Source organism: Cognatishimia sp., from assembly GCF_049116455.1.
Lineage (GTDB): Bacteria > Pseudomonadota > Alphaproteobacteria > Rhodobacterales > Rhodobacteraceae > Cognatishimia.
The window spans coordinates 446933-502725 of the sequence record NZ_JAGDYW010000003.1 but is presented as its reverse complement, the minus strand read 5'-3'; the positions used below and the strand labels follow the sequence as shown (position 1 = coordinate 502725).

Here is a 55793-nt window from a genome sequence, read left to right as displayed (position 1 = left end):
CCTTCCATGCGATCAACAAGCCCAGTGATTTTCCCAGTGAATTTGGGTTCCGCCTTACCGCCGATTTCAGCCGCAGCGACATGGTTGCGCATCGCGGCAATCGGTTGGCCCAGCTCGTGGGTTACGGACGCTGCAAGCTGGCCCAATGCCGCCAATCGGCTGGCCTGTTCCAATTCTTTCTGAGTGCGTTGCAGACGACGTTCCGCCGTGCGGCGTTCTTCGATTTCGACTGCAAGCCGTTCATTTGCGCTGCGCAAAATGGTTTCTTCTTTTTTTGCCCTCGCCAAGGCACGGGCCACGCGACGGGCGCGCTGGATTTGTGCGGCGATCAGCAAAGCCCCCGCAAGAAGCACAACCGCCGCCGTCACCAGCCAACTGCGGGTAATGGCCTGATCGTCGCTTGCAAAATAATGCAGCGTCCAGCCATGCGGCAGATCATTGGCCAATAGGTGAATCCGTTCCACTCCCGCAATATCAGCGCGCTCTGGACTGATTTGTGTCCAATCTAACGCCGTTAGCGGCTGCCCGGTGAATTGCCGCGCGGCAAGGATGGATTGGCGCTGGGCGTCTGAGAGCGGCAGAAGTGTCTTATAGCGCCAGGTCGCTTCGGAAGATAACAGGATCACCCCGTCTTCATTCGCCAAAAACACCTGTTCGCCTGCGTCCCGCCAGCGTTCTTCTAAGGTTTCAAAGGCGATCTTAATGGCGATCACACCGGCCACGGTGCCATCCGGATCCAGCACAGGGTCGGCGATAAAATAGCCGGGCAGCCCCGTTGTTGCACCAATGGCATAAAATTCGCCTGTGTCCCCAGCTAAAGCAGATTGGAAATAGGGGCGAAAGCCGTAGTTCTGTCCGATAAAGCTGGATGGCAATGCGTGGTTTGAAGCCGCCACCGTCTCGCCATCTGGTGTCATGAGATATATCGCATCGAGCCCTGCGGCATCCGCCATACCGGTGAGCCGCGCATTCAATATCCCGGTTTCAGCGCCCAACGCGGTGTCCAGAACAAAACTATCGCGTGCCAAGACATAGGTCAGATGCGAGAACCGATCGATTTCCGCCACAACAGAGCTGCGATAAAGCGAAAGCCGCCCCTCGGCGCGCGCCTGTTCCTGTGCTGTGAACCACAAATGCGAAGTCTGAAAGCCCGCAACGGCCAAAACCACAGTCACCAAGACCGGTAAAATATAGCGAATGGACAGCATGTATCCCTTTCATCTGGTGTGGCTTGGAACGGATTGGCGCGGCGTTTTATGCGGGCGCATAGGCCCACTCGAAACGGCAAAGTAAGACCAAGGTCCACTCTTAGACAAGCGAAACTGTCGCGAACGTATCAGTAGCATATTCAATGGCTCGATAATTTACGTCTCAACCTACGATTTTTGCATGGGTCATATGCGGGGCTTGTGATGGGGCGTATTGCCCCAAATATAGCGTCATAATACTGGGCGCTCTTGACCTTGCAGGATAGGGCAGTCACACACACGCAAGATCACGAAATGAGGGCCACATGGCGCGCAATCCGACCCCGAATAAGGCTGATGAAGAACGAGCAAAGTCCAAGAACGTTGGCGCTCTGCGCGAGCTTGCACCGTTTTTGCGCCCTTACCGTATGTTGGCCGTTCTGGCTGGGTTTGCACTGGTTCTGACCGCAGGTATTTCACTGGTGATGCCAATCGCAGTACGCCGTGTGGTGGATAATTTCAGCACTGCAGATGCAGCACTTCTGGATCAGTATTTCCTATCTGCGCTGGGCATTGCTGCACTTTTAGCGTTGGGGACAGCCCTGCGTTACATGCTGGTCACCAAGCTGGGCGAGAGGGTTGTTACCGATATTCGCAAAGCCGTTTTTGATCGCATCATCGGCATGAGCCCATCGTTCTTTGAAAACATCATGACCGGCGAGGTCCTAAGCCGTATCACCACTGACACGACGTTAATCCTGTCTGTGATCAGCAGTTCTATTTCGATTGCCCTGCGCAATATGCTGATACTTGCAGGTGGTTTGGCCTTGATGCTGTTCACCTCGCTCAAGCTGACAAGCCTTGTTTTGCTAATTGTGCCCATGGTGGTAGTGCCGATCCTTGTACTAGGTCGCCGCCTGCGCAAACTGTCGCGTGAAAACCAAGATTGGATTGCTGAAAGCTCTGGCAACGCCAACGAGGCGCTGCTTTCCGTTCAGACGGTGCAGGCTTTTACACATGAACGCGAAAGCCGTCAGACCTTTGCCGAGGTTACTGACCTTTCTCTGAAATCCGCGCTGCGTCGCGTGAATACGCGCGCCCTGATGACCTCGATTGTGATCTTTCTGATTTTCTCGGGTGTAGTTGGTGTATTGTGGATTGGGGCCAATGATGTGCGTCTTGGCTCCATGAGCCCCGGAGCGTTGATCCAATTTGTGATCTATGCGGTGATGGTTGCTGGCTCTGTCGCAGCCCTGTCCGAAATCTGGGGCGAGTTGCAACGCGCAGCTGGCGCGACAGAACGTCTGGTCGAACTGCTGCAAGTCGAAGATAGTGTCAAAGATCCGCAAGATCCTGAGTTTATGAACGATGAAGTGCGCGGCGAGATCAGATTTGAAAACGTCAATTTCAACTATCCTGCGCGACCAGATATTCCAGCCTTGCAGGACGTAAACCTGACCATCAAACCGGGTGAAACCGTTGCGCTGGTTGGCCCATCGGGCGCTGGTAAAACGACGATCATTCAAATGATCCAGCGGTTCTATGACCCTTTGAGCGGCCAGATCACTCTGGATGGCATGCCGTTACAAATCATGGATCGTCACCACTTCCGCCAGCACATGGCGCTGGTGCCGCAAGACCCGGTGATTTTTGCCGCAACTGCGCGTGAAAACATTCGCTTTGGCCGGCCAAATGCCACAGATGCAGAAGTCGAAGCCGCCGCGCAGGCTGCTGCTGCGCATGATTTCATCGCCAAACTGCCAGAAGGCTACGACAGCTATGTCGGCGAGCGCGGTGTTATGCTGTCAGGGGGGCAAAAGCAACGGATCGCCATCGCCCGTGCGATCCTACGCGATGCGCCTGTGCTATTACTTGATGAGGCGACTTCTGCACTGGATGCAGAAAGCGAACGGCTGGTGCAGCAAGCGGTGGATGAGCTCGCCGAAACCCGCACCACCATCATCGTGGCACACCGCCTTGCGACCGTGAAAAAGGCGGACCGGATCATCGTGATGGATCAGGGCGGCATCGTTGCTCAGGGCCGTCATGACGAGCTGGTCGCACAAGATGGCCTTTACGCAAAACTGGCGCGTCTGCAATTTACAGACGGGTTAGCGGCATAAATTTTCCCGTTTAACGGTTTTCAAACCTTTTCGCTGTTGCTGGACGCAAGGTCGGCGCTAAAGTTGACCTGCGGGTAAGCTTGCGTTTTTCAATCGGCTTTTGCCAGAGTTGAGAACGCCAGTTGCCCGGAAGAGGCGGGCAGGGCCGTTTGAGGGGAGGATACCTATGACTTTTGCATCCTTGGAGGATCGCAACGCTTTAGATCAGGAAATGCCATGGGCCGAGCGCGATGTCGCCAAGACCATGTATCAATTCTTGACGCGTACCAGAGATCGGTTCCCCGATCGGCCAGCTGTGAGCTATCAGCTGACGTCTGGTCCCAAAGACAAGGCGGAAACGCTAACCTGGGATGAGCTACACAAAATGACGGTACAGGCGGCCAATATGTTCCGCGCGCTTGGCATCGAGGAAAATGACACCATTGCCTATGTGCTGCCGAATGCGCATGAGACTCTGGTGACGCTGCTTGGCGGCATGATCGCGGGCATCGCCAACCCGATCAATCCGCTGCTGGAACCGGAACAAATCGCTTCCATTCTGCGCGAAACCAACGCCAAAGTTGTTGTCACGCTCAAAGCCTTTCCCAAAACCGATGTGCCGCAGAAGGTTGCAGAGGCCGTGCGCCATGCGCCTGGTGTACACACGGTTCTGGAGATCGATTTGCTGCGCTATCTGACCCCGCCAAAAAGCTGGATCGTGCCGCTGATCCGACCAAAAAACAAAGGCGAGCACCACGCCAAGGTTATGGATTTCCGCACCGAGCTGTTCAAACACAACACCACGCTCGACTTCGAAGACAGCGCGGGTGATCGCGTTGGGGCCTATTTCCACACCGGCGGAACGACGGGCATGCCGAAGGTGGCGCAACACCGCTATGAGGGCATGGTGTACAACGGATGGATCGGCAATACGCTGCTCTTTACCGAGCAAGACAATATCATGTGCCCGCTGCCTTTGTTCCATGTGTTTGCCGTTCAGGTGATCATGATGTCAGCGATTGCATCGGGGGCCCATGTGGTCTTCCCAACCCCGCAGGGTTACCGCGGTGACGGGGTGTTTGATAACTTCTGGAAGCTTATTGAACGCTGGAATATCACATTTATCATCACGGTTCCTACGGCAGTCTCTGCGCTGATGCAGCGCCCAGTGGATGCCGATATTTCCTCTGTTCAGGTCGCCTTCTCAGGCTCTGCCCCAATGCCGATGGAGCTTTTTAAACGGTTTGAAAGCGCATCAGAGGTTAAAATTGTTGAAGGCTACGGCCTGACCGAGGCCACCTGTCTTGTGTCCTGCAATCCGGTGGATGGTGAAAAGAAAGTCGGTTCTGTCGGCATCCCATTCCCGCATACCGAAGTGCGCATTGTCACCCAGACAGCAGATGGACCTGTCGAATGCGCCACAGATGAGGTCGGTGAGATTTGTGTTGCAAACCCAGGCGTTTACGCCGGTCACACCTATACAGAAGCGGACAAGAACATCGATCTCTTTCACGCCGACCGCTTTCTGCGTACGGGTGATTTGGGACGCGTTGATCAGGACGGCTACCTCTGGATCACAGGTCGTGCCAAAGACCTGATTATTCGCGGCGGACACAATATCGACCCGGCGGAAATCGAGGAAGCGCTGGTGCAACACCCTGCAGTGGCCATGGCCGGTGCGATTGGGCAGCCGGACAGCCATTCCGGTGAACTGCCTTGCGCATACGTTGAACTGGTAGATGGCGCAGAGGTGGACGCGGAAGAGCTGCGCACTCATGCCAAAACCTTGGTGCACGAACGTGCTGCCCATCCAAAACACGTTGAAATTCTGTCGGAGCTGCCAAAAACCGCAGTTGGCAAGGTCTTTAAACCCGACCTACGCAAACGAGCCATCACGCGTGTTTATGACGCGGCATTTGAAGAGGCTGGTTTGACTGCGCGTGTTGCTGAGGTGATCGATGACAAAAAACGCGGTCTTGTTGCGCGACTTGATCAAAACGGTGCTGATGAAGATGCGGTGACTCATCTTTTGGGCAATTTCACCCGCCCGTGGGAGTGGGTCGACACGTAATTATCGCCTGACAATTGCCCGATAAATAGGTTCATTTGACTTTCACCTCTTTTCAAACGCGCATGATATCGCTAACAGGGGGTGAAAGCCGCGTGGGGAGGACGTTGCATTTCAGATGCGATGGCTTGCCTCCTGCGTATACTCAGGCATTCTGTTTGAACAGCAGACCATAGGGCAGACCGCATGACTCATATTCTGGCCATCGACCAAGGCACCACTTCAACCCGCGCAATTGTCTTTGACGCTCAGATGAAAATCATCGCCAGCGCGCAAGAAGAATTTACCCAGCATTTCCCGTCCTCGGGCTGGGTGGAGCACGATCCAATGGATCTGTGGAACACAACCCTTTCTACCTGCATAGGCGCGGTGGCTAAGGCGGGATTGCAGATGGTCGACATCACGGCGATTGGCATTACCAACCAGCGCGAGACGACTTTGGTTTGGGATCGTCAGACTGGTGAACCAGTTCACAACGCCATCGTCTGGCAGGACCGTCGCACCGCCGAAATTTGCCGGATTTTGAAATCCGAAGGCCATGAAGAGCTGATCACCAAAACCACTGGCCTGCTGCTGGACCCATATTTCTCTTCCACCAAGGTGAAGTGGATTTTGGATCACAATGAAGGCCTCCACGCGCGTGCACGCCTTGGTCAGCTGGCATTCGGCACCGTGGATAGCTGGATCATCTGGCATTTGACAGGCGGTAAGCGCCACGTGACGGACGCGACCAATGCGGCACGCACCATGCTCTATGATATTCACAAAGGCGAATGGTCATCAGAGGTTTGTCAGCTGTTGGATATTCCACAGGCGATCCTGCCGGAAGTGCTTGATTGTGCGGCTGATTTCGGCGTGACCGATGCGGATATCTTCGGAGCCGAAATCCCAATTTTGGGCGTCGCAGGCGATCAGCAAGCGGCGACCTTGGGCAATGCTTGCTTTGAACCGGGCATGTTGAAATCCACCTATGGCACCGGGTGTTTTGCTTTGCTGAACACGGGTGATACGCCTGTGCGCTCAGAAAACCGGCTTTTGACCACAATTGGTTATCAGTTGGACGGCAAGCCAACCTATGCTTTGGAAGGTGCGATCTTTATTGCTGGGGCCGTGGTGCAATGGCTGCGTGATGGGCTGGGGATCATCGATGATGCCTCTGAAACGCAGAAACTGGCCGAAGAAGCGGATAAATCTCAGGATCTGATCTTGGTACCTGCCTTTACGGGCCTTGGGGCGCCTTATTGGGCACCAGATTGCCGAGGTGCGATTTATGGGCTGACCCGTGGCTCTGGCCCTGCCGAATTTGCGCGGGCGGCGTTGGAAAGCGTCGGCTTCCAAACGCGAGATTTGCTAGAGGCGATGCGCCGCGATATGGGCGATAGCGGAAAGGCGCAATTGCGTGTGGATGGTGGGATGACCGCCAGCGATTGGGCCATGCAGTTCTTAGCAGATATTACCGGCGCACCTGTGGACCGACCAACGGTTTTGGAAAGCACCGCCTTGGGCGTGGCTTGGCTTGCTGGTATGCGGGCAGGGGTCTACCCATCGCAAGAAGAGTTTGCGGCGAGCTGGGCGCTCGACCGCACCTTTGAGCCGATGATGCAAGAACCTTTCCGCGAAGATCGCTATGCGGCTTGGAAGAAAGCCGTGGACGCAACCCTTTCAGTCTAAACCTGATTGACCTCGTCTAGGCGCTATCGCAAGAGAGCTGCAGGATCTTTGATCGCCAAGGTGAGGAAATGCTATGAATTGTGCCCTTTGTTCAGCAACAACGAACTTGCAAGACTTCGCAATTGCGCCGCGCGAGGACAGCTTGACCCTGTGTGAACACTGTTTTGCAGGGGCAAACGGCGCAATTGAGGATACACCGCATTGGCAATGCCTCAATGATGCGATTTGGACGCAAGATGCTGCTACTCAGGTCTTGGCGTATCGGTTGCTGAAGGCTTTGCCACAAGCGCCTTGGGCGCGGGATTTACTGGATATTGCCTACCTGGAACCTGACACATTAAGTTGGGCCAATGCGGCCGACATCACGACAGCTAATGCCGAAACCGAAGTTATTCATCGCGATAGCAACGGTGCGGTGCTTGAAGCTGGCGACGCGGTTGTTCTGATCAAAGACCTACCCGTCAAAGGGGCGGGCTTCACAGCAAAACGCGGCACTGCGGTGCGTAACATCTCATTGGTTATGGACAACGCTGATCAGATTGAGGGCAGGGTTGAAGGCCAGCGCATTGTAATTCTGACGAAGTTTGTGAAAAAGAGCTGAGTGCTCTTATTTCCACTGATCGGTGTCGATCCAGATGGTAACAGGGCCATCGTTGATCAAAGAAACCTTCATGTCGGCCCCAAAGATACCTTTGGCAATCGGAACGCCAGTCTTTGCCAGCGCGTCGGCAAAATACTCATAAAACGCATTGCCTTCTTCGGCGCCGCAAGCGCTTGAAAATCCGGGGCGATTGCCGTTTTTGGTGTCCGCAGACAAGGTGAACTGGCTGACCACCAAAGCCTTACCGCCAATGTCCGATACTGATTTGTTCATCTTGCCGTTTTCGTCGGTGAAAATGCGCATTTTGCTAATTTTTGCAGCCAGCCGATCTGCATCGGCTTCGGTGTCGCCTTTCATGGCGCAGATCAGAACGAGCAGACCTTTGTCGATCTCCCCCACAACTTCGCCGTCCACACGCACAGCAGCTTCGGACACACGTTGGATCAATGCGCGCATAGGTCTAACCTTTTGATACTATTGGTTCATCGCCACGACATAGCCCACGCCTGCCGCTACGGCTGCGCCGACTACCACGGCAATTGCAATCTTCCAAGCGGACCAAGGGCGCTCTCCCTGAACGCGGCCCGTTCGGCCATTCACCACAAAGCGATAGGTCTTGCCGCGGTATTTGTAAGCCGCCATCCAGACCGGTAGCAGGATGTGTTTGAAGGTCACATCGGAAACTGCCGTTTCGATATTATGTACCCTTTGGCGATCGCCACCGATGTCAAATTTCACATCGCGCAGGATCACGCGGTCCATATGGGCGCGAGCCTCCACGAACCCTTCTTCCAGCTCTACGGCATAGCCTTCGGCGCGGAACCCTGCGAGGAATTCCGGACGGTAGGGCTCTAGGGCGCCCAAATCCCAAGGTTGCAACGCATCGGTGAATTTCTTTGGCAGGCTTTTGGAGGCCAGGACCAGCACATCATCAAAAAACCGCGCAACCCGGCCAGAGACATTTCGCCAACGCACCTTGGTGACGCGCTGCTGCTCTTGTTTGCCATTGCGCGTGACTGTGCGGGTTTCATGATATTCGGTGCCACGCTCGCCGCGATAGCTGGATTTGGTATCGGCATCGAAAGTCCAATAGGGGACATAAATGCCATCCATCTTGCGCCCTTTGCGCGCGTATTCCTGCAATCCGTTTGGCGCGAACCACAGTTTGCCAAGCCAGTCGGTCATGGCTTTATTCGCCGCACGTTCATTCAACGCAAACGGCAAGACACCTTTAGGTTTGATATGGCGATGTTTGCCTGTGTCGGTGACGACGGGTGTGGCGCAAAACGGGCAGTCTTTGGAATGGGTGACTGCATCAAATTCGACCTGCGCCGCACAGTTAGGGCAGGTCGATACGCGGGTCTCTTCAATCTCTTGTGCGGGCAATTGATTGTTGATGGCCGTGATGAAGTCGAGCTCGTTTATGGACCCTTTCCACGGACCCATGTCTTTCATTTCAGAGGTATTGCCACAGTGATCGCAGACGAGCTGCGATGCTTTCGGGTCAAACCTGAAATCCGCCCCGCATTGATCGCAAGGAAATCGGTGCGCCGCTTGTGGCGCAGGGGGTGGGGGCGGCATATCTGTCATGATCGTCCGGGTTTTTTATTAAGTCAGAGGCGAATATTATGCGCCAGGCGGTGGCGGTGGCGGCATGATGGTAAAGAGCTGTGCAAGCTCTTGAACATCGCCCGCGGCTTTCCATCCATCTTGACCCGCAGTCCAAACAAATGTCTCGCGCTTCAATGTGCCCTCGGCAGCCATCTGACCTAAACGTGCTTTAGAAAACGGCCCAGTTGTTTTGCCATTCTCAGCGATGTGCCAAACGTGCTCGACCGGAGGAGGCGGTGGGGCAGGTTGTGCTGCCTGAGGGGCCGCGCCCCAAGGACCGGCGTTGTTACCGCCGCCCATCATACCCTGCGCCATCTGCATACCCAAGCCAGCACCCATGCCCATCCCCATGGAGTCGCCCGCTGCGCCACCTGTTGTCAGGGCTTCAGCCGCCTTCCATTTCATGTGGTCATTCAGGTTGCCCGCGATGCCGCGTGATGTGCGGTCATCCAGTGCTTGCTCGACGGCTGGCGGCAGCGAGATATTTTCGATGTAAAGCTCTGGGATCGAAAGACCATATTGCGCGATCACCGGATCGATTGCCTCTGCAACGATCTTACCAAACTCAGCGGTGTTGGCGGCCATATCCAGTACGGGGATACCCGAACCTGCAATGACGCGAGAGAATTCTTGTACGATGATATTGCGGATCTGGAATGAGATTTCATCCATGGTGAACTCACCATCGGTGCCGACGATCTCGGTCAGGAAACGCGCTGGATCTGCGACGCGGACCGAGTAGGTGCCGTAAGAGCGCAGACGCACTGGGCCGAACTCTGGATCACGCGCCATGATTGGGTTTTTTGTACCCCATTTCAGATCGTTAAAGCGCGTTGTGTTCACGAAATAGATCTCGGATTTAAACGGGCTTTTGAATCCGTGATCCCAGTGCTGAAGCGTGGTCATCACCGGCATGTTGTTGGTCTCAAGCATGTAAAGACCGGGAGTGAAGACATCCGCCAGTTGACCTTCGTGCACAAAGACCGCTGCTTGGCCTTCGCGAACCGTCAGCTTGGCACCATATTTGATTTCGTGATCTTCGCGTTCAAAGCGCCAGACCATCGTGTCACGTGTGTCGTCCGTCCAGTGAATGACGTCGATAAATTCGCCTGTCAGAAAATCGAAAATACCCATGGGACACTCCTTACTTCATACTTGGTTGATCATAGCGCCTGCGCGGTTAGGGCGCGGGCCATTTGTTTCACGATAGGGCGGGCTTCATCCGCTGTCATGCCGATCTTAAGCCGTGGATCATATAGCATTTGCAACAGCTTTTCATCGTGGCTTGTGAGAAAGGCGAACTCGTCATCGTCGTTAAAAATTGAAGGTCGCGCGTGGCGGCTGTCGTTCAGCAGACCAAGGCCTTGCGCGATTTCTTCGTGATAGCAGGTCTGGCGCAGCAAATCCGGGTGTTCTGCGCGCACTATGGCGACGGCGGATTTGATCTGCGGCACCGCGTCATCGGCACTATTGGCAAGGATCAGGCAATGCATGTCGCGCGGCAGGTTCTGGATGATGGCGCGCGAGGCGCTCGATAGCCCCGGCAGAACCTCGTTGATGCGGGCCTGCATGGTGCCGCGATCGTCTTCGCCAAAGACGAAGACATGGAAATTGGGGCGCAACGGGTTTGTACGGATCGGATGCGAAGTCAGTCGGGCTAGCCGACCGGCAAAAGCGTCGATGAAAGCCTTGTCAGCTGTGCGTTGCTCACCGGTGACACTGGGACCGAACTCGACCTTGATGCGCACTGGATCTTGCCAGCGCACCAATTGGCGGGCTTCACCATTCGCACTTTGAAGACGGGTGCCAACGGCATGTTCGTCATAAAAGGCAATGCGTTCGAAATTCCGCGCCAACATATCAGAGGTATAGGGTGTATCTGGCCCGCCGCCGTCCTTACGCAACAGCCCTTGCACCAAAAGGTCAGCCTGTAGGTTCGAGTAGTATGTCCCAATCGCAGCACTCTGCGCGCTGGGAGCTGCCGGCAGCGGAAGCGCAACCGGCGTGGGTTTGATTGGAACATCATTGCTTGCAACAGTGCAGGCGCTCAGCGCGCCTGCGGTTGCCATCAATTTTAAGATGTTCCAACCCACTGGTTTTTACTCGCTACCAGCCGCAGTTGCGACCGTGTCGCCAAGCCCTGTTTTCTTAGCCTTCGCAGCAGCGAGGGTATCGCGCAGCTCTGCTTCCATAGATTTCAACTCTTCTTCGGCTGCGGCACGTTTTGCCTTACCTTCGTCTGCGATCTGCAGGCTTTCTTCGATGGTGCCGATCAGGTCTGCATTGGCCTGTTTGACCGCTTCGATGTCAAACACTCCGCGCTCCATTTCTTCGCGGATCATCTTGTTGCTGTCGCGCAGGTTCTTCGCGTTCGACGTCAGCAACTCGTTGGTCAGATCGTTGGCATCTCGCACCGCGGCGGCTGCTTCGGCAGAGCGTTGGATGGTGACAGCCTGTGCCAGCTGAGTTTCCCAAAGCGGTACTGTGTTCACGAGGGTCGAGTTGATCTTGGTGACCAAAGACTTGTCGTTTTCCTGAACCAAGCGGATTGAGGGCAGGGACTGCATGGTCACCTGACGGGTCAGTTTCAGATCATGCACACGGCGTTCCAGATCGTCACGCGCTGCGCGCAGGTCACGCAGTTCTTGCGCTTTCATGACCTGTTCGTTTTCAGGGGCTGCCTGTACCTCTGCTTCTTTTGCTGGGATCACTGTTGAATCCAGCTCAGCAATCTTGGCTTCACCGGCCGCGATATACAGCGCTAGCTCGTCATAGAAGCTCAGTGTTTTGTCATAGAGCACATCCAAAGACTTGATGTCTTTCATCAGAGTGTGCTCGTGATCCAGCAGGTTTTCGGTGATGCGGTCGATCTGGTCTTGGACTTCTTCAAAACGCGCTGTGAACTTCGCAAATGGCGCGGCGCGACCGATCAGTTTTTCCCAGAAAGAACGTTCGCGACGCACGTCCAGCTCTGACACGGAAAATCCGCGAATGGTGGTCACGATATTGCGCAGGCTGTCACCGGCTGGACCCACATCTTTGTTGCGCACATCCTGCAGCATCGCTTGGCTGATTTCTTGTAGCTCGGATTGCGCATTGGATCCGAAAGTCACGATGGAATTCGTGTCGCTCATGTCGAGCTCGGCCATGCGTTTGGTGATTTCTTCGCTGGTGGGCGCATCCGCATCCGCAAGCGGCACGATGGCGTTTGCTTCAATCGGTGCGGCCAGAACCACAGCATTGATTTCTTCTACTTCGGCCAAGGCGGCTTCGGCTTTTTGACGTACTGAGTCAGACATTTAATTCCCCTCGTTGGATAGAGATTTACGCATCATTCCGGATGCCTTCGCGTTGCAGCCGTTCCCGCAACACGTCGATTTCGATGGACAGATCAGAGTGATCATTTTCTAGAAGTTTCCGCGTGCGTGCCGCGAAGTTTTGCTCAAGGTCGTCCAGTAGAGTGGCGTAGCTTGCGCGCGCTTCAGAGCTTTGGTTGCGGCTAAAGACGTCGGCGAATTTCACCGTCGCGTCGCGCGCGCCTTTTAAGTAAACACTCAGATATTTGCGCGCTGCTGTTAGATCGCGTGGATCATCCTCGATTGAGCGAAAGAGATCACGCGCGGTTTTTTGAAACTGATCCACGCGGCGTTCCATCTGGCGATCGCCGGAACGTAGGATCGCATCTGACATAGCGGCCAGGTGGTTTTCAGCTTCTTCCACCGCGCGGGCCACACGGTCAGTTTGGAATTGGTCGATGCCTTCCGCACCTTTGTCGCTGAGCGGATCAAACCCAAAGGCAAAACTATGCAGCACTGTGCCCAGCACCGCAAAAATACCCGCTTCAACCACGCCAAACCCGGTGAACCCTGCGATGCCAAGGCCGAGGCCAGTCAGCAGGGAACCCACTATTTTTCGTGGCAGGGCCGGGCGGCGCGCTACTTTGCGCGCATCATAGGCTTCATGGGCAAAGATACCTTCGCGGGTCATCCAAGCGGCCAATAGTAAGATCCCTAGTGCAACGAGATATTGGGCCATGCCAATGGGGGATGAGGTGAAAGCGTTCCAGATCAACGGCAGCGGCGCGATGAAGAGCATATTGGTGCGCCCACCCGCTTTGCTGCGTTTTGCATTCAGAAACGGGCCAGGCTTTTGTGCCTCATGGTCGCTAGACGCGCCATCTGGGCTGAATTTTCCGCCATATCGTTTCGCCATTATGCGCCGCCTCCTGCGATAGAGACGTAGAACATCAATATGACAAGCAGAACAAACGCCAGCTTTTGCAAACCCGTTTGGGACATAAACGAAGAACCCCCAGTAACCCTGCCAAAAACTTAGGAAGTTTATGCTCCGGTTGCTAGGGGGAAGATCAGCTAGATCGCGTCATGGGCAGACAATTGCTGTTTATTTGACCGACTTTATGTCACGGTCCGGGCCGGGTTGCCGACCACGGTTGCGCCTGCATCGACGCTTTTGGTGACAACGCTACCAGCCCCGATGATGGCGCCATCACCGATGGTGACGCCTGCCAGCACCTTTGCGCCGCCGCCAATCCAAACATCCTGACCAATGGCTACAGGTTTCGCGACTTCCAACCCGGATGCGCGTTTGCCAGGCTCTTTGTGATGTTCTGCACAATAGATATGAACGCCGGGGCCAAGCATACTGCGATCCCCAATTGAAACGGCTCCGCTATCCAAAACCAGGCAGCCAACATTCAAATAGACATCGTCACCGATACGTGTGTTGAAGCCGTAAGAGCAGTGAAATGGGGCTTCAACAAAGCTATTCTCGCCAAATCCAGCCAGCAGCGCCTTAAGTTTTGGCCCCAAAGGCCCACGTTCTGAAGGCGGCAGCGTATTGTGCTGGTGCACAGCTTCTCGCGCGGCAATCCTATGCCGCTCCAACTCATCATCGAGGCAATTGTACCAATCGCCTCGAAGCATTTTTTCATATTCCGTCAAAGTGTTATGATCCTTCTCCGGTTAGTGGCGCGTTTCGGCTGTGCGCTCATTGTTCAGTTTGCGCGCATAGCCAGATTGGATGATCTCAACCAAAAACAGAACCACCACCGAGAAGTAGAATGTTGTCTTGGACATTGGTTCGAGCGCGTAGCCAAAGAACTTCAGCGCCAAGGCGTCGTCATGCATCGCATGGGAGGCTGCGACACCAGCCTCGCCCAGAAGAACGACACCGACGATCAGCAAAATGAACAGGCCCAGAACCTCATACATGCGGTTCTTTTCAAGGAATTTCGTGACACCATCAGCCAGCACCAGCATGGCGAGGCCAGACAGTAGGATCGCAATCGCCAGAACAGGGAAGACATCGGTGATCGCAAGTGCGGAAAGTACGGAATCGAAAGAGAAAATCAGGTTCATCATGACAATCATGGCGACCACCTTCACTGCGGATTTCCCAGATTTATGATCCACGTCCACATCCAGATGTTGGATGGTCAGCATGTGGCCGATTTCTTTCACAGCGGTGTAAATGATGAAAATACCACCCAAAATGAAGACCAGCGTTGCAAAGTTAATACCGCCTTCAATCAAACCAGGGCTGTTAAAGACCCAGAATGGTTCAGACAAGGAGTCGATCAGTTGAATCATGGTGAACAGCAGCACCACGCGCAAAACTACAGCAATAATAATGCCCCAGTAACGCACGGACCGCTGGTGGGCGACAGGCGCACGTTGGCTCTCGATTGAGATGTAAAGAAGGTTGTCAAACCCCAGTACTGCCTGCAGGAAGCAGAGCATCAAGAGGTTGCCCAGATTTTCGAAAGTTAACAGTTCGGCCATGATTTGCCCTCGTCCTAAACGCACATTTTGCCAAGGGATAGCGCAGGATGGGCGACGGGCAAAGCACTGATGCTGGGGAAATTTGTACTTGTCGTCTCAGGATTGGCGCGGTGGCATTCGTTTAGCGCTTTCTTCTTCCCATTGCTGAATAAGGGCCGCGCGACGAGCGGGGTATTTATCCTTAAGAATGGTTAGGTCCTGCACCCGGTCGGTTTTGAAATGCCGAAAACCCTTGCGGGTCTCACACCAGGCCACGACGTAGCGCACGTTATCCAAATAGGCGATTAGAAGCGGCCAGATGATGCGATATGTGACCCGACCTTCGCGATCTTTATAGCCAATATCCAGCCTGTATCTTTCGCGGATCGCCTGTCTGAGCAACGTCCCGTCGAAATTCTCGTCAATTTTTACCTCGGTCAGAATGGGTCGAGAGCTGCTTTCCAGCACCACCGGTCGCAATTCGGGTGGAATGGCCTCCGATAGTTTCGCCACCAGATCGCGCGCAGCGCGTGCCAAGGCTACATCGCCTTGGCTTGCAACCATCGCGGCCCCCAAAGCCGCGGCTTCTAGTTCATCAGCAGTCAGCATCAATGGTGGCATGTCATAGCCTTCATTCAACACATATCCGGTCCCGGCCTCACCGGTGATCGGCACCCGTTGCGCCATCAGCTCCGCCATGTCGCGGTAAAGCGTGCGCAGCGAGATTTCCAATTCGTCCGCCAACTCGCGGCCGGTTATTGCGCCGCGTTTGGCGCGCAATATTTGGATAATCTGAAAAAGCCGTTCCGTGCGACGCATATTTCACCTCTGCTGACATACTGCTGACATAACGCTGTCAGCAGGACAACGATAAGACAGGCTCAAGCGGGCAATTTTGCCCCGAAATCTAACGAATCTAACGGAAATATGAGGTTTGCTATGCAATTTTCACGTGATCACATCATCGACGCTGACAGTACAGACGTTTGGGCCGTTCTGGGTCGTTTCATGCATATTGATGAATTCGCCCCTGAAATCGCATCGGTTGAGCCACTGACAACAGGCGCCGATCAAGTCGGTTCGAAGCGGCGCTGTGTGTTCAAAAACGGCGGGGATATAGTGGAAGAAGTTACCGATTGGCAAGAAGGGCGCGGCTATCGCGTGCGCCTGAGCGAAGCCGATCCGATGCCGCTCAAAGAGGGCTTTGCCGATATACGTCTGGAACCGGCAAGTGCTGGGAAAACACGCGTGACCTGGGGTATGGATTTTAACCTCAAATACGGTCCCATCGGCTGGCTGATGGGCCAGCTTATGATGAAGCCGATGATGGGCAAAATTTTAAACGCCAACCTTAAGGGGTTGGAACAGCGGGTCGCGGCGGCCAAAGCCTCCTGACTTAGCGTTTCGGAGTGAACTTGCGCGGGCCTTTTGAAGGCCCGCCTGAACGGTTCCCACTGGGTTTCTGACCTGTTGGTTTTCCGCCGGGCTTGCCGCCGAATTTACCTGCAGGTTTACCAGTGGATTTCCCAAAGGATTTTCCCGAAGGCTTTCCTGAGACAAAATCTGCAGACCGCTCCGCAGCACGCCCGGATGTGCGACCAGCGGAATTTCCTGGATTGCCTTGATTTGGCCTGCTGTAATCAGGTTTTCCTGACCCTGGTCGGCCAGGACTTGTCTTGCGTTGACGCACAGGTTTGCGGCGCTCTTCTGGTGGCACAGCACCTTCCAGACCAAGCTGGTCACGCACCACACGGCGGCGCACTTCTTCGACTTTGCCAGCTTTCAAATCGCCCAATTGAAACGGGCCATAAGCCACGCGGATCAATCGGTTCACGGTCAGATCAATCTCAGCCATGGCGCGGCGAATTTCGCGGTTCTTGCCTTCTTTCAACGACACGGTCAGCCAGGCATTGGCCCCTTGCTGACGATCAAGGCTGATAGTCATCGGAGCGAATTTCTCACCATCAACGGTGATGCCACGACGCAAAGGTGCAAACCTTTCCTCAGTTGGGCGGCCATTAACGCGCACTTTGTATTTGCGCACCCAGCCAGTGGACGGCAGCTCTAATTTGCGTTTGACTTCACCGTCGTTGGTCAGCAGGAGCAGACCTTCAGAATTCAAATCGAGACGCCCGACAGTCAGCACGTGTTTCGGCATGTCTTCAGGCAGATCATCAAAGATCGTCGAGCGATTCTTTTCATCTCGATGGGTTGTCACACGTCCAACAGGTTTGTGGTATAGCCAAATTCGCTCTGGTTCTTTTTCGGCAATCGGCTTGCCATCCACCTCAATCCGGTCCCGGTCAGTTACATTAAGGGCAGGGGAGGTCAAAACCTGACCATTCACCGAAACCCGTCCGGCTTCGATCATCCGTTCTGCATCGCGGCGCGACGCCACACCTGCGCGGGATAAAACTTTTGCGATCCGGTCGCCAGCTGGGGTCTTTGGGGATTGATCCTGTGTCATTTGGGTTTCCTATATGCGAAAGCCCCATTGCGAAAGGGCCAATCATCAGGCATCTGAAAATCATGACGTTCAAAAGCCATATGGAACTGGCGCTGAGTGAAGCGCAGGCTGCTGCTGACCGGGGTGAAGTCCCAGTGGGCGCGGTGGTGATTGATCCTGATGGCAAGGTTATTGCGCAGGCGGGCAATCGCACCCGCGAATTAAATGATCCTACGGCCCATGCTGAAATCCTTGCGATCCGCGCTGCCTGTCAGACGCTCAATTCCGAACGACTCCCCGGCTACGATCTCTATGTGACGCTGGAACCATGCCCGATGTGCGCCTCAGCCATTTCCCAAACCCGCATCGCGCGCGTTTATTACGGCGCAGCTGACCCAAAATCTGGTGGCGTGGCCCAAGGTCCTAGGGTCTTTGATCATCCTCAAAGCCACCACAAACCAGAAGTCTACGACGGTATCTCAGCGGAGGCCTGCGAAGAGATACTAAAGAATTTCTTTCGCCAAAAGCGCCCCTAACGTCTTCTAGTCCAAATACTCCGAGGAGGTTTGCTGAAAGCAAAGAGGGCAAAGCCCAAAAGGATGACTTTTCCCAAAGGATTCCTATCTTTCTAAAAACCAATCAGTGAGGCCCCCATGGATCTGCACCAACATGTCGATGGCTATTGTGAGCGCATCGATCCGTCCTTTTGGGCTGAACCCATCAATGCGATCACCAACGCCGCCTTTCTGATTGCTGCAATCTATATGTGGCGCCGAAGTGAAGGGCTTTTCCTTGGGCGTCTGCTGAGCACTGTCCTCTTTGCGATTGGCATAGGCAGCTTCCTCTTTCACACTTTCGCTCAGACTTGGGCGGGGATCGCTGACGTCCTGCCAATCATCTTTTACATTTTGATCTATGTTTTTGCGGCGACACGCGACTTCTTTGATCAAAAAACTTGGATTGCGGGCCTCGCTGTACTGCTTTTCTTTCCATATTCCGCAGCGCTTGTGCCGCTATTTGCGCAAATCCCTGGATTTGAAAGCTCTTCAGCCTATGGTCCTGTGCCTCTGCTAATCTTCGCCTACGCCTTCAGCCTTAGAAATAAAGCGCCGGAAACGGCAAAGGGCCTTGCAATTGGGGCCTCAATCGTGTGCCTCTCGCTCTTCTTTCGTTCCCTCGATGAACCGCTGTGCAATGTGCTTCCATTTGGCACCCATTTCCTGTGGCATATCCTGAATGGCATCGCTTTGGGTTGGATGATCGAAGTCTACCGGCGACACATGCTTGCACGCCTCGCCAAGCAAGGCTAAACGCTGATCTCAAGTTTCATTTGGAGTTTGCCGATGTCGATTGACAAGGACACCGCGGCGCGCGTTGCCAAACTTGCGCGTATCAAGGTCGAAGAGGAGGCGCTGCCGGCGCTGGCCCAAGAATTCAACACCATCCTTGGCTTTATTGAGCAGCTCAATGAGGTCGATGTCGAAGGCGTTGAGCCAATGACCTCTGTGACTCCACAGAAACTGAAACGCCGTGTGGACGAAGTGACTGATGGCGATCAACAAGACAAAGCACTGTCAAATGCGCCAGACGCGCGTGAAGGCTTTTTTGCGGTTCCAAAGGTAGTCGAGTAATGAGCGATCTGAACAAACTCACCCTGGCGGAAGCACGCGATAAACTGCGCAGCAAAGACGTCACCTCTGTTGAGCTGACTGAAGCTTGCCTGAAAGAAATCGAAGGCGCAGATGCGTTGAACGCTTTTGTGCATAACACACCTGAACTGGCGCTTGAGCAAGCCAAAGCCGCTGATGCGCGTCTGGCTGCTGGTGATGCGCCGGCCATGTGTGGTCTGCCGATTGGTATCAAAGATCTGTTCTGCACCAAAGGTGTCCCAAGCCAAGCGGCCAGCGGTATCTTGGAAGGCTTTGTGCCGGAATATGAATCTACAGTGTCTCAGAACCTGCTGGATGCGGGTTCTGTGATGTTGGGCAAGCTGAACATGGACGAATTCGCCATGGGCAGCTCGAATGAATCCTCTGTTTACGGCAACGCCATCAACCCATGGCGCCGCGAAGGCGATACAACTGACCTGACGCCGGGTGGCTCTTCTGGTGGCTCCGCGGCTGCGGTTGCCGCTGATCTGTGTCTGGCAGCGACCGGCACCGACACAGGTGGCTCGATCCGCCAGCCTGCGGCCTTCACTGGCACCGTCGGCATCAAGCCGACCTACGGTCGTTGCTCGCGCTTTGGCATCGTTGCCTATGCCAGCTCGCTTGATCAGGCTGGCCCGATGACCAAATCTGTGCGCGACGCGGCAATCATGCTGGAAGCCATGGCGGGTCATGACCCCAAAGACAGCACCTCGGCAGACCTCGCAGTGCCAAATTTTGAGGCCATGCTGACAGGTGACATCAAAGGCAAGAAGATCGGTATTCCCAAGGAATATCGCGTTGATGGTATGCCGGATGAGATCGCGAAGCTTTGGGAAGAGGGCACCGCGATGCTCAAATCCGCAGGGGCCGAGATCGTGGACATCTCTTTGCCACACACAAAATACGCATTGCCTGCTTATTACGTGATTGCACCGGCGGAGGCGTCCTCTAACCTCGCGCGTTATGATGGTGTCCGCTATGGTCACCGCGCAACGCTTGCTGCGGGCGACGGCATCACTGAAATGTACGAAAAGACCCGCGCCGAAGGCTTTGGCCCAGAGGTACAGCGCCGCATCATGGTCGGCACCTATGTGCTGTCCGCCGGTTTCTATGACGCCTACTACAACCGCGCCCGCCGCGTGCGCGCGTTGATCAAGAAAGACTTCGATGACGCTTTCGCAGCGGGCATTGATGCGATTCTAGCGCCAGCGACCCCATCCCCGGCCTTCGGCCTCGGTGAAATGAGCGACGCGGACCCAGTGAAAATGTATTTGAATGACGTCTTCACCGTCACGCTGAACCTCGCAGGCCTGCCCGGTATCGCCGTACCAACCGGCACCGATAGCCAAGGTCTGCCACTCGGTTTGCAGCTTATCGGCCGCCCATGGGAAGAAGGCGATCTGCTGAATACTGCCTATGCGCTTGAGTCTGCGGCTGGCTTCGTAGCCAAGCCCGGAAAATGGTGGTAAAAACCAGCCCAAAGCAAGAAAGCTCGATCAAAAGCTAAGAGGCAATACGATGCGGTGGATTTTCAGCGGATGTGCAATTCTGGCTCTGGCGGCATGTGACCCGCCGGTGCCTGACAGCGCGGCAGGCGTTGGTTTTGACAACGAAAATTTCCGCACCAGCCCACCTGCAGGATTTGAGCCGGTGATCCCATCGGCTCAAGCCGTTTCTTCGGAATCGCTCGCGACACCATCCACACCTAATGCGCCTATCACAGAGGCTGCAGATGGGCGTGAAGTGGTGAATGCCAGCCCATCCAATCCGGCCCCTTTGCAGTTGGAAAACGCAGGTATTTCGGATGAAAACGATTTTGATGCGGTTGGTTCTCGCCGCAGCATTGAAGACGACGCCAAACGTCGTGCGGAAATCGCTGGGCAATATCAAGTGGTTGAAGCGACCAAACTGCCAACTCGTGCAGGGGCGTCCGGTCCAAATATTGTAGAATTCGCAATCCGCCACACAAATGCCGTGGGCAATCCAATCTATCAGCGATTTGGGCTTAACACAGTTGCGCGCTTTGATCGTAATTGCCGCAAATACCCAAGCGCCGACGAAGCGCAAACGGACTTCCTTGCCCGTGGCGGCCCGCAAAAAGACCGTCTTGGATTGGACCCAGATGGTGATGGCTATGCCTGCAGCTGGAATCCAACCCCTTTCCGTAATTTGGCTGGCAACTGATGGCGCGTGAAGCGCCTCAGATCATCCAAACCCCATCCCCCAATTTCGGGCCGCGTCGTGAAGGTGCGACGCCGTCTTTGATTGTGTTGCACTATACAGCCATGGCCAGTGCCAAGGCGGCCTGCAAAACGCTTTGCAATCCCGAAACCGAAGTCTCAGCCCATTATTTAATCTCTTCAAAGGGGCAGATTGAGCAACTCGTGCAAGAAGACATGCGCGCTTGGCACGCTGGGGTAGGGCAGTGGGGCGAGATCACTGATGTGAATTCTCACTCGATCGGCATCGAACTCGACAATGATGGTTTCAGCCCCTTTGCCGAGCCATTGATGGGCTCTCTGGAATGGCTCCTACCACACATTATGCGTCGTTGGGATATTCCCAAACAAAACGTCATTGCCCATTCAGACATTGCGCCGCATCGCAAAATCGATCCTGGCCCGCGCTTTGATTGGAAACGCCTGGCGCGTCGGGGGCTAGCGATTTGGCCAGATGCCAAAGCATCAGAAGTAGACTGGACCAAAAGCGCCGAAAAATTCGGTTATCCCATCGACGGCTTAGCCGGGTGTGACAACCCCAAATCCGCCTGTTTCAATGCCTTTCGCAGCCGCTTCCGCCCTTGGGCGAATGGTCCGGAAGATGCCGAAGATCGCCGTATCATGTCTCGATTGGTGGCACAGAGCACCGCCTAGGTTTCATCCTTCCAGAAACACCCAAATTCTAACGCCACCACGTCCAACCCGTTGACGGCTCTGGCCACACCCCCTATCACGCACCTTGCACAGGGGGCTGGATGATCGCGGGGCAACTCGAGGAAAGTCCGGACTCCACAAGGCAATGGTGCCGGGTAACGCCCGGCTGGGGAAACCCAAGGGATAGCGCCACAGAGAAGAGACTGCCCTGCATGTCAGGGTGATGGTGAAACGGTGGAGTAAAAGCCCACCGCGGGACTGGCAACAGAACCGGCTCGGCAAGCCCCACCAGGAGCAATGCCAAATAGGGATCGCGTGTGGGCAACCACAGGGGTGCTTTGCCCCGAGCAGATCCGGGTTGGCAGCTAGAGGGCATCTGGTAACAGGTGCTTTAGATGAATGGTCATCCAAGGGGTCAAACCCTGGACAGAATCCGGCTTATAGGCCCCCTGTGCGTAATAAATATTTATATCTAACTGCTTCAGTTTGGTTTTTTCTGTTTGACCTCAAGTGAACTTGAGGAATTATCCCTATGTGGCAAACAGGAGAAACCCATGAGCCACGCGACAGAGGCAGAGCCTACAGACTTTCATTCATCTTATATTCCATGGCGCGACTTTTTGGTCCGCCAAAATCTTATCCCATTGGCCATCGTGAGCCTCGCTGTTTGGCTCCATGCTGGGGATTCCCTTGTGGTGGCCACCATGATGCCATCCATGGTGGATGACATCGGCGGAGAGGCCGTAGTGGGCTGGTCGGTCTCGCTTTATCAACTTAGCTCCATTGTCGCGGGGGCTGCGAGTGCGCTTTTGTCTCTGCGCTATGGTTTGCGAAACGCTATGGCGCTAGCTGCTATGGTATTCGCGATTGGCTGTTTGATCAGTGCGGTGGGCCTAACCATGCCTATGGTTTTGGCAGGCCGACTGGTTCAGGGTTTTGGCGGCGGCGGCCTTGTCGCGATGGGTTTTGTTGGCGTAAGCCTTATGTTTGAGCCTCGCTATCGCGCCCGCGCCATCGCGGTGATTTCAACGCTGTGGGGCATTGCCGCATTTTTAGGCCCGATCATTGGCAGCGTGTTTGTCGCCTATGCCAATTGGCGGTGGGGATTTGTTTTCTTTGCCTTCAAAGCAGTGCTTTTATGCCTCTGGTTGATCTCGCAAACAGATTCTAGCACCGCAAAAATAGAAGCAGAACAAGCCCCGTTTCCTTGGCGACGTCTTGGTTTACTGGCCATTGCTATATTGCTCGTGTCTTTTGCAGGCGTTGAGGTCACGCTGGGTCGATCGTTCTTACTCGTGATGGCTGGTGGGCTGGCAATCGTTTGGTTCCTTAAAGTGGATGCCTCCGCTCAAAGCAATCGGCTGCTCCCCATGCGCGCTTTGGATTTGCGCAAACCCCATGGGGCAGGCTTGGTCATGAGTTTTTGCATGTCCTTTTCAACTGTAGGACTAGCAGCCTTTGGCCCGCTTTTACTGACCGCCATCCACGGGGCGGATCCTATTGTGATCGGCTATGTTGTGGCTGCCGCAGCCATAGGTTGGAGTGTTGCTGCTGTGCTCACCAGCGGAATTGCAGAGGTGCATCAGGGAAAGATGATCCTTTTCGGAATGTCACTTGTGGGGGGCGCTGTATTGGGATTAGCCTATGCCGTGCCATTTGGTGAACTCTGGTTGGTGAGCTTGCTTAGTTTTGCAGAAGGTGCGGGTTTTGGCATGTGCTGGCATTTCATCTTGGCGCGATTGACTGCCAAAGCTCCAGCGGATGAAATCCATCGTATCTCGGCTGCGATCCCGACCATCCAACGTTTGGGCTATGCTTTGGGAGCGGCCTATCTTGGGATCGTCGCCAATGCGAGTGGCATTTTAGAATTGGATCAACTGGACCAAGCGCAAAGAGCAGGGTTTTGGATATTCGCAAGCTGCATTCCAACGATTGGATTGGGGTTGGTCGCGGCGATCCTGTTTGCCCGTGAACCGGAAGATGAGAACAAAGGGTATCGAGCTTAATTTGGGCCAGCTAATCCACTTCTTGCGCATTGGCGCCATGAGATTGCGATAGGCACAAGAACCGGGTCGCTGCATGGCGGCCCGTTTTCTTAGTCAGGGCTTACCACATTCAAAAAGGTAAGCGACATGCAACTCAAAGACAAAACTATCATTATCACGGGCGCCAGCAGCGGGATCGGTGCTGCGGCGGCGATGCTTTTTGCCCAAGAAGGGGCCAACCTTGTTCTTGGCGCGCGGCGGCGGGCCGAGCTGACAACCCTTGCTGATCAAATTACGCAAAGCAGTGGACAGGCCGTAGCACTGGCTGGGGACGTGCAAGAGGAAGATTACAATGCTGCCCTAGTGAAACTGGCAGTAGAACAGTTTGGCAGCTTGAATGGTGCCTTTAACAATGCAGGCACCATGGGCGAAATGGGCCCAATCCCGGCCATGAATACAGAAAACTGGCGCTCTGTGCTTGAGGTCAATCTCACCTCAGCGTTCTTTGCTGCAAAACACCAGATCCCGGCGATGAAGACAACAGGTGGTGGCGCGTTGGTGTTCACGTCATCCTTTGTCGGTCACACGATTGGTTTTCCGGGTATGGGGGCCTACGCGGCCGCCAAAGCAGGCCTAGTTGGTCTCACACAGGTCCTTGCTGCAGAACATGGGCCAGAGGGCATCCGCGCGAATGCCTTGCTGCCGGGTGGCACCAAGACTGCGATGGCTGGGGATGATCCAGAATTTCACGAGTTTGTGAAAGGGTTACACGCGCTGAAACGAATGGCTGAGCCGAAGGAAATTGCTCAGGCGGCAGCCTTTTTATTGTCGGATCATGCGTCGTTCGTCACCGGCACAGCATTCCTGGCGGATGGCGGGAATTCGATCAATAAAACCTGATCTTTAGCGTTTTGGCCACGCCCATGTGCTGTCCTCTACGGCTTCGCATTGGGTTTCACCTAGGGTCTTGGTCAGCTCGAAGCTCTTTGCCCCTTCGTTTTGCATCGCCGTAACGAGGGGGCCGCTGTGAGAGACAACAATGATCTGCGTGACTTCAGACACCCGCGCGATCAACCGCGCCAGCGGGCTGATGAGGCCGGGATGCAGGCTGGTTTCTGGTTCGTTCAAGACCATCAGCGTCGGTGGGCGAGGTGTGAGAAGGGCGGTGGCTAGCAGGATGAACCGAAGCGTGCCATCAGAGAGTTCAGCAGCAGACAGCGGGCGCAATAGGCCAGTTTGCTGCATCGTCAGCGAGAACATCCCGTCGCGTTCTTCTACACCTACAGAAGCGCCATCAAATGCATCTGCAATCGCCTCGTCAAAAGCGGGGCCATCCCCGATCTCCAAAATGGTTTGGACGGCTGCGGCGCAATCAGCTCCATCTGCTGCCAAGACAGGCGTGCGCGTGCCAACCTGCATACCGCGCGCTGGCGCATCACGGTCGGTTCGAAGATTGTCGTAAAAGCGCCAAGAGCGCATGAGCTCCCTCAAGTGCAACATTTCTGGCGTGCCCATCGGGTCTGCGACATGGGTCATCATACTATCAAAGGGTGCGAGGGACGTAGCACGCTGTTGCCAGTGCCCATCGGCATCTCGCGCCCGCACGCCGGGTCCGGCCCGCAAAGCAAGCGCATTGTGATGATTGAGCACCTGACCAACCCAAACGCCCTCGGCTTTGATCTCTGGATCGCGACCAAAGGCCGTCTGACTTGGGATCGGCAGTCCCAGATCAACCGCATAGCCATAATCTTCGGATGAAAACCCCAGTTTTAAAGCCACCCGATCAGACCTAACGGTCCCTGTGACTGGTATTTCCCCAGCCTTCATGCTGCGCGATATGGTTTCCGGCCCGGCCCAAAGCGTTGATGACAACCCACCTTCAGCGGCCAATGAGGCAATCGCGCGGCCCTGTGCAACTTCACCCAGCAGACGCAGGGCGCGATACAGCGAAGACTTTCCCGTGCCATTTGCGCCCGTCACAACATTCAATTGCTCAAGTGGCAAATTCAAATCGCGTAACGATCGGTAACCGGAAATGGCAAGAGTGGTGATCATCTTCAGAACAATATTCAAGGGTTTTAAACTGAGGAAAGCTTGCACCGTCTCTAATTCTCAGAGCAAGTGGGGATTTTTCCTATTTTCGGTGACATTTCGCTATCCCCCCCATTGACTTGGCCCGCCTGACCTATAAAAGGCGGGCTTCATAGAGATTTCACGGGCATCTGCTGCCCGGCGCAGGAGAAGACCCATGGCGAAGCCGACCACAATTAAAATCCGCCTGAACTCGACCGCGGGCACAGGCCATTTCTACGTCACCAAAAAGAACGCACGTACGATGACCGAAAAGATGGTCGTCCGTAAGTACGACCCGGTGCTGCGTAAGCATGTCGAGTACAAAGAAGGTAAGATCAAGTAAGATCACTTTCTAGGACACATGCATAAGCCGCGCCACACCAGCGCGGCTTTTTGCTTTTCTACAGTTAGAAATCATCGGTCGCGCTGAAGAACCATTTTCTTCAGATCCTTCATTTGGAAACGGGACCATGCCTTTTGATTATTCTATCCGACCCGCCTTAGCTTCTGACGCTGATGCCATTTCAGCGATGATGACACGCAGCTATTCAGAACTGCTGCGCGCCGACTATAACCCACGTATTCTGGCGAAAGCCCTGCCGCGGATCGGTCAGGCCCGCCCAGAGCTTTTGGGCTGCGGAACTTATTTTGTGGCCGAAACCTCAGAGGGTGACGTCGCTGGAGCTGGCGGTTGGACCGATCTGAGCCCAACACGCGGCCTTGGCCATCAAGGCGAAGGTCACATGCGTCATGTGGCCGTTGATCCAAACTATTTGCGGCGAGGGATCGGCAGCGCACTGGCGAAAGCGGCCTTTGAAAGTGCGCAGAAAAGCGGCGTGCGCGCGTTGCGGTGCATGAGCACTCTAACAGCTGAAGCCTTTTACAACCGTCTTGGGTTTGCTCGTATTCAACCGATTGAGCTGACACTGGAACCAGGGTTGTTTTTCCCAGCAATCGAGATGCGCATGGCGCTTTAGTCACCAACAAAAAAGGCCGGCGAATGCGCCGGCCTTTCTGTAAGCTATGTAGTCTTGCTTATTCGCGGTTGCCCAGCAATTGCAGCAGGAACATGAACATGTTGATGAAGTCCAGATACAGGCTCAGAGCGCCCATGATCGCGGATTTCGCCAGCCATTCCTGGTCGCCATGGTGGGCGTGTGCCAGGTAGGTGTTTTTGATGTTCTGTGTGTCATAGGCTGTCAGACCTGCAAAGATCAGCACACCTAGGATGGTGATTGCGAAATGCAGCGCTGGGGAGCCCAGGAAGATGTTGATGACGGAGGCGACCAGAATGCCGATCACACCCATGATCAGGAAGGAACCCCAACCGGAAATGTCTTTCTTGGTTGTGTAGCCATAGAGCGACAGACCTGAAAAGGCGATCGCGGTCACAAGGAAGACCTGCGCAATGGAGAAGCCGGTGAAGGCGACAAAGATCCATGCCATGGACAAACCCATCAATGCAGCGAAGGCATAGAAGAAGGTTTGCGCGCCCGCTGCGGACAGGCGGTTAATCGCTGCGCCGAACAAAAAGACCATGCCCAGAGGCGCGAACATCACAATCCAGCCAAGGATATTTGGCGACAGGGTGATTGGGTCGCGGAAGATACCCAGCAGAGCAGGGGAGGTGCCCACAGCCCATGCCACAGCAAAAGTCAGCAGCATGCCAACAGACATAGTGCCATAAACTTTGTTCATATGGGCACGTAGACCCGCATCAATCTCTGCTGCGCGTGCACCTGCGACGCCGCGGATTGTGTCAAATTCAGCCATTAAAGCCTCCGATAAGTTGTCCTTCTGGACCCGCTGCTCGCGCATCAGGCCTTTGATAGGGAATATCGGTGGTCTTGGCGGGATTTTCAAGGAATTCCGGCACAGGGACAGCCGGAATTCCTCTTAATTGTTCCGATTATCGGCGCGCTTGGCTGCGCCAGTGACAGGGGACGTCGAAAACGGAACGGGTAATTTCTTGTGTGACATCATCTGGAGTCAGCCCAATATCGCGCAGTTCGCGATCTGTTAGGCTTGCCAATGTCTTACGTTGGCGGCGCAGTTCAAAAAGATCGGCCAAGCTGATCCCCTTTTCCAAAGAGACACCTGCGAAACGACCGAATGTGCTGAGGAACGTCATGATATTCTCCTTTCTTGGAATGTGATGATTTCCACGGGTTCAATCAAAACCCTTGATGAATGTGCCTCATTATGAAACATTAATAAAACGAATGATTGTTAGGTGACTCATCAAGGAACGTGAACAATGCGTAATTTAGACGTTACAACCCTACGGAGTTTTATGGCGGTTGCAGATTTGGGAGGGGTGACCAAGGCTGCAGGTTTTCTGAACCTGACCCAGTCTGCCGTTTCTATGCAGCTTAAGCGGTTGGAAGATTTGCTAGGTGTGTCATTGTTTGATCGAACGGGTCGTAAAATCTTGCTGACCGCCTCAGGCGAGCAGCTTTTGGGCTATGCGCGCCGCATTGTTGCGCTCAACGATGAGGCCGTGCGTCGCTTGTCGGATGATGAGTTTGAAGGCGAAATTAGCCTCGGTATCCCGCATGACATTCTTTATCCGGCGATTCCGACGGTTCTAAAGCAACTGCGTGCGACCTACCCTCGGGTCAAAGTGAATGTCATCAATAATAACACGCACCAATTATTGCCTGACTTTGAAAAAGGTGAGTACGACCTCATTGTGACAACCGAGCCGCATCAAAATGGGGATACGCTCTGCACTTTGCCTTTGGTCTGGATCGGCGCACCTGGTGGAGCCACTTGGCGTCGTAGGCCTCTGCGCATCGCGCAGGGTCGGAAATGTTCCTTCCGCGCGCGGATGTTGGATTCACTGACTCGCGACGGCATTGATTGGGAAAATGCTGTGGATACGGAGTCTGATCGCTCTATCGAAGTGACTGTGGCCGCCGATATGGCCGTTTGTGCAATGATCGAAGGCACCGAGCCTGCGCAGCTTGAAGTGGTTGATCATGGCGGCGCGCTGCCGGATATCGGCTTGCAGTTTATCAATATGTACGGCGCAGATGCGGTGAAAGGCGAGGCGGTGCTCGCTCTTGCAGATCTGTTGCGTCAATCCTTTGCCAGCATCAGTGCGCAAACCAAAAAAGGCGACTCGCCGCGCTTGAAAACCGTGAGTTAACCCCTGATTACGGGGTAATTACTACTTTGCCGGTGGATTTGCGTGCTCGCAGCAGCTCCATGCCCTCGGCAGCTTGGTCCAAAGGCAGGCTGTGGCTGACATGCGGCTTCAGCTTGCCGGCATCATACCAGCTGAACAATTCGCTTAGACTTTCGGTGACCACTGAAGGCTTAAATTGAAGATAACCGCCCCAATAGACACCGATGACCGTTAGGTTTTTCACAAGCATATGGTTGGCAGGGATTTTAGGGACGTCTCCGCTAGCAAATCCAATTGGTAGTAACCGCGCATCTGGGTTTGCAGAACGGAATGCAGCTTTCCATTGATCGCCGCCAACAGGATCATAGACCACATCGGCACCGCCAAGTGATTTGACCACTTCGCGGATGTCTTCGGTTTTGGCGTCAATCAGATGATCCGCACCAGCCTGTTTGGCAATGGCCAGCTTTTCCGCTCCGCGCGCGCAGGCAATGACTTTCGCACCCATCAGTTTTCCGATTTCAACCGCAGTCAGACCAACGCCACCTGCCGCGCCAAGCACCAAAAGCGTTTCACCGGGTTGCAGACGTGCCTTATAGTCCAGCGCCACATGACTTGTGCCATAGGCGATTTGAAAGGCGGCAGCGTCTTTGAACGACATCGAATCGGGAAGGGCTACAGCGCGATTGGAAACAAAACACCCGTATTCCGCGAGTCCCCCTTGACCACCGAAGACCGCCACGCGGTCGCCAATTTTAAGACCATGTGTCTCGGAACCGACGGCATCGACTGTGCCAGCCACTTCCATACCGGCTACAAATGGCAGCTCGGGCGTGTCCTGATAGGTCCCTTTTTGCATCAATAGATCAGCGAAGTTTAATCCGCAGGCTTCAATTTTCAGCCTAATTTGATCGCCCCGTGGCTCGGGCACAGGTAGGTCAACGATTTGAGGGACTTGGTCGTGGTTTCGAACTTGAAAAGCGCGCATGATTCTCTTGCCTTGCGAAATTTCATGTCCCAAGTAGCCGAACTGGCGCAATAATTGAACCTGAAACACAACGTCACAATTGCGTTAAATCTAGCAACCCTAGGTTATATAGGCGATGAAACATTCTCAAATAGCTTGATCAATTTGTCGAAACTGTTACATATGAATGGCTGTTGTAGGGATGCGCAGCATGCATCAAGACGTGTTGCCGGTGTGGGAGCTGGCTAGACGCCCGGTTTGGCGACGGGAGCGCTGTGCCGGTTTGTTGTAAATATTTAGGAGCTATCCAATGACGCACCCCGTAGACGTGCATGTTGGCAAACGTATTCGCCATCGTCGCTGGCTTGTTGGCATGACACAACAACAACTTGCTGAACAGGTTGGAATTAAATTCCAACAGATTCAAAAATATGAAACCGGCGCGAACCGCGTCAGTGCTTCTCGCCTTTGGGACATTGCCGAAGCTCTGGACGTTCCAGTCAGCTTTTTCTTTGAAGGCATTGGCGAACGGGCCGAAGACAAGCCTGCAGGATCTTTCCCTGCAGATTTGATGGGAGACAAAGAGGCGCTTGATTTGGTGCGCTCTTACTATGCGATCCCAGAAAATCAGCGTCGTCGCTTGTTTGAATTGGCACGCGTTCTGAGCAACGTCGCATAATCAGTTGAGTTTTATCCCTTCCTGCTATAGCGCGGCTGTGGCAGGGAAGGGATAAGAGATGCTCATTGATCAAAAAACCAGCGCCCAATTGATTTCAGTGGCGCATGAAATGGCCGACGCTGCGCGTGCGGCCATTTTGCCATTCTTTCGCACCTCTGCATTAGATACGGAAAACAAACTCTCCGAAGGGTTTGATCCGGTGACTGTCGCGGATCGCGCGGCTGAAAAGGCGATGCGAGACGTTTTGGCCAAGCACCGCCCAGAGGATGGTATCTTTGGAGAAGAATTTGGATCCTCCCATGGCAGCACCGGCTTAACTTGGGTTCTTGATCCCATCGACGGCACCCGTGGCTTTATCAGCGGCACGCCAACTTGGGGTGTTTTGATTGCAGTCAGCGATGAAACCGGCCCGCGTCTTGGTATTGTGGATCAGCCCTATATTGGCGAGCGGTTTTTCGGTGGATTTGGCCATGCGGAGCTTACCGGACCCTCTGGTGTTATGCCTTTGAAGACCAAAGAGACGACAGAATTATCAGAGGCAATCCTGTTCACCACCTTCCCAGAGGTTGGCACCCCGACCGAACGTGCAGCGTTTGAGCGGGTTGCAGAGGTCGCCAAACTGACTCGCTATGGTATGGATTGTTACGCCTATGCGCTTCTGGCTGCCGGCCAGGCAGATCTGGTCATTGAGGCCGGATTAAATGCTTATGACATTCAGGGGCCAATCGGTGTGATTGAGGCCGCAGGTGGCATTGTCACCGATTGGGATGGCAACCCGGCGCATGACGGCGGAACAGCCCTTGCGGCTGCCACCCCGGAATTGCATGCCAAAGCCTTGGCAATTTTACGCAAATCCTGATCTTCAGAGTTGAAACGATGGGCACTCAAAGTTAGCGTGAAACTGCGCTGAGTCCTTTGCCCGCTTCTGTCAGCGCCTGTGTCACTCCTGACCGAAACGGGCCTCAGGAGTGTGCTATGGCCCAGAATTCAAAATCCGAAATACTGATCAAAGGTGCTGATGTCATTCTGACGATGAATGATGCCAGCCAGGAACTAACCGAAGCTGATATCCGCATCGCAGATGGTGTGATTACTGAAGTGGGTCAGGGGCTTATCTCTGATGGCACGGTGGTTCATACCAAGGGCTGTGTGGTCACACCGGGATTGGTGAACACCCATCATCACCTCTTTCAAACGCTGACCCGTGCGGTGCCCGGCGCACAGAATGCACTGCTGTTTGGATGGTTAAAGACGCTCTATCCGATCTGGTCGCGTTTTGGGCCCGATGAAATTTACACGTCTACTCAGATTGGTCTTGCGGAATTGGCTTTATCGGGGTGCTCGATGACCTCGGATCATCTGTATCTTTTCCCAAATGGCGCGCGGCTTGATGACAGTATTGCCGCCGCAAAAGAGATTGGCCTGAGGTTTCACCCCACGCGTGGTGCCATGAGCATTGGTGAAAGTGATGGTGGCTTGCCGCCGGATCATTTGGTGGAACAAGAAGCGGCCATCCTGGAGGATTGCATTCGAGTAGTGGATCGCTATCACGACGCTTCTGAAGGCAGTCTGCTGCGGGTTGGCATTGCGCCATGCTCTCCGTTTTCAGTAAGTCGCGGGTTGATGCAAGACGCGGCGCTCTTGGCGCGCGATAAAGGGGTCATGCTGCACACCCATTTGGCCGAGAATGACGAGGATATTGCCTACTCTCTGGAAAAATTCGGCTGCCGGCCGGGACAATACGCCGAAGATCTGGGCTGGACAGGCGATGACGTTTGGCATGCCCATTGCGTGAAGCTGGATAGCCAAGAGATTGATCTTTTTGCCAAAAGTCGAACCGGCGTTGCACATTGCCCATGTTCGAACTGTCGTCTTGGATCTGGGATCGCGCCGGTTAGGCAAATGCGGGATGCAGGTGTTAAAGTCGGGCTTGGTGTTGATGGATCTGCAAGCAACGATAGCGCAAATCTGATCGAAGAAGCCCGCCAAGCCATGTTGTTGCAGCGCGTATCCCAAGGAGCCGACAAAATGAGCGCGCGTGAAGCTTTGGAAATCGCGACACGTGGCGGAGCGGAAGTTTTGGGGCGCCCTGAGTGTGGGCAGATTGCTGTGGGCAAGCGTGCCGACATCGCAGTCTGGGATGTGTCGGAGATTGAAAGCGCGGGCAGTTGGGACCCAGCAGCCTTGGTGCTGGCTGGTCCGCGCAAAGTCCGGCATCTCTTTGTGGAAGGGCAGCATGTTGTGCAGGATGGTCAAATTCCTGCCATTGATTTGCCATCCATAATTGCCAAACAGAACGCGCTTGCGAAGGCGATTGCAGAAGGATGATGCAATTATTTCGAATGTGGAAACACAGTGCTTTGGGTCGCTTAACTGATTTGCCCAAGCAACTGCCGCCGTTAACCACTTGTTCAGTTTATGCCCACCAAGGGGCTTAAAGTAACATTCGGTTAAGTTTCGGATCGCAGGTTAAACATGTGGGGGCATTGCAGGAGAAACTGGAATGCCAAAGAGAATGATAGGAATGGCCGTGATTGCTGGCGCGATGATGGCCGCCGCCAGCGCCGCAGCAGAGCCTGCGCGAGATGTGGTTGGTTTGGCCAATCAATACCGCGCAAAATACGGGCTGAAGCCGCTGCATATCTCGCGGAATTTGGAAACGATTGCTGAGGCGCATGGCGAAGACATGGCGCGGTATTCATTTTTTTCACATTACGGATCAAACGGCTCGGACATTGGCGACCGCGCTTTGCGGGGTGGTTACCAATATTGTGTCATTGCCGAAAACATCGCGCAGGGCCAACGCAGCGCCAAAAACGTGACACGGGATTGGATCAACTCTCCGGGTCACCGCGAGAATATCCTCGACGTGGATGTCAGTGAAATTGGTGTCACGCGGGGCAGGGGAAACACTTGGGTGATGGTGCTCGGTAGCCGGTCTTGCTAGTCGTTTAGGCCGCTTTACCGTTGATCCAGACCGCACGAATGGCGCGGTCATCACCCATCATGATGGTTGGGAAGAGGCTTTCCCACAGATCTTCTGCATGTGAAGTACGCTGCGCAATAGCATCTGTGCTGGCAAGGTCCAGTACCACCAGATCTGCCTCCATCCCAGCAGCAAGATTGCCGATACGATCGTCTAAATGCAGCGCACGCGCGCTGCCCTGTGTGGCGAGCCATAAGAGCTGTGATGCATGTAGTGGAGTGTGCCGCAATTGGCCAACCTCATAAGCTGCCGCCATGGTGCGCAGCATGGAAAAGGACGACCCGCCCCCGGTATCCGTCGCCAAACCTACATTGTGGCCCGCCGCCATCAAACCCGCCATGTCAAACAGACCAGAACCAATAAACGTGTTGGATGTCGGGCAATGCACAAGACCCGCGCCAACCTCTTTCAGCCGCGCTTTTTCGCGATCCGTCAGGTGTATTGCATGGCCATAAAGTCCGCGTTCCCCCAAAAGGCCAAAGGCTTCATAGGTGTCCAGATAGTCCCGCGCATCCGAGAACATGCCCATTACCCAGTCAATTTCGTCGGTTTGCTCTGACAGATGCGTTTGCATCAAACAATCCGGATGTTCCGCCCAGAGGGCCCCCATGGCTTCAAGCTGTTCAGGCGTTGATGTGGGCGAAAACCGAGGGGTAATGGCATAGCTAAGCCGATCCACATTGTGCCAGGTTGTTAGCAACTGCTTACTTTGATCATAGGCGGTCTGTGCGGTGTCCATCAGCGCCTCTGGCGCATTGCGGTCCATGCAGGTTTTCCCGGCCACAACACGTTGATTGCGCTTTTGTGCCTCTTCAAAGAATGCATCAACAGATACCGGATGAATGGTACCGTAGCTCGCCACAGTTGTAGTGCCATGGGCTTTGGTCAGATCCAGGTAACGGCCTGCAATATCCGCAGCATAGGTTTTCGACGAAAACCGGATCTCTTCGGGGAAGGTATAGCTGTTCAGCCAGTCGATCAGGCGTTTACCCCAACTCGCGATAATGGCGGTTTGCGGATAATGCACATGGGCATCCACGAAGCCTGCCATGATCAATCCTTTGCCGTAATCTACTATGCGCGCCATCGGATGCAGCGCGCGCAGAGTTTCTGCTTGCCCAACCGCCGCAATCTGGCCGCCTCGGATCAAAACCGCGCCAGCGCTTTCATATTGAACCGCGTCATCAAAGGGCACATCAAACGGATTGGCTGTGAAACTCAGTGTTTGACCCAGCAACAATACTGGATTTTGGCCAAAGTGCTCATCTGACATGCTCTTACCTCTCCTTTTCACAATAGCGGCCTGATCCGGCTGAGTAAATTGATTGAGTTTTGCCCGCTTTCTCCCCTATGGTCCGCACAACCCCAAAAGTAACGGCAGGGAGGCGAATCTTGGCAGAGTTAGAGGATCAAATCGCACCCGAGGTAGAGCTGGATGAAGACGATGTCTATGTGCTGGATCGCAAGGATGTCTCTGCCGTGCTTTATGCCGTTGAAATCGGGGATCGTGACAAGCTGCTTGAGCTCATGGAGCCGATGCACGCAGCGGATATCGCCGACCTTTTAGAACAGATCAATCCTTATGATCGTGGCCGGTTAATTCGTCTTTATGATCAGGAGTTTGAAGGAGAAATCCTTTCTGAACTTGATGAGAATATCCGCGAAGAGGTTATGGCCGCGCTGCGCCCTGAAACGCTTGCCGAAGCAGTTCGGGACATGGAATCTGACGACGTTGTCGATCTGCTTGAGGATTTGGACGAACCGCAGCAGGAAGCCATTCTTGAGGTACTAGAAGATGCCGACCGTGTCGCGGTCGAGCAGGCGCTAAGTTATCCAGAATTCTCTGCCGGTCGATTGATGCAGCGTGAAACGGTGATGGCGCCTGAACATTGGACGGTTGGCGATGCCATCGACTATATGCGTGATGCAGATGAGTTGCCGGAACAGTTTTACCACGTGATCCTTGTCGATCCGCGTATGCGCCCAGTGGCCAACGTGACGCTTGGCAAAATTATGGGTGCGCCACGCACCACACCGCTGAAAAATATTTCAGAAGAGATGTTTCAGGTCATACCGGTCACTCAGGACGAGGGCGACGTGGCATACGCCTTTAACCAATACCATCTGATCTCTGCACCGGTTGTGGATGAAGACGATCGATTGGTTGGTGTGATCACCATCGATGATGCGATGGGTGTTCTGGACGAAGAACACGAAGAAGACATCCTGCGCTTGGCAGGTGTTGGTGAAGAAAGTTCTTTGTCGGATCGCGTAATGGAAACGACCCGGCAGCGTTTGCCGTGGTTGGCCGTGAACCTGGTGACGGCGATTTTAGCCTCATTGGTGATTGCCCAGTTTGAAGCCACAATTGCGCAGTTTGTTGCGCTTGCTGTTTTGATGCCAATCGTGGCCTCGATGGGTGGCAATGCAGGTACGCAATCTTTGACGGTTGCCGTGCGCGCTTTGGCCACCAAAGACTTAACCAGCGCAAACGTGTGGCGCGTGATCCGACGCGAAGTGCTTGTGGGGCTGTTCAATGGGATCGTCTTTGCCATCATCATGGGTATTGTTGGCGTCATTTGGTTTGGCACACCGATGCTGGGGGTTGTGATTGCCGTGGCCATGGTGATCAATCTCGTGGTCGCGGGCCTTGCTGGAACAGGCATTCCGGTATTGCTTGAGAAATTTGGAATCGACCCGGCGTTGGCCTCGGGGGCCTTTGTGACCACCGTGACAGATGTCGTTGGTTTCTTTGCCTTTTTGGCTCTGGCAGGAGCAGTATTGCTGTGATGGATGATCTACAATCGCACAAGGATGCTGCGCGAAAAGCAGCCTTCAAGCGCCGGAAACAAGCCTTTGAAAGCGCGGCTCCGGGTCAATCAGCCTATCTGTCAGAATTTTTAGCAGGCTACCGTGGCGTTCCTGTTTCTGGCTTTATGCCCATCCGCACGGAAATTAACCCTTTGCCTGCGATGGCTGAGGCAGCGGCCCATGGGCCGGTGGCTGTTCCCGTTATTCAGGGTGCAGGCCAACCCTTGAAGTTCTCGCTTTGGGAACCGGATTCCGAGATGATCGCTGGGGCCTTCGGTGCAAAAATTCCGGCAGTTGATCGCTTTATTGAACCGGAAATTGTGATTGTGCCGATGGTCGCTTTTGACGGGGCAGGCGGGCGCCTTGGATATGGCGGTGGATTTTATGATCGCACCTTGGAAACGCTGCGCAACAAGCGTGCCACGCTTGCTGTCGGTTTTGCTTTTTCTGCGCAAGCAGCTGAGGAATTGCCGCTTGAGCCAACGGATCAACCTCTCGACCTGATGATCACTGAAAACGGAATTCGTGATATTAAACGTTAGGGTGGGTTAATCCGCTCCCTCTAGGAGTTGCGCACGTGCTTTTCCAAGATGCGCAACAAGGGATTGAACGGCTTCCTCAATAGCGTGGTTTTCGATGAGCGTCTTGATCATGCGATGATCTTTCAACCAATCGTCGGTGCGCATACTGACCCTCGAATAGTCTAAAGTATGGACTTCGCACGCCAATCTAAGGCGGCGAATAAACTCTAACTGTCGGGGGCGATGTGCGGGCGCATATAACGCTTCGTGAAAAATCCAATCTGCGATTGAAAAGCGAAAGGTCTTGGCCTCAATTTCAGATCGATTGATGGCATTATTCAGCGTTTCCAGTGCCTTATTGTCAAGAGTTGCCCAGGCATGGCGCATAATGTCAGCCTCTAACAATATTCGCAAATCAAAGACTTCGTTCAGCGCATCAGCATCGAGTTCTACCACATAGGCCCCTTTGTTGGGGGCCAAGGTCACAACGCCGTCTTGCGCCAAAATCGCAAGCGCATCGCGTACGGGAATGCGGCTAACGTCAAAACGTTGCGCCAGTTCCACCTGGCCCAAGCGTTGACCGGGTTTGAGATCGCCTTGCATTAAGGCCATCCGAATTTTCTCTGCGATGAGAACTGCGGACAATCGCTTTCCTCCCAATCGTTGAGTTCACCATATATGTATACATTTTTAAAGGAAACATAATTATTTGACCAGTTGTTCAAATTTCAAGAATGCATCGGTCAGATTGGCGCAAAATAGGGGATTTGGCTTGCTCTTTGCATTCTGCGCCTTTACGCGAAGAACCCATGAAAATTCTGTATCTTGGTGATGTCGTCGGCCGCGCAGGTCGCAATGCGATCAAAGAGCACCTGCCACGTCTACGCAAAGAGTGGCGGCTCGATTTTGTTGTGGTGAATGGCGAAAACGCCAGCAATGGAATGGGGCTCAGTGGAGAACATGCAAAGGTCTTGTTTGAAGCAGGGGCTGACTGTGTGACACTGGGTGATCATGCTTTCGATCAGAAAGACATGATGCAGTATATTCAACAAGATAGCCGTATCGTGCGCCCTTTGAACTATGCGCAAGGCGACGTGCCGGGCAGGGGGCATCGTATCTTTGATGTGCGCGGTAAAAAAATCCTAGTGCTACAGGCCTTGGGGCAAGTCTTTATGAAGCGGCCTTACGGTGATCCGTTTTCTGCCGTCGACCGTGTTCTGAAAGCGCATCCACGTGGTGGGCTTGTACAGGCCATCATCGTCGACATGCACTGCGAGGCGACTTCTGAAAAAATGGGCATGGGTCACTTTTGCAATGGGCGTGCTTCGTTGGTGGTGGGCTCTCATACCCATGTACCAACTGCTGACACGCAGATTTTGGACAAGGGCACAGCCTTTCAGGCCGATGCTGGCATGTGCGGCGACTACAATTCAGTGATTGGCATGGAAAAGGCCGAACCGATGCGCCGGTTTGTGACCGGTATGCCCAAAGCGCGGTTCACGCCAGCCATGGGCGAAGCAACGCTTGCAGGGGTCTATGTGGAAACGGATGACCGCTCTGGGGCCGCTACTCGTATCGAAATGGTGCGTCAGGGTGGGCGCCTAAGCCCTGCCGGGCCTGTTGCAGAAACGGTCTAAGGTTCCACACCTAACCCCTTATTTCAGAAAGATTTCCCTTATCGCAGCAAGAGGCTTGCCCATGCTTGCGCCATAAGGGATGCTTTGGCGACGCGTATCGCAATAGGGGGCGATCCAGCCGCATGGAATTCTTTGAGTTTTCTCAGACCACACAGGCCATTCTGACTTTGACGACAGTTGGGGTCATGTTCATTCTCTTCTTACGAGAGACCTTTCCAACCGAAGTTGTCGCCATTGCTGGGGTTTCAGCCCTCTTGTTGATGGGCGTCTTGCCTTATGATCAGGCGCTGCTTGTGCTGTCAAATCCAGCGCCTTGGACCATTGCAGCCATGTTCATTGTCATGGGGGCTTTGGTCAGGACAGGTGCTTTGTCGGCCTTCACGTCAGTGGCGGATCGAAAGGCGAAAACCAACCCGCATTTAGCGATTGGGATGCTGATGGTTTTTGTGGTGATCTCTTCAGCTGTCGTCAGCAACACGCCCGTAGTTGTGGTGATGATCCCAGTCTTTATTCAGCTCAGTGGTACATTGGGCGTTTCTGCTAGTAAGCTTTTGATCCCGCTCAGCTATGCGGCTATTTTGGGTGGCACACTGACCCTGATTGGCACTTCTACCAACCTGCTTGTCGATGGTGTGGCGCGGGCGCAGGGGCTTGAAGGGTTTTCGATTTTCGAAGTCACCCCCTTGGGCATCGTTCTGGTTTTGTGGGGCATGTTTTATCTGCGCTTTATTGCGCCGCATTTGCTGCCAGATCGGGACAGCATGGCCAATCTGCTGGGCAACCGCAGCCAGATGAAATTCTTCTCCGAAGCGGTCATCCCACCAGAATCAAACCTCATCGGGCGCGAAGTGACGGGCGTTCAACTTTTTAAGCGCGACGGGGTGCGCTTGATCGATGTGGTGCGTGGCGATGAATCTTTGCGTCGCAAGTTAAAAGGGGTGGAGCTGCAAGTGGGCGACCGTGTGGTGCTCCGTACCAAAATGACAGAGCTTCTCAGCCTGCAACGAGACAAATCCCTCAAACGCGTCGATCAGGTGAGCTCGGTTGAAACCAATACCGTCGAAGTTTTGATCACGCCGGGCTGCCGCATGGTGGGTCGTCGCTTGGGCTCATTGCGCCTGCGTCGTCGCTACGGCGTGTATACATTGGCTGTGCACCGCAAAAACCAGAACATCGGGATGCAGTTAGATGATCTGATCGTGCGTGTGGGTGACACGTTGCTTTTGGAAGGCTCCACCGAAGACATCCAGCGTTTGGCCGCTGATATGGAACTTGTTTCAGTCAGCCAACCCACGGAACGCGAGTACCGTCGCGGTCACGCCCCCATTGCCTTTGCGGCCTTGATTGGCCTTGTGGCGCTGGCAGGGTTTGGGGTTGCTCCGATCTTCCTTTTGGCGATCTTGTCTGTGGCCGTGGTCTTGATCACTCGCTGCATTGATGCAGACGAAGCCTTTGCCTCGGTAGATGGGCGTTTGCTTGCATTGATTTTTTCGATGTTGGCCATTGGTGTGGCGCTCGAAAGCTCGGGTGCCGTCAAATTGATCGTCGATGGTGTTGCGCCTTACCTTGGAATGCTTCCGCCATTTCTGGTGGTTTGGGCGATCTATCTTTTAACCTCTGTGCTTACTGAAATGGTTTCAAACAACGCCGTCGCGGTTGTGGTGACGCCCATTGCGGTTGGGCTGGCGGACGTCATGGGCATTGACGCGAGACCGCTTGTGGTCGCCGTCATGGTCGCTGCCTCCGCCAGTTTTGCCACACCCATCGGCTATCAAACGAATATGCTGGTCTATGGTCCCGGCGGCTATCGGTTCAGTGACTTCATGAAAGTGGGCATTCCGCTCAATCTCAGCATTGGTTTGCTCGCCAGCGCGGTGATCCCCTTCATCTGGCCGCTTGTCCCGTAACCCGAGTTAAACTTGCGAAATACTCTGGGATGAATCCTGTCGCGCTGAGGGGCAAAGCCCCTCCCATCACAGTGGCCAGAAGATCAAAATCGATGGGATCGACACGGCCACTACCAAGATCTCCAAAGGGAGCCCCATGCGCCAATAGTCGCCAAAGTGATAACCACCTGGGCCAAGTATGAGCGTGTTGTTCTTATGGCCAATTGGCGTGAGGAAGGCGGCTGAAGCAGCAACTGCCACCGCCATCAAAAACGGATCAGGCGAGACTTCAAGCGTCTGCGCCATTTGAATACTAACAGGAGCCGCGACAATGGTCGTGGCCGTGTTGTTCAATACGTCGCTCAGCGTCATCGTCACCAGCATCAGCACGGTCAAAATCGCCCAAGCTGGCAGGCCTTCCGTCAATCCAACCAATGTACCTGCAATCAACTCAGTGCCGCCTACACGCTCTAGTGCCGCGCCTAAGGGGATCATACTGCCCAGCAAGACAACAACCGGCCATTCAATGTGCGTGTAGAGCTCTGATAGGGGCACAATCCGGGTGAAAACATAGGCCATCACAACCAGACCCAGGGCGATCGGGAGGTAGATAATACCTAGTGCTGCTGCCATGACTGCACCCACAAATAGACCAATCGCCAGCCAGACTTTGCTATCTGCTGTGACCGCAAGCCCGCGATCCGCCAAAGGCAAACAGCCGAGCCATTCTGTGATATCTACACCGCGATCTTTTGGGACGAGCAGCAACAGAATATCACCAGCCCGCACTTCGGTTTTGCGTAGATGTTCTGTCACACGACGACCTTGGCGCGAAAGGCCCATTAGAACTGCGCCCTGCCGCCACGCCAGGCCAACCCGCTCTGCAGTGCGTCCAGCAATTCGAGCCGTTTCTGGCACCACCACTTCGATCACATCTAAACCTTCGCCTGCGGCCTTAAGGCGCTCTTCGCGGGCGACATCAGAGAAATTCAAACCCAAAGCTGCGCGGAATTCATCCAGCGCATCAGGGGAGGCCTCTAGGATCAAAGTGTCATGCGCTGCAAGCGCCACATTGCGTGCGCGGCCATAGCGACGTTTGCCATCTCGCATGAGACCCAGCAAAGCCACGTCTGCTTTGGCGGCGTCTTCTTCCAATTCGGCCAGTCGTTTGCCGATCAGTTTGCTTTCGTCAGGTATTGTAAGTTCGGCCACATATTCCGTGATATCGGCCATGGCTTGACCGGCATCTTCGCGCTTTGGAATAAAGCGCCAGCCCACCAGTGCCACAAAAGCAAGGCCTGCAATGGCTGTCACACCTCCCACCGGAGCAAAATCAAACATGCGGAAGGGTTCGCCGAGGGATTCCTCGCGGATCGATGCAATGATGATATTGGGCGGGGTGCCAATCAGCGTGGCCATGCCGCCTAGAATGGTGGCGAAAGAGAGTGGCATCAAAGACAGGCCGGGACTGCGTCTAGCTTTCCGCGCCGTTTGCACATCCACGGGCATCAGCAGGGCCAAGGCGGCCACATTGTTCATGAATGCTGACAACACGCCACCAATGCCGCCCATAAGGGCGATATGGCCCCCAAGGCTACGAGAACTGTCGACTAGGGTGCGCGTGATCAGGAAAACCGCCCCTGAACGCACCAATCCGGCAGAGACAACCAGGACCAAAGCCACAACCAATGTGGCCGGATGACCAAAGCCGGAAAACGCATCCTTTTCAGGGACAACGCCCAAAATCACACCAATCAGCAGGGCAGAAAAGGCCACCAAATCATAGCGAAACTTACCCCACAGTAAAAAGCCAAAGACTGCCCCAAATAGGGCAAAAAGAATGATTTGGTCCTGCGTCATGGTCTGCCTCTTATTATTTGCGCCTAGCCAATCCTAGCGGAGACAGGGAGGCAAGGGGAAAAGCCCTGCAAACTCATCCTTATCGCTCGCTTGCAGCTTGGCCCGACTTTCCGGTATAGGGAGAAAAACCTTGAATACTATTGACCAAAGAACGGGACATTACGCATGGCCGGCCACAGTAAATGGGCAAACATCCAGCACCGCAAGGGACGTCAGGACGCCGCGCGGTCTAAGCTGTTTTCGAAACTCGCAAAAGAAATCACGGTAGCTGCTAAGATGGGCGATCCGGATGTGGATAAAAACCCACGTCTGCGTCTGGCTGTTAAAGAAGCCAAAAGCCAATCTGTTCCGAAGGACGTGATTGAACGTGCGATCAAGAAAGCGATTGGCGGCGACGCGGAAAATTATGATGAAATTCGCTACGAAGGCTACGGCCCGAATGGTGTGGCAGTCATCGTCGAAACCATGACCGACAACAAAAACCGCACCGCATCCACAGTACGCTCTACATTCTCTAAGAATGGTGGAAATTTGGGTGAAACCGGTTCTGTGGGCTTTATGTTCGAGCGCAAAGGCGAAGTGATCTACCCTGTTTCTGCGGGCGATGCCGACGACATCATGATGGCCGCAATCGAAGCGGGTGCTGAGGATGTTGAAAGCTCTGAAGATGGTCACATTATCTATTGTGCCGACACCGATCTGAATGATGTGTCAAACGCTTTGGAAGCAGAGCTTGGTGAATCTGAATCCACCAAACTGATCTGGAAGCCGACCACGACCACCGAGCTGGGTCTGGAAGAATTGCAAAAGCTGATGAACCTAGTGGATGCGCTTGAGGACGATGATGATGTCCAGCGCGTGACCACCAATTTTGAAGCCTCTGACGAAGTCATGGCACAGCTTTAAGCTGGTTTCATTTCATCTGATATAAATCTGAAAGCCCGCAACTCTGCGGGCTTTTTTTATGGGCTATCGGTTCAGGATGCCTGCTGCATTAAGCTCTTCGCGCCGAGGGTACCAAATGGCTTGACGGTTCAGGTCAAAAACCTGGTCCAGAAAATCCAGATCGACCCCGCGTTCAAGATAGAATTGCTGATCGTTGCGCATCTCTCGAAGGGGGTTTGCGTTTGGCAGAACTTGAACAAAATCAAGACCATAACGGTGAAATCCTAGGTTTGCACCCGGTCCCATTGAGCGAGATTGCCCCGCCATGAACACCAGCAAACAGGAAGAACTGCATTCATTTGTAACATGGGTATTCAGACCGCGATCTTGGACCTCACGCGCCATATCGCGGGCTTCATAGACGTTGCCGCCAGGGCTGTTTACAACCAAGGTGTCCACGGTGTTGCTGTCATCAAGCAACTCTGCAATACCATCTGCCGCGCCCTGCGCGACCACACCGCGGAAAATCAACTGCCGCTGATCACGTGAATATTCAGCGATAAACCGATCTACTGGTGGGCGTGCAGTGTTCAGGCTGCTCTGAGTTCTGTCATCTTGTCGATGCGCCATTTCACTGTCGCTAAAGAGCAGCCACCATGTGAACAGCATGACAAGGAAGGCAAAAAAGAAAAATCCATATCCGCCAGCCACAGGCCAGAACCGTCCGGTTTCATTCAGATGATTGCCAGCCGCCGTGTTAAACCGAACAACAGCCCAGATGAAAGACATCAAATCTGTGGCCAGTGCAGCCGCCAAAAGCGGAACAGAAATCGGCTGAAAGAGCGTGAGGGCGAAAAAAGCGGCAGTGATTACAACACGCAGCAACACACCCGTCGCCCAAAGCGCGCTTGGGAAAGACGGTCCTTGCTGGACAATATGTGTTGTAATGGCGGTCATGCCATCTCCGACTCGTGTTGCTTATTCGGGTCGGAGACTGACAATCAGGTGAGGCGCGAATATGGCGCGGATTAGATGGTTGTTTGGCAAATACGGCGGGTCAATGGCGCTAAAAGCGCTTTGTGAAGCCGGCTGACCTGCCAATAGAGGGGCACTTCAAGCGGCGCCTCAGGCATCAAATTCACTTGTTTGCCGATTTCGATATGCTCCTCGACCAACGCCAATGGGTTCAACCCCCAGCCAAGGCCCAACCGCGTTGCGCGGGTGTAGCCTTCTGAAGAAGGGACTGTGTGAAATGGAGGTCTCACTTTTCCTGGGAAATGTGCGTCAAGCCATTGAAATTGCAGGTCGTCTTTCTCATTGAACCGCAGCATTGGTGCGTAGGCGACGGTTTCGGCGTTAAACCCATCTTTAAAATAACGTTCCGCGAACTCCGGACTTGATGTCGCGACATAGGTCTGATGGCCAAGTGCATGCACATCACAGCCTGCCAATGCTGATCCGTTTGATGTTACAGCCGCGGCAACTTCTCCGCGTTTCAGCATATCATCAGAAAAATCTTGATCATCAACATGCAGCCCGTAAAGAAAATCGGGCATCTCAGCCAATGTATCGAGGAACCAAGTTGCAAGGCTGTCTGCATTTACAGCGATTCGAATCCGCCCTTGAGGCCCGTCTACTTGAATGCCTAGGTCGCCTGCCAAAGCTTGTTCCATGGCTTGCATATGGTCTGCGTGCGCTGCAATGCGTCGCCCAGCTTCTGTTCCAGAGCAGGGTTTTTCGCGATTCACAAGCTTTACACCCACGTTTTCCTCGAGTGCCTTAAGTCTTTGTGATATAGCGGATTGCGTAACTCCCAGCTCAGCAGCGGCTGAATCAAAGCTGCCATTTCGAAGGATTGCCGAAAGCGCACGCAATTGTTGACCATCTAGTTTCATAAGTTAATCTAATTTCCTGTCACAAACTTTAATTTGAATAATCAAACATTTGGCGCAATACAAGTCCAGCGAAGTGGAGAATAAAATTGTACGAAGCGATGGGTGCTGGGTTCTTGCTCGGCTTTTCCTTGATCTTGGCAATTGGCGCGCAAAACGCCTTTGTTTTACGTCAGGGTCTAAAAGGGGAATATGTCCTGCCGCTGGTCCTGACTTGTGCCATATCTGACGCGCTGTTGATTGCCGCAGGCGTCGCCGGGTTTGGAGCTCTCGTCCTTGCTTTCCCACTCGTAGTATCCCTGGCAAAGTGGGGTGGAGCGGCGTTTCTGATCGTCTACGGATTTCTCAGTTTCCGTTCCGCCCTACGCGAGGGGGGCGCTCTGGAAACCAGTGGTAAGACCGCGACAGGCCTTTGGGCAGCGGTTAGCACCTGTTTGCTTCTGACCTGGGCCAACCCTCATGTTTACCTTGATACAGTTGTGTTGCTCGGTGGAATTTCTGCACAATACTCGCCAACCTGGAGCTTCGGATTTGGCGCTGTGGTTTCCAGCTTTGTCTTTTTCTTTTCATTGGGTTACGGGGCAAGGCTCTTGCGGCCACTTTTCACAAGCCCACGCGCATGGCGCATCCTTGATGCCATTGTTGGCATCGTGATGTGGGCCATTGCAGCAAAGTTGCTATTGGGCTGATTAACCGACTTCGTAAGGTACTACGCCCCGTTCGTTTTCATGGATGGTCAACTTGCGCTCTAGCGGTGGAACGGATCGCTGGTGGCAGTCTGGTCGCTCACAAATGCGGCACGAGATGCCAATCGGCTCGAACGAGGCTGCAGAAGAAACATCCATGTTGTCGGCATAAACGATCTGATCAGAATGTTTGATTTCGCACCCCAAAGCTATAGCATAGCGCCGAACTGGTGCGCCGTAGTGTCCGCCGGATTTTGACACATCACGCGCCAGAGAAAAGTAACGCACGCCGTCTGGCGTTTCTGCAAGCTGTCGCAGAAAGCGACCTGGGGTTTCAAAAGCCTGATGCACGTTCCAAAGAGGGCAGGCACCACCAAACCGTGCGAATTGCAATCTTGTGGCAGAGTGCCGTTTGGTGATCGTCCCTGCTTGATCGACGCGCACAAAAAAGAACGGCACCCCTTTGTGATGCGGTCTTTGCAATGTGGAAAGACGGTGGGCGACCTGCTCGATTGAGGCCCCAAATTGGGTGGCAAGGATTTCCAAGTCATGGCGCGTGCGCCGTGCCGCATCCAAAAAGCATTCGTATGGCATCAAGGCTGCGCCGGCAAAGTAATTTGCGAGGCCGATTTTCGCGATTTGACGCGCTGCATCGGACTGAAATCGTGCAAGATCTAGAGTGGCTTCAAGTAGAGAATTTCTTTGTAAAAGAGCGACTTGCAGCAAGAGTTGAAAGTTGCGTGTCTCGGGCGTGGCGAGATTTGACAACGTGAGCGTTTTGCTTTGCGGATCATAGCGTCTGAGGGCATTTAAACTGTCCAATTGAACTGTAACGCCAATATGCTCCAACGCTTCGATCGCTGCATTTTGGATTCCACCCTTTGTTTGTGCGGATTGTGCAAAATTCTCTGCGGATCTATCAACAGCGTCGATGTAATTATCACAATAGTGAAAGAAGTCGCGGACCTCATCCCATGGGCTTGCCTGTGTTTTGGCGTCCTGGCGACCCAGAGCTTCATCCAATGAAGCAAGTCGTTCATGGGTCTGCCGGTAGGCGTGGTGCAACCTGAGAAAGGCGCGGGCCAGTGCCGGGGCGTTTGAGGCGGAAAGCCGGATATCTGCGAGCGGGACGTCGTCCTCGGCAAGGATCGGGTCGGCGAGGGCCTCGCGGATGTCACTGACCAGACGTTCGCTGTCACCGGTGGTAAGTTCCGTAACATCGATCCCAAATTCCTGCGCCAAAGCCAAAACAACTGTTGTCGACACCGGACGGTTGTTGTTCTCCATCTGGTTCAAATAGGGCAGGGAAACGCCAAGCTTCTGGGCAAAGTCTTTTTGTGTCAAAGAAACCCGATTACGGATTTCACGCAACTTTGCACCGGCGAATAGTTTTTGGGTGGCCATCGAGGTGTCCTTTGCAAGTTTGCAGAATTCCTAAGGCAATCCTGCAAATATTGCAAACCTAGCCAACGATTTGCCGCTCGCGACGCACGACCAGCCAGATGGTCATGAAACCCAGCGCGCCACAGGCGATCATAAGGATCAGTAGTGGCGCGGCACCGGTTTCCTCAGTCAACAGAAGACCAGCGATGGCCGACAACGCGGCACCGATGCCAATCAAGAGGGCGCCTGTCAGGCCCGACGCCGTTCCAGCAAGGTGTGGGCGCACCGACAGCGCACCTGCGGTTGCGTTTGGAATGGTCATGCCATTTCCAAGGCCAATCAGCACCATTGGTGCAAAGAAGGCGATAGGGGACGGAATGCCTAAGACATTTGCGATAAAGGCCATTGTTGGCCCTGCGGTACTAACAAGGCAGCCGAAAAAGATCATTCTATTCAATCCGATGCGAGTGGAATAGCGCCCGGAAAGGAAGTTGCCGGCCATATAGCCAATCGCGGGTGTTGCGATGACCAGTCCGAGGCCCTTGGCATCCATGCCATAGATCGTGGTTCCTACAAACGGAGCCCCGCCGATATAGGCAAAGAAGGTCCCGGACGAGAGTGCAGAGGCCATCGTGTAGCCCCAGAAGCGCAGCGATGTCAGAAGCTCGGGGTATTCGCGAAACTGACCAATCAAGCTCTTGCCGCTCTGGGCTTTGGTTTCGCCAAGGTCAAACCAAGTGATCGCGAAAATCATGGCTGCAAAGAGGATGAGCATCCAGAAGTTCGACTGCCAGCCAAATTCTTCTTGAAGAACGCCACCAATCGCCGGGCCAACCATTGGGACAACGGACATGCCCATTGTCACATAGCCAATCATCGAAGCGGCCCTCGCGTCATCATAGAGGTCACGCACCACTGCTCTGCTAAGCGTCATCGAAGTCGCAATCACGGCCTGCGCCATGCGGCAGGCCAAAAAGACTTCGACGGTTGGCGCCAGCAGACAGCCAACGGTTGCAAGCATAAATAGGGCCAAGCCCCATAGGATTACGGGTCGGCGCCCTAGTTTATCTGACAGTGGTCCGATCAGGATTTGCAAAAACGCACTGCATCCCAGGTAAATCCCGACCGACAGCTGCATAACGCGATAGTCTGTCTGAAAATACTCCGCCATATTTGGCAGGCTAGGCAAAAACACATTCATACTAAGCGCGGCGAGGCCGGCCAGTAAGATCAATGTTGAAATATGCGGCGGGGAGGTGCGCTTAAAATAGCGCCCGTGCGTCAGGTCTTGCATGACTCCAGCCGTAAGAGGCTTTCTTGTGTCTGTCCATTAGTCTCGAGATGAAAGTAAACCAAATGGTTCAATATTTGCAAATTTGCAATTAGCAACATGTAAGTTTGCTGTGATTTGCAAATTTGCGGGATAATCCTTGCGAGATGCTGCACTGCGGCTATGCTGCCTGCAAATCCAAGGGGACCCAATATGAAAGATATTCTTCAAGAGCTCGAAGAACGCCGTAACGTCGCCCGCCTAGGTGGCGGTCAGCGCCGGATCGATAGTCAGCATGCAAAAGGTAAACTGACAGCGCGCGAACGCATCGAATTGCTGCTGGACGAAGACAGCTTTGAAGAATTCGATATGTTTAAGGCGCACCGCTGTACCGAGTTTGGGATGGAAGAGCAAAAACCTGCAGGTGATGGTGTCATCACAGGTTGGGGCACAATCAATGGCCGTATGGTCTATGTGTTCTCTCAAGACTTCACCGTCTTTGGTGGTTCGTTGTCCGAAACCCACGCGGAAAAGATCTGTAAAATCCAAGACATGGCAGTGCAAAACGGCGCGCCTATCATTGGCATCAACGATTCCGGCGGCGCACGTATTCAAGAAGGCGTTGCCTCTTTGGCGGGCTATGCTGAAGTATTCCAGCGCAACATCATGGCGTCCGGCGTTGTGCCGCAGATCTCTTTGATCATGGGGCCATGTGCTGGTGGTGCAGTCTATTCCCCAGCGATGACCGATTTCATCTTTATGGTGAAAGACACGTCTTACATGTTTGTGACCGGTCCTGACGTTGTGAAGACTGTGACCAACGAAGTGGTGACTGCAGAAGAACTAGGTGGTGCATCCACGCATACCAAAAAGTCTTCTGTGGCCGATGGTGCCTTTGAAAACGATGTTGAGGCATTGGCTGAAGTGCGCCGTTTGGTCGATTTCCTGCCGCTCAACAACAAAGAAAAGCCGCCAGTGCGTCCGTTCTTTGATGAGCCGGGCCGGATCGAGGACAGCCTTGATACACTGATCCCTGAGAACCCGAACACTCCATACGACATGAAAGAGCTGATCACCAAGGTGGCAGACGAGGGTGATTTCTACGAAATTCAAGAAGATTACGCCAAGAACATCATCACTGGCTTCATCCGTTTGGAAGGTCAGACTGTGGGTGTCGTCGCGAACCAACCTATGGTTCTGGCGGGTTGCTTGGACATCGACAGCTCCCGCAAAGCCGCGCGTTTCGTGCGCTTCTGTGACTGCTTTGAAATTCCAATCATGACGCTGGTTGACGTTCCTGGGTTCCTCCCTGGCACCTCTCAGGAATACGGCGGCGTCATTAAGCACGGCGCGAAGCTGCTCTTTGCTTACGGCGAAGCGACAGTGCCAAAAGTGACTGTGATCACCCGGAAAGCCTATGGCGGCGCTTATGACGTTATGGCATCCAAACACCTGCGCGGCGACTTCAACTATGCTTGGCCAACAGCGGAAATCGCGGTGATGGGTGCCAAGGGTGCGACAGAGATCATCCACCGTGCTGATCTGGGCGATGCAGATAAGATTGCTGCCCACACCAAAGACTATGAAGACCGTTTCGCGAACCCATTTGTGGCCGCAGAGCGGGGCTTTATCGATGAGGTGATCATGCCGCATTCCACCCGTCGTCGTGTCAGCCGTGCCTTTGCGTCTTTACGCAATAAGTCGCTGAAGAACCCTTGGAAAAAACACGACAATATCCCGCTGTAAGTCGTCGGGATTAAGGAAACTTAGATGGCAGATGCCCCAGACATGAAGCTTTACCCTCCATATTTGGCAGTTATTGCACCTGTTGCAGCTGCGATTTTGGATTGGGTATTGCCCTTGGGCTGGGCGTTTGCCGGACCTTATTGGCAACTTGCACTGGGCGCAGTTTTGGGCTGTTTCGCTTTATGGTTGGCGGTGGCTGGCGCGCGGGCTTTTAAAGCTGCCGGTACCAACGTTGATCCTAAAGAAGAGGCTTTGGTGTTGGTTGAAAGTGGCCCATATCAGATTTCGCGAAATCCAATGTATCTTGGTATGATTACTCTTCAGCTGGCCTTGGCCTTTCTGTTTTCTCTGGAATGGGCCCTTTTGATAGCGCCAATCCTTTGGGCCGCTCTGAACTGGGGCGTTGTCATTCATGAAGAGGCCTATCTAAGTCGCAAATTCGGACAACCCTATGAGGCGCTTCTTGAGCGCACACGGCGGTGGCTTTGATGGCGAAAAACGCTTGGCATATTCTAAAGGATGATCAGTCCGTGACCGTGACTCGCAGGGTTCCGGCGCGGTTTGATGTGTCCGCAGAAACCAAGCTGCCCTTTGGGGATAAGCTGCGGGTGGCGCAACAGGTGCGTCAGGATCTGTGGCGTGCTTTGCAAAACCAACCTGGGTTTTCGCCTGTGGTGGAAGTGCGCGACTGTGACGATCATTTGACCATCCGTGCCGGTGGGCAATGTGATCTGAACGTTGCGCGCCAAACCTTAGAGGATCGGATTGCAGATCTTCTGGCAGACACAGGTAAACGCGCCCGTTGGGTGCGGTATGCGCAACGCCGAGGGTCGTCTCATGTTTGATCACCTGAATGTTGCATTGAAAATTGTCGCGATCGGAGGGGCTTTGCAGTGCGCGACCACAGCCGGCGCTATGGAGGATAGTCCGGTTGTGCCCTCTGGCTTGCAGATGACCCTGCAAGAAACGCTTTATGATCAATTGCAAGACGGCACCAAAGCCCTACGTCTGCGCTTTGTGGCACCGGCAATTGGGGCAGATGACGTCACCTACAGCACCGTGTCGGATGACTTTGCGGTGATCTGTCAGGACGTTGGGCTGCCTAAGCTTGCGACAGATAGCCGGTCCGTCGATCAAATCATCGTGTCCTTTTCGGACCGAGAAACCGCATTTGGGGTCGCCAACTCCGATGTCACCCAGTATTTCGAGGTTTTCACCTTGGAAAACGACACCTGTATCTGGGAGGCATTCTGATGAAGCCACAATATATAGGGGCAGAGGGTTCGGATCGGCAGGAAGTTGCGTCTTTGGCGTCACTACCGCTGCACAGACCTGCTGTTCCGTTTCTTTCTTCTAAGTTTTCGGCTAGATTCGCCCACGGGTATTCCCAAGATACCTCGCTCTCCTCCGAGGGCCAAAACGTGGGGCAGGCAGAGTCATTCGACTCTGTTGAGACTGAAAAGAAAATTAGGAGACTAACATGTCCAAAACCATCAAAACTATGGTCGCATTCGGCCTCGTTGCTTTCGTTGCGGCCTGCGCTCAGCAAGCCGAAGAAGAGTACGTTGTCACAGATCCAGCGCCGATCTCGACTGAGCCGACACACACCGGCAAATACAAATAATTCCCTTCGGAGGGCCGCTCCTGTTGTGCGGGCCTCCGAATTCCACGGTCTCTCTGCTCAGGAGGGGCTGGTATGCTAAAGCATCGTGGTTTCCCGGGCCGTCTGCCGGGCACTGACTTTCAATTCACAATTCGCCGTCCGAACCCCAAAGGGGTGACACCGATCACACGTCGTGAACGGTTCAAGGATCGTCGTCCGCCAGATCGTAAAGCTGACCTTGGCTTTATGCAGGCGCTTTGGGAACAGTTTGGCGAAGAACCGTTTGAACGTGGAAATCTGGATGCAGGTCGTTTGAGCTGGCTCTTTGGTCGCGAGGTTGTACCCGCCGAAGATCCATTTGACCCTGCAAGCTATGACGCTTTGCTGCGCATTGACGCCGCTGTGGCGCAGGCGTCCTTCCCGGATGCGTTTGATGGATCAGACTGGAGATGAGCAACTGTCGGCCATATTCCGCTGGTTTTCACCGGTTTGCCTCTGCAAAGGGCCTGCCTTTTGGCATGTCTTTGCCGACGATCGGTGAAACTGCGCGGGATGGTGCTGACAATGCTGCTAACCCTAAGGCTGAGGTTGCGCCGGGCGCAACACGTGAGAATAGTCAGGTTATGGCATCGACGGTGACCCCTGTGGATGCTTGTAACTGTGTATTCCGTTACCCTTCCCAATGCAGTCGGCCTGGTATTGTCCCCACCGCGCCGGCTGCACTTTCATTTTTCCCTTATTTTCTTGATGCAAATGCGCAGATCGCCGCCGATCAACGCCGCATTTTTGCGCGCCGATTGCCAATGGTGAAATCCATGGCATGCTCGCCTCGCAGAAACCAAGAAACAAAGGGCAACAGCAGATGCAATTTTTCAAGATTACAGCGATCACATGTATCGCCTTTGGTGGGCTCGCGGCCTGCGGTGACACGGCGCTGGAACAGGGCGTACTTGGTGCAGGCGCCGGTGCCGGCGCGGCCATTGTCACGGGTGGCAATGCAAAAACAGCTGCGGTCATTGGTGCAGGCGCCAACGTGCTTTACTGCCAGACCTATCCAGAAAAATGTAACTGATCTGACACCTGCGCCTTTGCGGGCGCATCCGATGAATAGAACCATCAAGGCCCACTTAGGCCTTGATGGTTTTTTATTGTCTTTGTCTGCGCGGGACACCCGCGCAGATCACGAACCAGAAGGGACTTTCGATGTTCAATAAGATCCTGATTGCCAACCGGGGTGAGATCGCCTGCCGGGTGATGAAAACGGCCAAGAAAATGGGGATCTCTACGGTCGCCATCTACTCTGATGCCGATAAAAACGCGCTGCATGTGTCTATGGCCGACGAAGCCATTCACATTGGCCCGCCACCGGCGAACCAATCTTATATTGTCATCGACAAAGTCATGGACGCGATCAAACAGTCCGGCGCTCAGGCTGTGCATCCGGGTTATGGTTTCCTGTCTGAAAACGCGAGTTTCGCCGAAGCGCTGGAAGCCGCTGGCGTTGCATTTGTGGGCCCGCCTAAAGGCGCCATTGAAAAGATGGGTGACAAGATCACCTCTAAGAAAATCGCGCAAGAAGCCGGTGTTTCCACGGTTCCAGGCTACATGGGACTGATCGAAGACGCTGAAGAAGCAGTTAAGATTTCCAATGAAGTTGGCTATCCGGTGATGATCAAAGCTTCTGCTGGCGGCGGCGGTAAAGGCATGCGGATTGCTTGGAACGACGATGAAGCCCGTGAAGGTTTCCAATCGTCCAAGAACGAAGCGGCGAACTCCTTTGGCGATGACCGGATTTTCATTGAGAAATTCGTCACCCAACCGCGCCACATCGAAATTCAGGTGCTGTGCGACCAACATGGCAATGGCATCTATCTGGGTGAGCGCGAATGTTCCATTCAGCGCCGGAACCAGAAGGTTGTGGAAGAAGCACCATCTCCGTTCCTCGACGAAGCCACTCGTAGAGCGATGGGTGAGCAGTCCGTTGCTCTGGCAAAGGCCGTTGGCTACGCCTCTGCCGGGACAGTCGAGTTCATCGTCGATGGCGACAAGAACTTCTACTTCCTTGAGATGAACACACGTCTGCAGGTGGAACACCCTGTGACCGAGCTGATCACCGGTGTTGATCTGGTTGAGCAGATGATCCGTGTCGCCAATGGCGAGCCTCTGTCCATCAAACAAGATGACGTGAAATTGACCGGTTGGGCGATTGAAAACCGTCTTTACGCCGAAGACCCATATCGCGGTTTCTTGCCATCCATTGGTCGTTTGACACGTTATCGCCCACCGGCGGAAGTGGCAGCAGGCCCAATGGCTGAAAACGGCACTTGGCACGGCGATGCGCCAGTAGGTGAAACCGCAGTGCGAAATGACACCGGCGTTTACGACGGTGGCGAAATCTCAATGTACTACGACCCGATGATCGCCAAGCTCTGTACTTGGGGCCCGGATCGCGCGACGGCCATCGAAGCCATGCGCAACGCGCTGGACGGTTTTGAAGTCGAAGGTATTGGCCACAACCTGCCATTCGTTGCAGCCGTCATGGACCACGAAAAATTCACCTCCGGTGATATGACAACGGCCTTCATCGAAGAAGAATACCCTGATGGGTTTGAAGGCGTTGAGCTGGGCGAGGCCGAGTTGCGCCGGATCGCTGCTGCAACCGCAGCGATGCACCGGGTTGCTGAAATCCGCCGTACACGCGTCTCTGGCCGTATGGATAACCACGAGCGCCGCGTTGGTGAAGATTGGGTTGTCACTTTGCAAGGCACTGAGTTCGCGGCGAAAGTTGATGCCGATCAGGATGGCGCAAACGTCACCTTTGATGATGGCACTAGCATGCGGGTGGCCTCTGACTGGACGCCGGGCGATCAACTGGCGACGTTAGAAGTTGATGGCGCACCTTTGGTTCTGAAGGTTGGCAAAATCTCTGGCGGGTTCCGTATTCGCAGCCGCGGTGCAGACATGAAGGTGCATGTGCGCACCCCGCGTCAGGCTGAGCTAGCGAAACTGATGCCAGAAAAAGTGGCTCCAGATACGTCAAAACTGCTGCTGTGCCCAATGCCGGGTCTGATCGTGAAGGTCGACGTGGAAGTGGGGCAGGAAGTCCAGGAAGGTCAGGCGCTTTGTACCGTGGAAGCCATGAAGATGGAGAACATTCTGCGCGCCGAAAAGACTGCTGTGGTCACCAAAATCAACGCTGGCGCTGGTGACAGCCTTGCGGTTGATGATGTGATCATGGAGTTCGAATAAGCCAATGGTAGCTGCGCGCGATATAAGGGCAGGGGTTGCTTTGCAGCCCGATGCTCCATTGCGTGCATCTCACTTCGCACGCTACTGCGTGAGCCGTCTGTCGCGAATTTCCTGCTGGCGCGTTGGCAGCTTGTCGATGGAACGTGAAATCTCGCGCACATCCCAAGGTAGGGGTTTACGCAGATACACCGTGCCATCCTTGCCAACGAGCACCATCATGAATCCGCGTGGGCGGTATTTGGTGCGTAGGGCGGTTTTGAGCGCTGGATTAGCATCTGACAAGACAATCACATCACGTTCTGCCAGTTCCTCTGGCAGAGCCTCCAGCATCTCCATTTGCTGGGCAAAACGAGGGTCTGCGGGACTGTCTGCAAAGACAACCACCAGCCGGTTGACCCATTGGAATTCAGCGATATCCACGCCGTTTGCATCAAAAAAGATGCTCGGTGTGGGTGCGTCTGCCTCGGGTGCAGGCGCTTGGTCCTGTGCGTATGCGGGGCCAATAAACAATGGCAAAACAATAGCTAAGCAGAATCGTTTCAAGTGCGTCATGTCT

57 protein-coding genes and 1 other RNA gene (1 of these 58 cut by a window edge) are annotated in these 55793 nt (G+C 54.1%); 35 read left to right on the top strand and 23 right to left on the bottom strand.

The window, feature by feature from the left end; genetic code table 11:
• Window positions 1-1208, bottom strand: partial view of a sensor histidine kinase gene (locus JXQ85_RS07430; protein ID WP_421748248.1) — the 5' portion only. It extends 553 nt beyond the left edge of the window; 1208 of the gene's 1761 nt are visible here — the first part of the coding sequence; it begins with the start codon at window positions 1206-1208; the stop codon falls past the left edge of the window.
• Window positions 1209-1513: 305 nt separating this feature from the next.
• Here JXQ85_RS07430 and JXQ85_RS07425 point away from each other — a divergent pair, with 305 nt between their 5' ends.
• From JXQ85_RS07425 to JXQ85_RS07410, 4 genes are all read left to right on the top strand, one after another.
• Window positions 1514-3310: an ABC transporter transmembrane domain-containing protein gene (locus JXQ85_RS07425; protein WP_421748247.1), complete on the top strand. Its 1797-nt coding sequence runs from the start codon at window positions 1514-1516 to the stop codon at window positions 3308-3310.
• Window positions 3311-3476: 166 nt separating this feature from the next.
• Window positions 3477-5360, top strand: a complete 1884-nt coding sequence (locus tag JXQ85_RS07420) for an acyl-CoA synthetase (protein WP_421748246.1) — start codon at window positions 3477-3479, stop codon at window positions 5358-5360.
• A 183-nt stretch (window positions 5361-5543) separates the two neighbouring features.
• Window positions 5544-7028 (top strand): glycerol kinase GlpK, encoded by a 1485-nt coding sequence (glpK, locus tag JXQ85_RS07415; protein WP_421748245.1) that lies wholly within the window; start codon window positions 5544-5546, stop codon window positions 7026-7028.
• A gap of 73 nt (window positions 7029-7101) precedes the next feature.
• Entirely contained in the window at window positions 7102-7629 is a 528-nt protein-coding gene (locus tag JXQ85_RS07410; RefSeq protein WP_421748244.1) for a PhnA domain-containing protein, read from the top strand.
• Between the two features lie 6 nt (window positions 7630-7635).
• Here the strand turns inward: JXQ85_RS07410 and dtd are convergent, their stop codons facing one another.
• The 9 genes from dtd to JXQ85_RS07365 form a co-directional block, all read right to left on the bottom strand.
• Complete coding sequence (gene dtd, locus JXQ85_RS07405) at window positions 7636-8085, bottom strand: D-aminoacyl-tRNA deacylase (RefSeq protein ID WP_421748243.1); 450 nt, start codon at window positions 8083-8085, stop codon at window positions 7636-7638.
• A gap of 18 nt (window positions 8086-8103) precedes the next feature.
• A complete protein-coding gene (locus tag JXQ85_RS07400) occupies window positions 8104-9219 on the bottom strand; it encodes a primosomal protein N' (replication factor Y) - superfamily II helicase (protein WP_421748242.1) in 1116 nt (371 codons plus the stop codon).
• A gap of 36 nt (window positions 9220-9255) precedes the next feature.
• Window positions 9256-10374: an SPFH domain-containing protein gene (locus JXQ85_RS07395; RefSeq protein ID WP_421748241.1), complete on the bottom strand. Its 1119-nt coding sequence runs from the start codon at window positions 10372-10374 to the stop codon at window positions 9256-9258.
• Between the two features lie 29 nt (window positions 10375-10403).
• Entirely contained in the window at window positions 10404-11309 is a 906-nt protein-coding gene (locus tag JXQ85_RS07390; RefSeq protein WP_421748240.1) for a DUF2927 domain-containing protein, read from the bottom strand.
• A gap of 30 nt (window positions 11310-11339) precedes the next feature.
• Window positions 11340-12539, bottom strand: a complete 1200-nt coding sequence (locus tag JXQ85_RS07385) for a toxic anion resistance protein (RefSeq protein WP_421748239.1) — start codon at window positions 12537-12539, stop codon at window positions 11340-11342.
• A 25-nt stretch (window positions 12540-12564) separates the two neighbouring features.
• Window positions 12565-13452: a 5-bromo-4-chloroindolyl phosphate hydrolysis family protein gene (locus JXQ85_RS07380; RefSeq protein WP_421748238.1), complete on the bottom strand. Its 888-nt coding sequence runs from the start codon at window positions 13450-13452 to the stop codon at window positions 12565-12567.
• A gap of 203 nt (window positions 13453-13655) precedes the next feature.
• Window positions 13656-14201: a sugar O-acetyltransferase gene (locus JXQ85_RS07375; RefSeq protein ID WP_421748237.1), complete on the bottom strand. Its 546-nt coding sequence runs from the start codon at window positions 14199-14201 to the stop codon at window positions 13656-13658.
• A gap of 21 nt (window positions 14202-14222) precedes the next feature.
• Complete coding sequence (locus JXQ85_RS07370; RefSeq protein WP_421748236.1) at window positions 14223-15041, bottom strand: TerC family protein; 819 nt, start codon at window positions 15039-15041, stop codon at window positions 14223-14225.
• Window positions 15042-15137: 96 nt separating this feature from the next.
• Entirely contained in the window at window positions 15138-15839 is a 702-nt protein-coding gene (locus JXQ85_RS07365; RefSeq protein WP_421748235.1) for a helix-turn-helix transcriptional regulator, read from the bottom strand.
• A gap of 120 nt (window positions 15840-15959) precedes the next feature.
• Here JXQ85_RS07365 and JXQ85_RS07360 point away from each other — a divergent pair, with 120 nt between their 5' ends.
• Entirely contained in the window at window positions 15960-16415 is a 456-nt protein-coding gene (locus JXQ85_RS07360; protein ID WP_421748234.1) for an SRPBCC family protein, read from the top strand.
• A gap of 1 nt (window position 16416) precedes the next feature.
• Here JXQ85_RS07360 and JXQ85_RS07355 read toward each other — a convergent pair whose 3' ends face one another.
• The gene (locus JXQ85_RS07355; RefSeq protein ID WP_421748233.1) at window positions 16417-17487 is read right to left on the bottom strand and encodes a pseudouridine synthase; all 1071 of its coding nucleotides are present in this window, start codon (window positions 17485-17487) and stop codon (window positions 16417-16419) included.
• A gap of 62 nt (window positions 17488-17549) precedes the next feature.
• Between JXQ85_RS07355 and JXQ85_RS07350 the strand changes: the two genes are divergently transcribed.
• The 9 genes from JXQ85_RS07350 (at window position 17550) to JXQ85_RS07310 (ending at window position 24873) form a co-directional block, all read left to right on the top strand.
• Entirely contained in the window at window positions 17550-18002 is a 453-nt protein-coding gene (locus tag JXQ85_RS07350; protein WP_421748232.1) for a nucleoside deaminase, read from the top strand.
• Window positions 18003-18119: 117 nt separating this feature from the next.
• On the top strand, window positions 18120-18776 hold the full coding sequence (locus JXQ85_RS07345) for a ceramidase domain-containing protein (RefSeq protein ID WP_421748231.1): 657 nt from the start codon (window positions 18120-18122) through the stop codon (window positions 18774-18776).
• A gap of 33 nt (window positions 18777-18809) precedes the next feature.
• Window positions 18810-19097, top strand: a complete 288-nt coding sequence (gatC, locus tag JXQ85_RS07340) for an Asp-tRNA(Asn)/Glu-tRNA(Gln) amidotransferase subunit GatC (protein ID WP_421748230.1) — start codon at window positions 18810-18812, stop codon at window positions 19095-19097.
• Complete coding sequence (gene gatA / locus JXQ85_RS07335) at window positions 19097-20584, top strand: Asp-tRNA(Asn)/Glu-tRNA(Gln) amidotransferase subunit GatA (RefSeq protein WP_421748229.1); 1488 nt, start codon at window positions 19097-19099, stop codon at window positions 20582-20584. Before gatC ends, gatA begins: the two co-directional genes overlap by 1 nt.
• Window positions 20585-20633: 49 nt before the next feature.
• Window positions 20634-21299 carry a hypothetical protein gene (locus JXQ85_RS07330; RefSeq protein WP_421748228.1) on the top strand — a complete coding sequence of 222 codons (666 nt, stop codon included), beginning with the start codon at window positions 20634-20636 and terminating at the stop codon, window positions 21297-21299.
• Window positions 21299-21988 carry an N-acetylmuramoyl-L-alanine amidase gene (locus JXQ85_RS07325; RefSeq protein WP_421748227.1) on the top strand — a complete coding sequence of 230 codons (690 nt, stop codon included), beginning with the start codon at window positions 21299-21301 and terminating at the stop codon, window positions 21986-21988. Before JXQ85_RS07330 ends, JXQ85_RS07325 begins: the two co-directional genes overlap by 1 nt.
• Before the next feature lie 89 nt (window positions 21989-22077).
• Window positions 22078-22445: RNase P RNA component class A (gene rnpB, locus JXQ85_RS07320), an RNA gene on the top strand.
• A gap of 97 nt (window positions 22446-22542) precedes the next feature.
• Window positions 22543-23994: an MFS transporter gene (locus tag JXQ85_RS07315; protein WP_421748226.1), complete on the top strand. Its 1452-nt coding sequence runs from the start codon at window positions 22543-22545 to the stop codon at window positions 23992-23994.
• A 126-nt stretch (window positions 23995-24120) separates the two neighbouring features.
• Window positions 24121-24873 carry an SDR family oxidoreductase gene (locus JXQ85_RS07310; protein WP_421748225.1) on the top strand — a complete coding sequence of 251 codons (753 nt, stop codon included), beginning with the start codon at window positions 24121-24123 and terminating at the stop codon, window positions 24871-24873.
• A gap of 3 nt (window positions 24874-24876) precedes the next feature.
• Here the strand turns inward: JXQ85_RS07310 and JXQ85_RS07305 are convergent, their stop codons facing one another.
• A complete protein-coding gene (locus JXQ85_RS07305) occupies window positions 24877-26028 on the bottom strand; it encodes an AAA family ATPase (RefSeq protein ID WP_421748224.1) in 1152 nt (383 codons plus the stop codon).
• 193 nt (window positions 26029-26221) lie between these two features.
• On the opposite strand from JXQ85_RS07305, the gene rpmG reads away from it, so the two are divergent.
• Window positions 26222-26389, top strand: coding sequence for a 50S ribosomal protein L33 (gene rpmG, locus JXQ85_RS07300; RefSeq protein ID WP_106607011.1), 168 nt, complete (start codon window positions 26222-26224; stop codon window positions 26387-26389).
• Between the two features lie 127 nt (window positions 26390-26516).
• The gene (locus JXQ85_RS07295) at window positions 26517-27023 is read left to right on the top strand and encodes a GNAT family N-acetyltransferase (RefSeq protein WP_421748223.1); all 507 of its coding nucleotides are present in this window, start codon (window positions 26517-26519) and stop codon (window positions 27021-27023) included.
• A 58-nt stretch (window positions 27024-27081) separates the two neighbouring features.
• On the opposite strand, the gene JXQ85_RS07290 is transcribed toward JXQ85_RS07295, so the two are convergent.
• Together JXQ85_RS07290 and JXQ85_RS07285 are read right to left on the bottom strand one after the other, a co-directional pair.
• Complete coding sequence (locus JXQ85_RS07290; RefSeq protein WP_421748222.1) at window positions 27082-27819, bottom strand: Bax inhibitor-1/YccA family protein; 738 nt, start codon at window positions 27817-27819, stop codon at window positions 27082-27084.
• 136 nt (window positions 27820-27955) lie between these two features.
• Complete coding sequence (locus tag JXQ85_RS07285; RefSeq protein WP_421748221.1) at window positions 27956-28177, bottom strand: DUF1127 domain-containing protein; 222 nt, start codon at window positions 28175-28177, stop codon at window positions 27956-27958.
• Window positions 28178-28303: 126 nt separating this feature from the next.
• Here JXQ85_RS07285 and JXQ85_RS07280 point away from each other — a divergent pair, with 126 nt between their 5' ends.
• Window positions 28304-29197, top strand: a complete 894-nt coding sequence (locus tag JXQ85_RS07280; RefSeq protein ID WP_421748220.1) for a LysR family transcriptional regulator — start codon at window positions 28304-28306, stop codon at window positions 29195-29197.
• Window positions 29198-29204: 7 nt separating this feature from the next.
• On the opposite strand, the gene JXQ85_RS07275 is transcribed toward JXQ85_RS07280, so the two are convergent.
• Complete coding sequence (locus tag JXQ85_RS07275; RefSeq protein WP_421748219.1) at window positions 29205-30164, bottom strand: NADPH:quinone oxidoreductase family protein; 960 nt, start codon at window positions 30162-30164, stop codon at window positions 29205-29207.
• A 289-nt stretch (window positions 30165-30453) separates the two neighbouring features.
• Between JXQ85_RS07275 and JXQ85_RS07270 the strand changes: the two genes are divergently transcribed.
• The 4 genes from JXQ85_RS07270 (at window position 30454) to JXQ85_RS07255 (ending at window position 33769) form a co-directional block, all read left to right on the top strand.
• The gene (locus tag JXQ85_RS07270) at window positions 30454-30822 is read left to right on the top strand and encodes a helix-turn-helix domain-containing protein (RefSeq protein ID WP_421748218.1); all 369 of its coding nucleotides are present in this window, start codon (window positions 30454-30456) and stop codon (window positions 30820-30822) included.
• A 58-nt stretch (window positions 30823-30880) separates the two neighbouring features.
• Window positions 30881-31681, top strand: coding sequence for a histidinol-phosphatase (hisN, locus tag JXQ85_RS07265; RefSeq protein ID WP_421748217.1), 801 nt, complete (start codon window positions 30881-30883; stop codon window positions 31679-31681).
• Between the two features lie 116 nt (window positions 31682-31797).
• On the top strand, window positions 31798-33150 hold the full coding sequence (locus JXQ85_RS07260) for an 8-oxoguanine deaminase (RefSeq protein ID WP_421748216.1): 1353 nt from the start codon (window positions 31798-31800) through the stop codon (window positions 33148-33150).
• Between the two features lie 175 nt (window positions 33151-33325).
• The gene (locus JXQ85_RS07255) at window positions 33326-33769 is read left to right on the top strand and encodes a CAP domain-containing protein (protein WP_421748215.1); all 444 of its coding nucleotides are present in this window, start codon (window positions 33326-33328) and stop codon (window positions 33767-33769) included.
• A 4-nt stretch (window positions 33770-33773) separates the two neighbouring features.
• Here JXQ85_RS07255 and guaD read toward each other — a convergent pair whose 3' ends face one another.
• A complete protein-coding gene (guaD, locus tag JXQ85_RS07250; RefSeq protein ID WP_421748214.1) occupies window positions 33774-35081 on the bottom strand; it encodes a guanine deaminase in 1308 nt (435 codons plus the stop codon).
• 119 nt (window positions 35082-35200) lie between these two features.
• Here guaD and mgtE point away from each other — a divergent pair, with 119 nt between their 5' ends.
• Both mgtE and JXQ85_RS07240 read left to right on the top strand, forming a co-directional pair.
• Window positions 35201-36598 carry a magnesium transporter gene (gene mgtE / locus JXQ85_RS07245; protein ID WP_421748213.1) on the top strand — a complete coding sequence of 466 codons (1398 nt, stop codon included), beginning with the start codon at window positions 35201-35203 and terminating at the stop codon, window positions 36596-36598.
• Window positions 36598-37161 (top strand): 5-formyltetrahydrofolate cyclo-ligase, encoded by a 564-nt coding sequence (locus tag JXQ85_RS07240; protein ID WP_421748212.1) that lies wholly within the window; start codon window positions 36598-36600, stop codon window positions 37159-37161. Before mgtE ends, JXQ85_RS07240 begins: the two co-directional genes overlap by 1 nt.
• Window positions 37162-37167: 6 nt before the next feature.
• Here the strand turns inward: JXQ85_RS07240 and JXQ85_RS07235 are convergent, their stop codons facing one another.
• Window positions 37168-37785, bottom strand: a complete 618-nt coding sequence (locus JXQ85_RS07235) for a GntR family transcriptional regulator (protein WP_421748211.1) — start codon at window positions 37783-37785, stop codon at window positions 37168-37170.
• A gap of 164 nt (window positions 37786-37949) precedes the next feature.
• Between JXQ85_RS07235 and JXQ85_RS07230 the strand changes: the two genes are divergently transcribed.
• The gene (locus tag JXQ85_RS07230; RefSeq protein WP_421748210.1) at window positions 37950-38777 is read left to right on the top strand and encodes a TIGR00282 family metallophosphoesterase; all 828 of its coding nucleotides are present in this window, start codon (window positions 37950-37952) and stop codon (window positions 38775-38777) included.
• Between the two features lie 122 nt (window positions 38778-38899).
• A complete protein-coding gene (locus JXQ85_RS07225) occupies window positions 38900-40684 on the top strand; it encodes an SLC13 family permease (protein WP_421748209.1) in 1785 nt (594 codons plus the stop codon).
• A 66-nt stretch (window positions 40685-40750) separates the two neighbouring features.
• Here the strand turns inward: JXQ85_RS07225 and JXQ85_RS07220 are convergent, their stop codons facing one another.
• Window positions 40751-42523, bottom strand: coding sequence for an SLC13 family permease (locus JXQ85_RS07220; protein ID WP_421748208.1), 1773 nt, complete (start codon window positions 42521-42523; stop codon window positions 40751-40753).
• A 165-nt stretch (window positions 42524-42688) separates the two neighbouring features.
• Between JXQ85_RS07220 and JXQ85_RS07215 the strand changes: the two genes are divergently transcribed.
• Window positions 42689-43429, top strand: coding sequence for a YebC/PmpR family DNA-binding transcriptional regulator (locus JXQ85_RS07215; protein WP_421748207.1), 741 nt, complete (start codon window positions 42689-42691; stop codon window positions 43427-43429).
• 63 nt (window positions 43430-43492) lie between these two features.
• Here JXQ85_RS07215 and JXQ85_RS07210 read toward each other — a convergent pair whose 3' ends face one another.
• Window positions 43493-44365, bottom strand: a complete 873-nt coding sequence (locus tag JXQ85_RS07210; protein ID WP_421748206.1) for a hypothetical protein — start codon at window positions 44363-44365, stop codon at window positions 43493-43495.
• A 71-nt stretch (window positions 44366-44436) separates the two neighbouring features.
• Entirely contained in the window at window positions 44437-45303 is an 867-nt protein-coding gene (locus tag JXQ85_RS07205; protein ID WP_421748205.1) for a LysR family transcriptional regulator ArgP, read from the bottom strand.
• Window positions 45304-45401: 98 nt separating this feature from the next.
• On the opposite strand from JXQ85_RS07205, the gene JXQ85_RS07200 reads away from it, so the two are divergent.
• Entirely contained in the window at window positions 45402-45989 is a 588-nt protein-coding gene (locus JXQ85_RS07200) for a LysE/ArgO family amino acid transporter (RefSeq protein WP_421749038.1), read from the top strand.
• On the opposite strand, the gene JXQ85_RS07195 is transcribed toward JXQ85_RS07200, so the two are convergent.
• Together JXQ85_RS07195 and JXQ85_RS07190 are read right to left on the bottom strand one after the other, a co-directional pair.
• Complete coding sequence (locus JXQ85_RS07195; protein WP_421748204.1) at window positions 45990-47390, bottom strand: helix-turn-helix domain-containing protein; 1401 nt, start codon at window positions 47388-47390, stop codon at window positions 45990-45992.
• Window positions 47391-47448: 58 nt separating this feature from the next.
• Window positions 47449-48663, bottom strand: a complete 1215-nt coding sequence (locus JXQ85_RS07190) for a multidrug effflux MFS transporter (protein ID WP_421748203.1) — start codon at window positions 48661-48663, stop codon at window positions 47449-47451.
• A gap of 189 nt (window positions 48664-48852) precedes the next feature.
• Here JXQ85_RS07190 and JXQ85_RS07185 point away from each other — a divergent pair, with 189 nt between their 5' ends.
• The 8 genes from JXQ85_RS07185 (at window position 48853) to JXQ85_RS07150 (ending at window position 55237) form a co-directional block, all read left to right on the top strand.
• Window positions 48853-50385 carry an acyl-CoA carboxylase subunit beta gene (locus JXQ85_RS07185; RefSeq protein WP_421748202.1) on the top strand — a complete coding sequence of 511 codons (1533 nt, stop codon included), beginning with the start codon at window positions 48853-48855 and terminating at the stop codon, window positions 50383-50385.
• Window positions 50386-50409: 24 nt separating this feature from the next.
• Window positions 50410-50874, top strand: coding sequence for a methyltransferase family protein (locus JXQ85_RS07180; protein ID WP_421748201.1), 465 nt, complete (start codon window positions 50410-50412; stop codon window positions 50872-50874).
• Window positions 50874-51230, top strand: coding sequence for a hypothetical protein (locus JXQ85_RS07175; protein ID WP_421748200.1), 357 nt, complete (start codon window positions 50874-50876; stop codon window positions 51228-51230). The genes JXQ85_RS07180 and JXQ85_RS07175 overlap by 1 nt, the downstream gene beginning before the upstream one ends.
• Window positions 51223-51639: a DUF6497 family protein gene (locus JXQ85_RS07170; protein WP_421748199.1), complete on the top strand. Its 417-nt coding sequence runs from the start codon at window positions 51223-51225 to the stop codon at window positions 51637-51639. The genes JXQ85_RS07175 and JXQ85_RS07170 overlap by 8 nt, the downstream gene beginning before the upstream one ends.
• A gap of 226 nt (window positions 51640-51865) precedes the next feature.
• The gene (locus JXQ85_RS07165; protein ID WP_421748198.1) at window positions 51866-52009 is read left to right on the top strand and encodes a hypothetical protein; all 144 of its coding nucleotides are present in this window, start codon (window positions 51866-51868) and stop codon (window positions 52007-52009) included.
• A 72-nt stretch (window positions 52010-52081) separates the two neighbouring features.
• Window positions 52082-52441: a hypothetical protein gene (locus tag JXQ85_RS07160; RefSeq protein ID WP_421748197.1), complete on the top strand. Its 360-nt coding sequence runs from the start codon at window positions 52082-52084 to the stop codon at window positions 52439-52441.
• Between the two features lie 409 nt (window positions 52442-52850).
• Complete coding sequence (locus tag JXQ85_RS07155) at window positions 52851-53060, top strand: hypothetical protein (protein ID WP_421748196.1); 210 nt, start codon at window positions 52851-52853, stop codon at window positions 53058-53060.
• A gap of 131 nt (window positions 53061-53191) precedes the next feature.
• Window positions 53192-55237, top strand: a complete 2046-nt coding sequence (locus tag JXQ85_RS07150; protein ID WP_421748195.1) for an acetyl-CoA carboxylase biotin carboxylase subunit — start codon at window positions 53192-53194, stop codon at window positions 55235-55237.
• An 81-nt stretch (window positions 55238-55318) separates the two neighbouring features.
• Here the strand turns inward: JXQ85_RS07150 and JXQ85_RS07145 are convergent, their stop codons facing one another.
• On the bottom strand, window positions 55319-55789 hold the full coding sequence (locus JXQ85_RS07145) for a DUF4174 domain-containing protein (protein ID WP_421748194.1): 471 nt from the start codon (window positions 55787-55789) through the stop codon (window positions 55319-55321).
• Between the last annotated feature and the right edge of the window lie 4 nt (window positions 55790-55793).

Bases quoted from the DNA above. Each gene is read 5' to 3' on its own strand.
- JXQ85_RS07425 (WP_421748247.1), top strand. From the start codon at position 1,514: ATGGCGCGCAATCCGACCCCGAATAAGGCTGATGAAGAACGAGCAAAG.
- JXQ85_RS07420 (WP_421748246.1), top strand. From the start codon at position 3,477: ATGACTTTTGCATCCTTGGAGGATCGCAACGCTTTAGATCAGGAAATG.
- glpK (WP_421748245.1), top strand. From the start codon at position 5,544: ATGACTCATATTCTGGCCATCGACCAAGGCACCACTTCAACCCGCGCA.
- JXQ85_RS07410 (WP_421748244.1), top strand. From the start codon at position 7,102: ATGAATTGTGCCCTTTGTTCAGCAACAACGAACTTGCAAGACTTCGCA.
- dtd (WP_421748243.1), bottom strand. From the start codon at position 8,085: ATGCGCGCATTGATCCAACGTGTGTCCGAAGCTGCTGTGCGTGTGGAC.
- JXQ85_RS07400 (WP_421748242.1), bottom strand. From the start codon at position 9,219: ATGACAGATATGCCGCCCCCACCCCCTGCGCCACAAGCGGCGCACCGA.
- JXQ85_RS07395 (WP_421748241.1), bottom strand. From the start codon at position 10,374: ATGGGTATTTTCGATTTTCTGACAGGCGAATTTATCGACGTCATTCAC.
- JXQ85_RS07390 (WP_421748240.1), bottom strand. From the start codon at position 11,309: ATGGCAACCGCAGGCGCGCTGAGCGCCTGCACTGTTGCAAGCAATGAT.
- JXQ85_RS07385 (WP_421748239.1), bottom strand. From the start codon at position 12,539: ATGTCTGACTCAGTACGTCAAAAAGCCGAAGCCGCCTTGGCCGAAGTA.
- JXQ85_RS07380 (WP_421748238.1), bottom strand. From the start codon at position 13,452: ATGGCGAAACGATATGGCGGAAAATTCAGCCCAGATGGCGCGTCTAGC.
- JXQ85_RS07370 (WP_421748236.1), bottom strand. From the start codon at position 15,041: ATGGCCGAACTGTTAACTTTCGAAAATCTGGGCAACCTCTTGATGCTC.
- JXQ85_RS07365 (WP_421748235.1), bottom strand. From the start codon at position 15,839: ATGCGTCGCACGGAACGGCTTTTTCAGATTATCCAAATATTGCGCGCC.
- JXQ85_RS07360 (WP_421748234.1), top strand. From the start codon at position 15,960: ATGCAATTTTCACGTGATCACATCATCGACGCTGACAGTACAGACGTT.
- JXQ85_RS07355 (WP_421748233.1), bottom strand. From the start codon at position 17,487: ATGACACAGGATCAATCCCCAAAGACCCCAGCTGGCGACCGGATCGCA.
- JXQ85_RS07350 (WP_421748232.1), top strand. From the start codon at position 17,550: ATGACGTTCAAAAGCCATATGGAACTGGCGCTGAGTGAAGCGCAGGCT.
- JXQ85_RS07345 (WP_421748231.1), top strand. From the start codon at position 18,120: ATGGATCTGCACCAACATGTCGATGGCTATTGTGAGCGCATCGATCCG.
- gatC (WP_421748230.1), top strand. From the start codon at position 18,810: ATGTCGATTGACAAGGACACCGCGGCGCGCGTTGCCAAACTTGCGCGT.
- gatA (WP_421748229.1), top strand. From the start codon at position 19,097: ATGAGCGATCTGAACAAACTCACCCTGGCGGAAGCACGCGATAAACTG.
- JXQ85_RS07330 (WP_421748228.1), top strand. From the start codon at position 20,634: ATGCGGTGGATTTTCAGCGGATGTGCAATTCTGGCTCTGGCGGCATGT.
- JXQ85_RS07325 (WP_421748227.1), top strand. From the start codon at position 21,299: ATGGCGCGTGAAGCGCCTCAGATCATCCAAACCCCATCCCCCAATTTC.
- JXQ85_RS07315 (WP_421748226.1), top strand. From the start codon at position 22,543: ATGAGCCACGCGACAGAGGCAGAGCCTACAGACTTTCATTCATCTTAT.
- JXQ85_RS07310 (WP_421748225.1), top strand. From the start codon at position 24,121: ATGCAACTCAAAGACAAAACTATCATTATCACGGGCGCCAGCAGCGGG.
- JXQ85_RS07305 (WP_421748224.1), bottom strand. From the start codon at position 26,028: ATGATCACCACTCTTGCCATTTCCGGTTACCGATCGTTACGCGATTTG.
- rpmG (WP_106607011.1), top strand. From the start codon at position 26,222: ATGGCGAAGCCGACCACAATTAAAATCCGCCTGAACTCGACCGCGGGC.
- JXQ85_RS07295 (WP_421748223.1), top strand. From the start codon at position 26,517: ATGCCTTTTGATTATTCTATCCGACCCGCCTTAGCTTCTGACGCTGAT.
- JXQ85_RS07290 (WP_421748222.1), bottom strand. From the start codon at position 27,819: ATGGCTGAATTTGACACAATCCGCGGCGTCGCAGGTGCACGCGCAGCA.
- JXQ85_RS07285 (WP_421748221.1), bottom strand. From the start codon at position 28,177: ATGACGTTCCTCAGCACATTCGGTCGTTTCGCAGGTGTCTCTTTGGAA.
- JXQ85_RS07280 (WP_421748220.1), top strand. From the start codon at position 28,304: ATGCGTAATTTAGACGTTACAACCCTACGGAGTTTTATGGCGGTTGCA.
- JXQ85_RS07275 (WP_421748219.1), bottom strand. From the start codon at position 30,164: ATGCGCGCTTTTCAAGTTCGAAACCACGACCAAGTCCCTCAAATCGTT.
- JXQ85_RS07270 (WP_421748218.1), top strand. From the start codon at position 30,454: ATGACGCACCCCGTAGACGTGCATGTTGGCAAACGTATTCGCCATCGT.
- hisN (WP_421748217.1), top strand. From the start codon at position 30,881: ATGCTCATTGATCAAAAAACCAGCGCCCAATTGATTTCAGTGGCGCAT.
- JXQ85_RS07260 (WP_421748216.1), top strand. From the start codon at position 31,798: ATGGCCCAGAATTCAAAATCCGAAATACTGATCAAAGGTGCTGATGTC.
- JXQ85_RS07255 (WP_421748215.1), top strand. From the start codon at position 33,326: ATGCCAAAGAGAATGATAGGAATGGCCGTGATTGCTGGCGCGATGATG.
- guaD (WP_421748214.1), bottom strand. From the start codon at position 35,081: ATGTCAGATGAGCACTTTGGCCAAAATCCAGTATTGTTGCTGGGTCAA.
- JXQ85_RS07240 (WP_421748212.1), top strand. From the start codon at position 36,598: ATGGATGATCTACAATCGCACAAGGATGCTGCGCGAAAAGCAGCCTTC.
- JXQ85_RS07230 (WP_421748210.1), top strand. From the start codon at position 37,950: ATGAAAATTCTGTATCTTGGTGATGTCGTCGGCCGCGCAGGTCGCAAT.
- JXQ85_RS07225 (WP_421748209.1), top strand. From the start codon at position 38,900: ATGGAATTCTTTGAGTTTTCTCAGACCACACAGGCCATTCTGACTTTG.
- JXQ85_RS07220 (WP_421748208.1), bottom strand. From the start codon at position 42,523: ATGACGCAGGACCAAATCATTCTTTTTGCCCTATTTGGGGCAGTCTTT.
- JXQ85_RS07215 (WP_421748207.1), top strand. From the start codon at position 42,689: ATGGCCGGCCACAGTAAATGGGCAAACATCCAGCACCGCAAGGGACGT.
- JXQ85_RS07210 (WP_421748206.1), bottom strand. From the start codon at position 44,365: ATGACCGCCATTACAACACATATTGTCCAGCAAGGACCGTCTTTCCCA.
- JXQ85_RS07205 (WP_421748205.1), bottom strand. From the start codon at position 45,303: ATGAAACTAGATGGTCAACAATTGCGTGCGCTTTCGGCAATCCTTCGA.
- JXQ85_RS07200 (WP_421749038.1), top strand. From the start codon at position 45,402: ATGGGTGCTGGGTTCTTGCTCGGCTTTTCCTTGATCTTGGCAATTGGC.
- JXQ85_RS07195 (WP_421748204.1), bottom strand. From the start codon at position 47,390: ATGGCCACCCAAAAACTATTCGCCGGTGCAAAGTTGCGTGAAATCCGT.
- JXQ85_RS07190 (WP_421748203.1), bottom strand. From the start codon at position 48,663: ATGCAAGACCTGACGCACGGGCGCTATTTTAAGCGCACCTCCCCGCCG.
- JXQ85_RS07185 (WP_421748202.1), top strand. From the start codon at position 48,853: ATGAAAGATATTCTTCAAGAGCTCGAAGAACGCCGTAACGTCGCCCGC.
- JXQ85_RS07180 (WP_421748201.1), top strand. From the start codon at position 50,410: ATGGCAGATGCCCCAGACATGAAGCTTTACCCTCCATATTTGGCAGTT.
- JXQ85_RS07175 (WP_421748200.1), top strand. From the start codon at position 50,874: ATGGCGAAAAACGCTTGGCATATTCTAAAGGATGATCAGTCCGTGACC.
- JXQ85_RS07170 (WP_421748199.1), top strand. From the start codon at position 51,223: ATGTTTGATCACCTGAATGTTGCATTGAAAATTGTCGCGATCGGAGGG.
- JXQ85_RS07165 (WP_421748198.1), top strand. From the start codon at position 51,866: ATGTCCAAAACCATCAAAACTATGGTCGCATTCGGCCTCGTTGCTTTC.
- JXQ85_RS07160 (WP_421748197.1), top strand. From the start codon at position 52,082: ATGCTAAAGCATCGTGGTTTCCCGGGCCGTCTGCCGGGCACTGACTTT.
- JXQ85_RS07155 (WP_421748196.1), top strand. From the start codon at position 52,851: ATGCAATTTTTCAAGATTACAGCGATCACATGTATCGCCTTTGGTGGG.
- JXQ85_RS07150 (WP_421748195.1), top strand. From the start codon at position 53,192: ATGTTCAATAAGATCCTGATTGCCAACCGGGGTGAGATCGCCTGCCGG.
- JXQ85_RS07145 (WP_421748194.1), bottom strand. From the start codon at position 55,789: ATGACGCACTTGAAACGATTCTGCTTAGCTATTGTTTTGCCATTGTTT.